The sequence below is a fragment of the Pseudomonas sp. DSP3-2-3 genome (assembly GCF_049898225.1).
Classification (GTDB): domain Bacteria; phylum Pseudomonadota; class Gammaproteobacteria; order Pseudomonadales; family Pseudomonadaceae; genus Aquipseudomonas.
The window spans coordinates 1-57671 of sequence record NZ_JAFCXH010000031.1 but is presented as its reverse complement, the minus strand read 5'-3'; the positions used below and the strand labels follow the sequence as shown (position 1 = coordinate 57671).

Annotated in this window: 43 protein-coding genes (1 of these 43 running past the window's edge); 29 read left to right on the top strand and 14 right to left on the bottom strand. The window is 59.2% G+C overall.

Going from position 1 to position 57671, the window contains the following annotated elements:
- Window positions 1–352, top strand: the final stretch of a protein-coding gene (locus ACP7E4_RS25830) for a hypothetical protein (RefSeq protein WP_426224902.1). It extends 719 nt beyond the left edge of the window; 352 of the gene's 1071 nt are visible here — the last part of the coding sequence; its start codon lies off the left edge, out of view; its stop codon occupies window positions 350–352.
- A gap of 29 nt (window positions 353–381) precedes the next feature.
- Here the strand turns inward: ACP7E4_RS25830 and ACP7E4_RS25825 are convergent, their stop codons facing one another.
- Both ACP7E4_RS25825 and ACP7E4_RS25820 read right to left on the bottom strand, forming a co-directional pair.
- A complete protein-coding gene (locus tag ACP7E4_RS25825) occupies window positions 382–1059 on the bottom strand; it encodes a response regulator (protein WP_426119769.1) in 678 nt (225 codons plus the stop codon).
- A complete protein-coding gene (locus ACP7E4_RS25820; RefSeq protein ID WP_426119771.1) occupies window positions 1034–4435 on the bottom strand; it encodes an ATP-binding protein in 3402 nt (1133 codons plus the stop codon). The genes ACP7E4_RS25825 and ACP7E4_RS25820 overlap by 26 nt, the downstream gene beginning before the upstream one ends.
- A gap of 356 nt (window positions 4436–4791) precedes the next feature.
- Between ACP7E4_RS25820 and urtA the strand changes: the two genes are divergently transcribed.
- The 7 genes from urtA to ACP7E4_RS25785 all read left to right on the top strand — a co-directional run bounded on the left by urtA (window position 4792) and on the right by ACP7E4_RS25785 (window position 11681).
- Complete coding sequence (urtA, locus tag ACP7E4_RS25815; protein WP_020294150.1) at window positions 4792–6036, top strand: urea ABC transporter substrate-binding protein; 1245 nt, start codon at window positions 4792–4794, stop codon at window positions 6034–6036.
- A gap of 156 nt (window positions 6037–6192) precedes the next feature.
- On the top strand, window positions 6193–7110 hold the full coding sequence (gene urtB, locus ACP7E4_RS25810) for an urea ABC transporter permease subunit UrtB (RefSeq protein ID WP_426119772.1): 918 nt from the start codon (window positions 6193–6195) through the stop codon (window positions 7108–7110).
- A 24-nt stretch (window positions 7111–7134) separates the two neighbouring features.
- Entirely contained in the window at window positions 7135–8322 is a 1188-nt protein-coding gene (gene urtC, locus ACP7E4_RS25805) for an urea ABC transporter permease subunit UrtC (RefSeq protein ID WP_426119773.1), read from the top strand.
- On the top strand, window positions 8319–9080 hold the full coding sequence (gene urtD / locus ACP7E4_RS25800; protein WP_426119776.1) for an urea ABC transporter ATP-binding protein UrtD: 762 nt from the start codon (window positions 8319–8321) through the stop codon (window positions 9078–9080). Before urtC ends, urtD begins: the two co-directional genes overlap by 4 nt.
- A 13-nt stretch (window positions 9081–9093) precedes the next feature.
- Window positions 9094–9783, top strand: a complete 690-nt coding sequence (urtE, locus tag ACP7E4_RS25795; protein ID WP_426119778.1) for an urea ABC transporter ATP-binding subunit UrtE — start codon at window positions 9094–9096, stop codon at window positions 9781–9783.
- Window positions 9784–9939: 156 nt separating this feature from the next.
- The gene (fmdA, locus tag ACP7E4_RS25790; protein WP_426119779.1) at window positions 9940–11169 is read left to right on the top strand and encodes a formamidase; all 1230 of its coding nucleotides are present in this window, start codon (window positions 9940–9942) and stop codon (window positions 11167–11169) included.
- Window positions 11170–11333: 164 nt separating this feature from the next.
- Entirely contained in the window at window positions 11334–11681 is a 348-nt protein-coding gene (locus tag ACP7E4_RS25785; protein ID WP_331150078.1) for a zinc ribbon domain-containing protein, read from the top strand.
- A 75-nt stretch (window positions 11682–11756) separates the two neighbouring features.
- Here ACP7E4_RS25785 and ACP7E4_RS25780 read toward each other — a convergent pair whose 3' ends face one another.
- Window positions 11757–13214 carry a mannose-1-phosphate guanylyltransferase/mannose-6-phosphate isomerase gene (locus ACP7E4_RS25780; protein WP_426119781.1) on the bottom strand — a complete coding sequence of 486 codons (1458 nt, stop codon included), beginning with the start codon at window positions 13212–13214 and terminating at the stop codon, window positions 11757–11759.
- A 373-nt stretch (window positions 13215–13587) separates the two neighbouring features.
- Between ACP7E4_RS25780 and yegS the strand changes: the two genes are divergently transcribed.
- Window positions 13588–14499, top strand: coding sequence for a lipid kinase YegS (gene yegS / locus ACP7E4_RS25775; protein ID WP_426119783.1), 912 nt, complete (start codon window positions 13588–13590; stop codon window positions 14497–14499).
- 128 nt (window positions 14500–14627) lie between these two features.
- Here yegS and ACP7E4_RS25770 read toward each other — a convergent pair whose 3' ends face one another.
- Entirely contained in the window at window positions 14628–15080 is a 453-nt protein-coding gene (locus ACP7E4_RS25770) for a hypothetical protein (RefSeq protein ID WP_426119784.1), read from the bottom strand.
- Window positions 15081–15373: 293 nt separating this feature from the next.
- Between ACP7E4_RS25770 and ACP7E4_RS25765 the strand changes: the two genes are divergently transcribed.
- Together ACP7E4_RS25765 and ACP7E4_RS25760 are read left to right on the top strand one after the other, a co-directional pair.
- Window positions 15374–16303 carry a chemotaxis protein CheV gene (locus ACP7E4_RS25765; protein WP_426119786.1) on the top strand — a complete coding sequence of 310 codons (930 nt, stop codon included), beginning with the start codon at window positions 15374–15376 and terminating at the stop codon, window positions 16301–16303.
- A 93-nt stretch (window positions 16304–16396) separates the two neighbouring features.
- Window positions 16397–17206 carry an MOSC domain-containing protein gene (locus ACP7E4_RS25760; protein WP_426119788.1) on the top strand — a complete coding sequence of 270 codons (810 nt, stop codon included), beginning with the start codon at window positions 16397–16399 and terminating at the stop codon, window positions 17204–17206.
- A gap of 268 nt (window positions 17207–17474) precedes the next feature.
- Here the strand turns inward: ACP7E4_RS25760 and ACP7E4_RS25755 are convergent, their stop codons facing one another.
- The gene (locus ACP7E4_RS25755) at window positions 17475–19403 is read right to left on the bottom strand and encodes a transglycosylase SLT domain-containing protein (protein ID WP_426119635.1); all 1929 of its coding nucleotides are present in this window, start codon (window positions 19401–19403) and stop codon (window positions 17475–17477) included.
- Window positions 19404–19618: 215 nt separating this feature from the next.
- Here ACP7E4_RS25755 and ACP7E4_RS25750 point away from each other — a divergent pair, with 215 nt between their 5' ends.
- Window positions 19619–21529 carry an ATP-binding cassette domain-containing protein gene (locus ACP7E4_RS25750; protein WP_065834467.1) on the top strand — a complete coding sequence of 637 codons (1911 nt, stop codon included), beginning with the start codon at window positions 19619–19621 and terminating at the stop codon, window positions 21527–21529.
- 82 nt (window positions 21530–21611) lie between these two features.
- Here the strand turns inward: ACP7E4_RS25750 and ACP7E4_RS25745 are convergent, their stop codons facing one another.
- Window positions 21612–22052, bottom strand: a complete 441-nt coding sequence (locus ACP7E4_RS25745; protein WP_426119634.1) for a universal stress protein — start codon at window positions 22050–22052, stop codon at window positions 21612–21614.
- Between the two features lie 110 nt (window positions 22053–22162).
- On the opposite strand from ACP7E4_RS25745, the gene ACP7E4_RS25740 reads away from it, so the two are divergent.
- The 7 genes from ACP7E4_RS25740 (at window position 22163) to ACP7E4_RS25710 (ending at window position 30559) form a co-directional block, all read left to right on the top strand.
- Window positions 22163–22600, top strand: coding sequence for a hypothetical protein (locus ACP7E4_RS25740; protein ID WP_426119633.1), 438 nt, complete (start codon window positions 22163–22165; stop codon window positions 22598–22600).
- A 585-nt stretch (window positions 22601–23185) separates the two neighbouring features.
- The gene (gene fadB, locus ACP7E4_RS25735; RefSeq protein ID WP_426119631.1) at window positions 23186–25333 is read left to right on the top strand and encodes a fatty acid oxidation complex subunit alpha FadB; all 2148 of its coding nucleotides are present in this window, start codon (window positions 23186–23188) and stop codon (window positions 25331–25333) included.
- Between the two features lie 21 nt (window positions 25334–25354).
- Window positions 25355–26530 carry an acetyl-CoA C-acyltransferase FadA gene (gene fadA, locus ACP7E4_RS25730; protein WP_065834471.1) on the top strand — a complete coding sequence of 392 codons (1176 nt, stop codon included), beginning with the start codon at window positions 25355–25357 and terminating at the stop codon, window positions 26528–26530.
- A gap of 104 nt (window positions 26531–26634) precedes the next feature.
- Window positions 26635–26871 carry a DUF1653 domain-containing protein gene (locus ACP7E4_RS25725; protein ID WP_020294131.1) on the top strand — a complete coding sequence of 79 codons (237 nt, stop codon included), beginning with the start codon at window positions 26635–26637 and terminating at the stop codon, window positions 26869–26871.
- A 115-nt stretch (window positions 26872–26986) separates the two neighbouring features.
- On the top strand, window positions 26987–29599 hold the full coding sequence (topA, locus tag ACP7E4_RS25720) for a type I DNA topoisomerase (RefSeq protein ID WP_426119629.1): 2613 nt from the start codon (window positions 26987–26989) through the stop codon (window positions 29597–29599).
- Between the two features lie 131 nt (window positions 29600–29730).
- Entirely contained in the window at window positions 29731–30252 is a 522-nt protein-coding gene (locus ACP7E4_RS25715) for a DUF6586 family protein (RefSeq protein ID WP_426119627.1), read from the top strand.
- A gap of 73 nt (window positions 30253–30325) precedes the next feature.
- Window positions 30326–30559 (top strand): hypothetical protein, encoded by a 234-nt coding sequence (locus tag ACP7E4_RS25710; RefSeq protein ID WP_020294128.1) that lies wholly within the window; start codon window positions 30326–30328, stop codon window positions 30557–30559.
- A gap of 7 nt (window positions 30560–30566) precedes the next feature.
- Here the strand turns inward: ACP7E4_RS25710 and sulA are convergent, their stop codons facing one another.
- On the bottom strand, window positions 30567–31037 hold the full coding sequence (sulA, locus tag ACP7E4_RS25705) for an SOS-induced cell division inhibitor SulA (protein WP_426119625.1): 471 nt from the start codon (window positions 31035–31037) through the stop codon (window positions 30567–30569).
- Window positions 31038–31046: 9 nt separating this feature from the next.
- Window positions 31047–31655 (bottom strand): transcriptional repressor LexA, encoded by a 609-nt coding sequence (gene lexA / locus ACP7E4_RS25700; RefSeq protein ID WP_020294126.1) that lies wholly within the window; start codon window positions 31653–31655, stop codon window positions 31047–31049.
- A 262-nt stretch (window positions 31656–31917) separates the two neighbouring features.
- Between lexA and psrA the strand changes: the two genes are divergently transcribed.
- From psrA to ACP7E4_RS25685, 3 genes are all read left to right on the top strand, one after another.
- Window positions 31918–32634, top strand: coding sequence for a transcriptional regulator PsrA (gene psrA, locus ACP7E4_RS25695; RefSeq protein WP_426119623.1), 717 nt, complete (start codon window positions 31918–31920; stop codon window positions 32632–32634).
- Window positions 32635–32720: 86 nt separating this feature from the next.
- The gene (gene nagZ, locus ACP7E4_RS25690; RefSeq protein WP_426119637.1) at window positions 32721–33719 is read left to right on the top strand and encodes a beta-N-acetylhexosaminidase; all 999 of its coding nucleotides are present in this window, start codon (window positions 32721–32723) and stop codon (window positions 33717–33719) included.
- Window positions 33720–33728: 9 nt separating this feature from the next.
- On the top strand, window positions 33729–34469 hold the full coding sequence (locus ACP7E4_RS25685; RefSeq protein ID WP_426119621.1) for an S-methyl-5'-thioinosine phosphorylase: 741 nt from the start codon (window positions 33729–33731) through the stop codon (window positions 34467–34469).
- A 280-nt stretch (window positions 34470–34749) separates the two neighbouring features.
- Here the strand turns inward: ACP7E4_RS25685 and ACP7E4_RS25680 are convergent, their stop codons facing one another.
- From ACP7E4_RS25680 to mfd, 3 genes are all read right to left on the bottom strand, one after another.
- Window positions 34750–37491 carry a DEAD/DEAH box helicase gene (locus tag ACP7E4_RS25680; protein ID WP_426119619.1) on the bottom strand — a complete coding sequence of 914 codons (2742 nt, stop codon included), beginning with the start codon at window positions 37489–37491 and terminating at the stop codon, window positions 34750–34752.
- Between the two features lie 68 nt (window positions 37492–37559).
- Window positions 37560–38084, bottom strand: coding sequence for a CsiV family protein (locus ACP7E4_RS25675; RefSeq protein ID WP_426119617.1), 525 nt, complete (start codon window positions 38082–38084; stop codon window positions 37560–37562).
- Between the two features lie 11 nt (window positions 38085–38095).
- Complete coding sequence (mfd, locus tag ACP7E4_RS25670; RefSeq protein WP_426119615.1) at window positions 38096–41548, bottom strand: transcription-repair coupling factor; 3453 nt, start codon at window positions 41546–41548, stop codon at window positions 38096–38098.
- Between the two features lie 169 nt (window positions 41549–41717).
- On the opposite strand from mfd, the gene ACP7E4_RS25665 reads away from it, so the two are divergent.
- The gene (locus ACP7E4_RS25665; protein WP_426119613.1) at window positions 41718–43181 is read left to right on the top strand and encodes a glyceraldehyde-3-phosphate dehydrogenase; all 1464 of its coding nucleotides are present in this window, start codon (window positions 41718–41720) and stop codon (window positions 43179–43181) included.
- 360 nt (window positions 43182–43541) lie between these two features.
- On the opposite strand, the gene ACP7E4_RS25660 is transcribed toward ACP7E4_RS25665, so the two are convergent.
- Complete coding sequence (locus ACP7E4_RS25660) at window positions 43542–44834, bottom strand: MFS transporter (protein ID WP_426119803.1); 1293 nt, start codon at window positions 44832–44834, stop codon at window positions 43542–43544.
- 289 nt (window positions 44835–45123) lie between these two features.
- Here ACP7E4_RS25660 and ACP7E4_RS25655 point away from each other — a divergent pair, with 289 nt between their 5' ends.
- From ACP7E4_RS25655 to sthA, 3 genes are all read left to right on the top strand, one after another.
- Complete coding sequence (locus ACP7E4_RS25655; RefSeq protein ID WP_426119802.1) at window positions 45124–49677, top strand: dermonecrotic toxin domain-containing protein; 4554 nt, start codon at window positions 45124–45126, stop codon at window positions 49675–49677.
- Between the two features lie 91 nt (window positions 49678–49768).
- Complete coding sequence (locus ACP7E4_RS25650; protein ID WP_426119801.1) at window positions 49769–50854, top strand: FAD:protein FMN transferase; 1086 nt, start codon at window positions 49769–49771, stop codon at window positions 50852–50854.
- A 122-nt stretch (window positions 50855–50976) separates the two neighbouring features.
- Window positions 50977–52371, top strand: coding sequence for a Si-specific NAD(P)(+) transhydrogenase (sthA, locus tag ACP7E4_RS25645; RefSeq protein ID WP_426119799.1), 1395 nt, complete (start codon window positions 50977–50979; stop codon window positions 52369–52371).
- Between the two features lie 42 nt (window positions 52372–52413).
- Here sthA and ACP7E4_RS25640 read toward each other — a convergent pair whose 3' ends face one another.
- Both ACP7E4_RS25640 and ACP7E4_RS25635 read right to left on the bottom strand, forming a co-directional pair.
- Window positions 52414–53136 (bottom strand): glycerophosphodiester phosphodiesterase, encoded by a 723-nt coding sequence (locus ACP7E4_RS25640; protein WP_426119797.1) that lies wholly within the window; start codon window positions 53134–53136, stop codon window positions 52414–52416.
- Window positions 53137–53220: 84 nt separating this feature from the next.
- A complete protein-coding gene (locus ACP7E4_RS25635) occupies window positions 53221–53808 on the bottom strand; it encodes a PilZ domain-containing protein (RefSeq protein ID WP_426119795.1) in 588 nt (195 codons plus the stop codon).
- Window positions 53809–53933: 125 nt separating this feature from the next.
- Here ACP7E4_RS25635 and ACP7E4_RS25630 point away from each other — a divergent pair, with 125 nt between their 5' ends.
- The 3 genes from ACP7E4_RS25630 (at window position 53934) to ACP7E4_RS25620 (ending at window position 57192) form a co-directional block, all read left to right on the top strand.
- On the top strand, window positions 53934–55184 hold the full coding sequence (locus tag ACP7E4_RS25630) for a lipoprotein-releasing ABC transporter permease subunit (RefSeq protein ID WP_426119793.1): 1251 nt from the start codon (window positions 53934–53936) through the stop codon (window positions 55182–55184).
- Window positions 55185–55191: 7 nt separating this feature from the next.
- Entirely contained in the window at window positions 55192–55875 is a 684-nt protein-coding gene (lolD, locus tag ACP7E4_RS25625) for a lipoprotein-releasing ABC transporter ATP-binding protein LolD (RefSeq protein WP_426119791.1), read from the top strand.
- Between the two features lie 72 nt (window positions 55876–55947).
- On the top strand, window positions 55948–57192 hold the full coding sequence (locus tag ACP7E4_RS25620) for a lipoprotein-releasing ABC transporter permease subunit (RefSeq protein WP_426119790.1): 1245 nt from the start codon (window positions 55948–55950) through the stop codon (window positions 57190–57192).
- The last annotated feature ends 479 nt before the right edge of the window (window positions 57193–57671 follow it).

Sequence of the window (57671 nt, the reverse complement as noted above, 5' to 3'; positions counted from 1 at the left end):
GAATCATGTGTTATGCATTGCGCATCGTTATCGGGACATCGTGATCAATTTTTCTTCGCTGGTGAACGTTGATAACCGTTGGCAAATGCCCTGTGCGTTGTGGGATTTCCTGCAGAACTATATGGACACCAGCCGCCCGCTGCCGGATTTGCCGCGTTATGAAGAGTTTCGCCACCTGGACCCGACCACCGCCGCCCACGACCTGAAAACCGGCCGCAACCCGCGCTTCTGGATAGACATGGATGACGAAACCTACAAGCAGCACCTAAGGCAGTTGCTGGAAAATATCGACAACATCGACACCTTCAAACGTCAGAACCTGATGGCGCGGCATGTGCGGTATGTAGACTAAGCGAAACTCAAAGCGGCGTTTTGGTCTGCTCAAACCCGATCCGTCATCGCCGCCAACGCCACCGACGTCGCCGCCGTTCTCGTCTCGACCCCAAGCTTTATATAAATATGTTCCAGGTGTTTGTTCACGGTGCGGGGGCTGAGTTGGAGGATGTCGCCGATGTCTTTGTTGGTTTTGCCGCAGGCGACCCAGCGCAGGACTTCGATTTCGCGTTCGGTGAGTTGGAAGCGGCTGGAGAGTTTGCCGTAGGCGGGCTTGTCGTTGAAGCCCAGGCTGGCGGATTGTGAGGCGTTGCGCGCTGTTTGCAGGATGCGGGCGGTGCGCAGGTGGGAGGCGACGCGGGCCAGGACTTCGTTGCAGATGATGGGTTTGGTCACGTAGTCGATGGCGCCGGCTTCGAAGCCTTTGACTACGTGTTCGCTGTCGGTCAGGGCGGTCATGAACAGCACCGGAATGTTGGCGGTATCGGGCTGGGCCTTGATCCGGCGGCAGGTTTCGAAGCCGTCGAGGCCGGGCATCATGGCGTCGAGCAGGATCAGGTCCGGGCGGCGGCGCTGGATGCGGTTCAGGGCGCTGGTGCCGTCCAGCGCCACGAGGACCATGTAGCCGGCTTCATCCAGTGCGTCAGAGAGCAAGGCCAGATTGTCCGGCGTGTCGTCGACAATCAGGATCACACCGTTTTCAGCGGGTTGAGTCAGGGCGTTCATTGAGGGCCTCCTTGAGTTGCAGGCTGAGTTCATCCAGGCGGAAGCCTTTGGCGAGCATCCGCAGGTCGGCAACAAAACTGGCGCTGTGCTGGCTGTCACGTTCGATGGCGTCGAGTTTGGCTTGAATGCCGCGCACATAACCCAGGCCACAAAGTTCGTACAGATCTTCCAGATCCTGACGCGGCGGCAACGTCCAGGGCAGCTTGATCTGTGGTGCGGGGCGCAGGCGGCGCAGCCAGTGCAATTGCAGGTGATGCTGCATGCGGTCGAGCAATTGCTGGATATGCACCGGTTTGGCCAGGTAGTCGTTGCAAACCTCGGGGAGACTGCGTTCCTTGTCGTCGGCGAAGGGGTTGGCGTTAGCGGAAATGATGATGATCGGCGCCAGCGACAACGCGTTGCGCCGGATCAGGCGGCTGGTTTCCCAGCCGTCCATGTCTGGCATCGACAGGTCCATGAGGATCAGGTCCGGATGCAACAGTGACACCTGGCGAATCGCTTCCTGACCGTTGGCCGCCTGGGCAACCTCGAAACCCAAGGGCGTGAGCATGCCGCTGATGACCTTGCGATGTTCGATGTGGTCGTCCACCACAAGCACCAGTCGGCGCGGACCTTCGTAGCCCATCACATCGTGATCGACATGGATTACCGCCTTGGGCACGCGCACTTCGGAGAGGAACAGCCGCACCTGGAAATGCGTGCCTTGGTCCGGCTCGCTGGTCACCGACAACGCGCCGCCCATCAATGAAGTGAGCATGCGGGTGATGGTCAAACCCAGGCCGACGCCGTTGTCCTGGCGAACCAGTCCACCGCGCTCGAACGGTTGGAAAATCCGTTCGATCTGTTCCGGGGCTATGCCGATGCCGGTGTCCATGATGTCGAAAATCGCCGTTTCCCGACGATAGCTGACCCGCAGGCAGACTTCGCCGCTGTCGGTGAAATTCACTGCATTGCCCAGCAGGTTGATAAGAATTTGCCGCACGCGCTTTTCATCGCCGCGCACTACGGCGGGCATACGGCCGACTACATCGAGGCGAAAGCTCAGGCCTTTTTCCCGTGCGGTGGGGGCGAACATGTGTTCGAGGTCGTGAAGGAATTCCTGAAAGAGAATTTCTGACGGCTCCAGACGCAGCTTGCCCGCTTCGATCTTGGCGACATCCAGCAGGCCGTCGATCAACGACAGCAGATGTGAGCTGCTGCGCAGAATGGTCGCCAACGGGTCTTGCTGGTGGGCGGGAGTCGTGGCGTCACGCTGCAAAATCTGGGTGAAACCGAGAATGCTGTTCAGCGGTGTGCGCAATTCGTGGGACAGCCCGGTGACGTAGCGGCTCTTCGCCGCGTTGGCAGCTTCGGAGGCTTCCTTGGCTTTTTGCAGCGCTTGATCGGTCTTGTCGTGGGCGTCGATTTCCTGCATCAGCAACGACGTTTGCCGGTCCGACTCTTCCAGGGCGACGCGGCGGCTTTCTCGCGTCAGCACCACCCACCAGGCGAGGATCCCGGCGAATACGCACAGAGTGAAAAACGCCTTGAGGAACGCCAGGAAAAGCGTGTGATGCACAGTCGGAGACTGGTCGATCAGGCTGTGGGAAACCTGACCATAGATCACCGCCAGGGCGCCGGAAATGGTCAGTAACAACACCGTCAGCAAGCCCAGATATTGCGCGAGCCGGGTGTGCAGGTAGTGCAGCGGTAATTTCGGCAACAGTCGGCTAATGGCGTCTTCAAACTGCATCGACAGGCGCGCGCGGCTTTTGCACTGGTCGGCGCAACGGGCGTCCAGCGAGCAACACAGCGAACAAATCGGCGAGCTGTAGGCCGGGCAATATGCCATGTCGGGAGTTTCGAATTCATTGCTGCACAGGCCGCAGCGCAGGCTGGTCTGCTGGCCAAGGGGGAACAGCTGCAACGGGTCGCTGGTGCGGGCGATGTAGTACTTGCCTTCGGTCCACCAGGCGATCAGTGGTGCAACGATCAGTGCGGTGGTCAGGGAAATCAGCGGCGGCGCGGTCTGAGCCAGGGCGCCGAATGCCCCGAAATGGGCACTGATCGACAGCAGCGAGGCAATCGACATCGCCCCGACGCCCACCGGGTTGATGTCGTACAGGTGCGCACGCTTGAATTCGATGTGGTTGGGCGACAGACCCAGCGGTTTGTTGATCACCAGATCGGCAACCAGCGTGCCGATCCAGGCGATGGCCACGTTGGCGTACAGGCCGAGCACTTGTTCAATGGCATCGAACACCCCCAACTCCATGAGGATCAGGGCAATCGCCACGTTGAACACCAGCCACACCACCCGGCCGGGATGGCTGTGCGTGACTCTGGCGAAGAAGTTCGACCAGGCCAGCGAACCGGCGTAGGCATTGGTCAGGTTGATCTTGATCTGGGAAATGATCACGAACAGCACCATGGCCGCCAGCGCCCATTCCGGCGAGCTGAACACGTAGCGAAAGGCGACCAGATACATCTGCGTCGGCTCGGCGGCGCGCTCGATGGGCACTTCGTGTTGCAGGGCGAGAAACGCCAGGAACGCGCCCGCCATGATCTTGATCGCGCCGGGGATGATCCAGCCCGGCCCGGCCATGAGCAGCGCGGCCCACCAGCGCTTGCGGTTCTTGCGGGTCTTCTCCGGCAGGAAGCGCAGATAGTCCACTTGCTCGCCGATCTGTGTCACCAACGACAGCGCCACGCTGAACGCTGCACCAAAGAACAGCAGGTTGAAGGTGCCGCCTTCGCCTTCACGTCCGGCAAAACTGGTCAGGTCGGAGAGCGCTTCGGGATTTTTCCAGATCACGAAGATGTACGGCACCAGCAACAAGGTCAGCCAAAGCGGTTGCGACCACATCTGCAAGCGGCTGATCAAGGTGATGCCGTAGGCCACCAAGGGGATGACGATGATCGAGCAGATCACATAGGCCACGGCCAGCGGAATATGGAAATACAACTCGATGGCCAGGGCCATGATTGCTGCTTCCAGGGCGAAAAACAGGAAGGTGAAACTGGCGTAGATCAGCGAGGTGATGGTCGAACCGATGTAGCCGAAGCCCGCGCCACGGGTCAGCAAATCCATGTCCACGCCGTAGCGGGCCGCGTAATAGCTGATTGGCAGGCCGGTCAGGAAAATTACCAGCGCCGTGGCCAGGATCGCCCACAAGGTGTTGGTGAAGCCGTAACTCATGACCAGAGCGCCGCCAATGGCTTCCAGCGCTAGAAACGAAACCGCGCCGACCGCGGTGTTGGCGATGCGAAATTCCGACCATTTGCGAAAGGATTTCGGCGTGAAGCGTAAGGCGTAGTCCTCCATGGTCTCGTCGGCGACCAGACTGTTGTAATCGCGGCGCACCTTGACGATGCGTTGGGAGCCGGACGGTCGCACGGGGGATTCCTGAGAAGGATGTTTAGGGTTGTGGAATTGGCGACAGCAACTTCCGTGCCTGGGTATGCAGAACACATTTGTGGGACCGGCTTTAGCCGGGAAGGGGCCAGTACATTCGATGCGTTTGTGTTGCCCGATGCGCCGCCTTCCCGGCTGAAGCCGGTCCCACAGGGCTGCGACCTTTCACACGGGCGCAATCATCCTCGATTTCCCTGATTTGAGCCCTACGTCAAATGACGTAGCCCGGTACGTCAAGCTGCGTATACCGGCTTCTGTCCCGCGACTTCATGCTTGCTCCAACCTCGCCACGACGCCTTAACCGGATCTCGGCGAACCACCAGCACAGGAGCGGGAACATGGATTCACGACTGACAGGCGCCAAACGTTTTTTGCCGCGTCGATTGGCGTTGGGCGCAGCTGCGCTCTCGCTCATTGCGGCAGGTGTATTTGGCCAGGTGGCCTTGGCCGATGACGCCAACACCACTGGACTTGCCGTTACCGCGACTGAAGTAACCGTGGGCCAGCTGCACTCGGCGACCGGCACCATGGCGATCTCCGAAACCGGTTCGATCCAGGCTGAGCGTCTGGCCATCGATCAGATCAACGCTTCGGGTGGCATCCTCGGTCGGCAGATCAAAGTTGTGCAGGAAGACGGCGCGTCGGACTGGCCAACCTTTGCCGAGAAAGCCAAGAAGCTGTTGGTCGGCGACAAGGTTGCGGCGGTCTTCGGTTGCTGGACGTCGGCATCGCGCAAAGCGGTATTGCCGGTGTTCGAGAAAGAAAACGGCCTGCTGTATTACCCAACCTTCTATGAAGGTCTGGAACAGTCGAAAAATGTGATCTACACCGGCCAGGAAGCCACCCAGCAAATCCTCGCCAGCCTGGACTGGATCGCCAAGACCAAAGGCGCCAAGACCTTTTACCTGATCGGCTCGGATTACATCTGGCCGCGCACCTCGATGAAAATCGCCCGCAAGCACATTGAAAACGTGCTGCACGGCACCGTGGTTGGCGAGGATTACTACCCGCTGGGCAACACCCAGTTCGGTTCGCTGATCAACAAGGTCAAGCTGAAAAAACCTGACGTGGTGTTCGCTGCGGTCGTCGGCGGCTCCAACGTTGCCTTCTACAAACAGCTCAAGGCGGCAGGCGTTGACTCCACCAAGCAGACCTTGCTGACGCTGTCGGTCACCGAAGACGAACTGCTGGGTATTGGCGGCGAAAACATGAAGGGCTTCTTCGCGTCGATGAAGTACTTCCAGAGCCTGGACAACCCCAACAACAAAGCCTTCGTCGACAGCTTCAAGGCCAAGTACGGCAAGGATTCGGTGATGGGCGACGTGACTCAAGCCGCTTACCTGGGCCCGTGGTTGTGGAAAGCCGCTGTCGAAAAAGCCGGCAGCTTCGACGTCGACAAAGTGGTCGCTGCATCCCCTGGCATCGAGCTGAAAACCGCACCTGAAGGCTACGTGAAAATCCACGAAAACCATCACTTGTGGAGCAAGACGCGCATTGGCGAAGTGCAGGCCGACGGCCAGTTCAAAGTCATCTACGAGTCGGAGTTGATCGAGCCGAATCCGTTTCCTAAAGGCTATCAGTAGGCCGCTGCGCGGTAGCGGTTAGTTACAAGCTGCAAGCTGCAAGTAAGAAGCGGGATTTCGTTGCTTTGCTTCCTCTTGCAGCTTGAGGCTTGTCGCTTGTAGCTGTGGTCCCCGCCCACACATCTCGAAACCATCACATCCCGAGGAGGGACCACCATGCAATGGCTATCGGAATTTGGTGCCATCGCGGCCATGCAGGGGTTCAACGGGCTTTCCGTGTTCTGCGTGCTGCTGCTGATGGCCCTGGGGCTGGCGATCATTTTTGGCCAGATGGGCGTTATCAACATGGCCCATGGCGAATTTCTGACCATCGGCGCTTACACCACCTACGTCATGTCCAGCCTCACGCTGCAGTACATGCCGTCCATGCAGCCTTATTACTTTTTCTTCGCCATCGCGTTGTCGTTCGTGGTGGCCGGTGCGGTGGGTTGGATCGTCGAGTCGGTGATGATCAGCCGCTTGTACCATCGTCCGCTGGACACCTTGCTCGCCACCTGGGGTTTGTCGCTGGTGATGCAGCAGGGTTTTCGTTCGATCTTCGGTGCTCGGGAAGTCAGCGCCACGCCGCCGGAATGGCTGATGGGTTCGGTGAGTCTGAGCGACGCCATCGAGATTCCGCGTAACGGCCTGTTCGTCATGGGCCTGACCATTCTGCTGACGGCGACGATCTTCCTGATGCTGTATCGCACCCGTTGGGGCCTGCATGTGCGCGCCACGGTACAGAACCGGATCATGAGTCGCGCCGTGGGGATCAACACCCGCAAGGTCGACCGCATGACCTTCGCCCTGGGTTGCGGCGTGGCCGGCGTCGCCGGTGCCGCGTTCACCACCATCGGCTCCACCGGGCCCACCGCCGGTTCGCTGTACATCGTCGACACCTTTCTGGTGGTGGTTTTCGGCGGTGCGCAAAGTCTGTTCGGCACCATCGCCTCGGCATTTGCCATCGCGCAGACGCAGTCGATTTCCGAGTTTTTCATGAGCGGTTCCATGGCCAAAGTGCTGACCCTGTCGGCGGTTATCCTGATCCTGCTGATGCGCCCGCAAGGGTTGTTTGCCAGCAAGCTTCGTAAATAAGTGTTCGTAAATAGAGGCAGCCCCATGAATGCTCTAAATAAAGTGCTCGGCGGCCGGCAGGGTGTGATTGGCCTGTTGATACTGGCCGTGCTGATTCTGGTCGTGTTCCCGCTGACCCTCGATGCGTTTCGCCTGAACATGGTCGGCAAATACCTGACCTACGCGTTTGTCGCGGTCGGCCTGGTGTTGTGCTGGGGCTACGGCGGGATTCTCAGCCTCGGGCAGGGCGTGTTTTTCGGCCTCGGCGGCTACTGCATGGCGATGTTTCTCAAGCTGGAAGCCTCGGACCCGGAAAGCACAAAAATCCAGTCCACGCCCGGCATCCCGGATTTCATGGACTGGAACCAGATCACCGAATTGCCCTGGTTATGGATGCCGTTTCATAGCTTCACCTTCACGGTCATTGCAGTCATCGCCGTGCCGGTGTTGCTGGCGCTGGTGATCGGCCTGGCGATGTTCAAACGCCGGGTCGGTGACGTGTATTTCTCCATCGTCACCCAGGCCATTGCGTTGATCCTGACGGTGCTGATCATCGGCCAGCAAGGCCTGACCGGTGGCGTCAACGGCATCACCGATCTGAAAACCCTGCTCGGCTGGGACATCCGCGACGACAGCGCCAAGCTGGCCTTGTACTTCATCAACGCCGCCTTGCTGTTCGGCTGCATCCTGATCGGCAGATTCATCCTCGCCTCCAAGCTTGGCCGCCTGCTGATGGCCATGCGCGACAAGGAAGAGCGCGTGCGTTTCTCCGGTTACGACGTGGCCAGTTTCAAGATCTTTGTCTATTGCGTGGCGGCGGCGTTCTCGGCGATTGGCGGGGCGATGTTTGCCTTGCAGGTGGGTTTCATGTCGCCGTCGTTCGTGGGCATCGTGCCCTCCATCGAGATGGTGATCTTCGCCGCAGTGGGCGGGCGCATGTCGCTGCTCGGCGCGGTGTACGGCTCGCTGCTGGTCAATTACGGCAAGACGTATTTCTCCGAATCCTTCCCTGAACTCTGGCTGTACCTGATGGGCGGCCTGTTCATTGCGGTGGTCATGTACTTCCCCAACGGCCTGGCGGGATTGTGGGAAAGCCACGGTCGCAAGTGGTTCGACCGGGTGCTGAACAAACCCGAGCCTGTGATCGCCAGAGCGGTGGTCATTACGCCGCCGCCGGGGTCTGTTCCGATGCCCGCCAAGAGCGCCGCGACTTCGATGGAGACTCAGCCATGACCAGCCCAACGGGTTTTCAGATGCACAAACCGGTGCTGGCCATCGAAGGGTTGACGGTTTCCTTCGACGGTTTCAAGGCGGTAGACGACCTGAATCTGTACATCGACCGCAATGAAGTACGCGTGGTGATCGGCCCCAACGGCGCGGGCAAGACCACGGTGCTCGACCTGATCTGCGGCAAGACGCGCGCCACCAGCGGCAGCATCCAGTTCGACGGGCGTGAGCTGACCAAGATGCATGAGTACGACATTGTCCGAGCTGGGGTCGGCCGCAAATTCCAGACCCCGTCGATCTACGACAATTTGAGCGTGTTCGAAAACCTGGAAATGTCCTTCCCGGCGGGCCGCTCGGTGTTCGGTGCGCTGTTCTTCAAGCGCACCGCAGAAGTGGTGGCGCGGGTCAACGAAGTGGCGGCGGATATCTTCCTCGGCGGGCTGCTCGATCAGCAGGCCGGTCTGCTGTCCCACGGCCAGAAGCAATGGCTGGAGATCGGCATGCTGCTGATGCAGGACCCGGAGCTGTTGATGCTCGACGAGCCGGTGGCGGGTATGAGCGTCAGTGAGCGTTCGCAGACCGCCGAACTGCTCAATCGCATCAGCCAGGGCCGCTCGGTGTTGGTCATCGAGCACGACATGGAATTCGTCAGAAGCATCGCGCACAAGGTCACGGTGCTGCATCAGGGCAAGGTCCTGGCCGAAGGCAGCATGGATTCGGTGCAGAACAATCCGAAAGTCATCGAAGTGTATCTGGGCCATTAATAAGGAGCGCGGCATGTTCAAGATCAATCAGCTGGCGTGCGGTTATGGCCAGAGCCAGATTCTTCATGACCTGGACCTTAACGTCGAGAAACAGGAAATCGTCGCGGTCATGGGCCGCAACGGCATGGGCAAGACCACGCTGTTCAAAAGCCTGATGGGCATCCTCCCACAATGGGGCGGGCAGATTCAGGTGGAAGGCGTGGAAGTTTCCGGCATGGAAACCCATTCGCGGGTCGAGCACGGCATGGCTTATGTCCCACAAGGGCGGATGATTTTTCCGGCCATGAGCGTGCTGGAAAACATTCAGACCGGCTTGCCAGCGTCGGCTCGCGGCATCGTCCCGGAAGATCTTTACGCGCTGTTCCCGGTGCTCTACGACATGCGTGGTCGGCGCGGCGGCAATCTGTCCGGCGGCCAACAGCAGCAACTGGCGATTGCCCGGGCACTGGCGACCAATCCCAAAGTGCTGTTGCTGGACGAACCTACCGAAGGCATCCAGCCGTCGATCATCAAGGACATCGCCCGCACCCTCAAAGAGATCCGCACCTTGCGCAACCTGACCATCGTGGTCTCCGAGCAAGTGCTGTCGTTCACCCTGGAAATCGCTGATCGCTTTCTGGTCATCGAGAAGGGCCGCTTCGTGATTGAAGAGACCCGGGCCAATGTCGATGAAGCGACGATCAGTCGGTATTTGTCGGTGTGATTTATCCAGGCAGCTTTGTTGTTTGAACCGACCTCTTCGCGAGCAAGCTCGCTCCCACTGGCCTCACTTCACATGTGGGAGCGAGCTTGCTCGCGAAAGCGTCGATCGGATCACTTTTGATTGACCGAATTTACTCTCTAACTCAGGAGATACGCCATGACCGAAACGCTGATCAAAGTCGACCTCAGCCAGCCTGTCACCGAAAACGAAAACATCCACAACCGCTGGCACCCGGACATTCCCATGGCCGCGTGGGTCAAGCCGGGCGATGACTTCATCCTCGAAACCTACGACTGGACCGCTGGCGCGATCAAGAACAACGATGACGCCAGCGACGTGCGCGACGTGGACCTGTCCACCGTGCATTACCTGTCCGGGCCGATTGGCGTGCATGGCGCCGAGCCGGGTGACTTGCTGGTAGTGGACTTGCTCGACATCGGCGCGCGTGCCGACTCCCAATGGGGTTTCAACGGGTTTTTCTCGCGCAATAACGGCGGCGGCTTTCTCACCGATCACTTCCCGTCTGCGCAGAAAGCCATCTGGGACTTCAAAGGCATGATGACCAGCTCGCGGCACATTCCGGGTGTCGAGTTCGCCGGTCTTATCCATCCCGGCCTGATCGGTTGCCTGCCGGATCACAAGATGCTCGCCGAATGGAACAAGCGCGAGCAGGAACTGATCGACACCAATCCGACTCGCGTGCCGCCGTTGGCCAATCCGCCTTCTGCTGCAACCGCGCACCTGGGCAAGCTCAAAGGCCCGGCCCGCGACCTGGCTGCCGCAACGGGCGCGCGTACCGTGCCGCCCCGTGAACATGGCGGCAACTGCGACATCAAGGATCTGTCGCGCGGCTCGAAGGTGTTCTTCCCGGTTTACGTGGATGGCGCGGGCCTGTCGGTGGGCGACTTGCACTTCAGTCAGGGCGACGGCGAAATCACCTTTTGCGGCGCCATTGAAATGGCCGGCTGGGTGCATATGCGCGTCGAGCTGATCAAGGGTGGCATGGAGAAATACGGCATCAAGAACCCGGTGTTCAAGCCAAGCCCCATTGTGCCCAACTACAACAAATACCTGATCTTCGAAGGCATCTCGGTGGACGAGGCCGGCAAGCAGCACTATCTGGACGTCAACATCGCCTACCGTCAGGCGTGCCTGAACGCGATCAACTACCTGACCAAGTTCGGTTACTCCCCGGCTCAGGGTTATGCGCTGCTCGGCTCGGCGCCGGTCCAAGGGCATATCAGCGGCATCGTCGATATTCCCAACGCCTGCGCGACGTTGTGGCTGCCGACGGAAATCTTCCAGTTCGATATCAATCCCAACGCCAACGGCCCGACTAAATTTATTGATGGGTTGGTGGATTTGCCGATTGCCTACGATTTGTAGTTGCCGGTGATCGATCTGTGGGTGCGGATTTGTGGGAGCAAGCTTGCTTGCGAAGCCGTTGGTAGAGGCGATGAGGATGTTTTTGATGTACAGGCCTCTTCGCGAGCAAGCTTGCTCCCACTTGATCCGCGCTCCCGACAAGACCATAGCCAGGAGTTCCAACCATGCCCATGTACGAATTCGATTGCCCCAGCTGTGGGGATTTCACGGCGCTCAAACCCATGGCCGAAAGCGGCATGCCTTGCGCCTGCCCGCAATGCGGCGAGTCGAGCATGCGAGTGATTTTGTCGGCGCCGGGTTTGAGCAGCGTGTCAGGCAATAAACGACGCGCCATTGAAACCAATGAACGCAGTGCCAACGCGCCCAAGACGGTGGCCGAATATCAGGAAAGCAAGCGTCACCCAAGCGGTTGCGGCTGCTGTGCGCCGAGCAAAACCGTGTTGCCGACCAAGGCCAATCCCCATGCGCTGAAAGGCAAGGCGGCAGGAAGGCCGTGGATGATCAGTCATTGACACGCAGAGCATGGAATCAGGCCTGCGACGAAGAGGCGCGACAGGCCTGCATTCCACCGGTTGCCGAGCGGTTCGCTAGACTTTGGCCGCCTCGGTCGGCACGCGGCCATAGATATCGGTGAAACGCACGATGTCGTCTTCGCCGAGGTATTCGCCGCTCTGCACCTCGATCATCACCAGGTCGATGACCCCCGGATTGACCAGGCGATGGGTATGGCCGGGTTTGATGAAGGTGGATTCATTGGTGTCGAGCATGAATTCGGCGTCGTTATTGGTGACCCTGGCCATGCCGCTGACGACAATCCAGTGCTCGCTGCGATGGTGATGCATTTGCAGGGACAGCGATGCCTGGGGCCGGACCACGATACGTTTGATCTTGAAGCGCTTGCCTTCCTCCAGCACGGTATACGTGCCCCATGGCCGGGTGACGGTGCGATGCAGGCGATAGGCATCATGGCCCTGGCGCTTGAGTTCCTGAGCGATGATTTTCACATCCTGGCTGCGCTTGCCATCGGCGATCAGCAAGGCATCCGGCGTGTCGATGATGATCAGGTCATCCAGCCCGATGCCACCCACCAGGCGATTCGGCGAGTCGATGTAACAGTTGGTCACGTCGTGCAGCACGGTCTGACCGTTGCACTGGTTGCCCAGCTCATCGACCGGGGTCAGTTCGCGCAAGGCCTGCCAGGAACCGATATCGCTCCAGCCCAGCTGGCAGGGGATCACCGCGACCTTTTGCGAGCGTTCCATCAACGCGTAGTCGATGGAAATGTCCGGCGCCAAGGCAAAGGAATGGCTCTCCAGCTCCAGTTGCAGTTCGTGATTGCCTTGCTTGCTGGTGCTTTGCTCAAGGCATTTCTGCACCGCCGCGAGGATCTGCGGCGCATGCTCCTGGAACTCGCTGAGCAGCGTATCGGCGCGCATGCAAAACATCCCGGCATTCCATAAATGCAGGCCGCCGTCCAGATAGCTTTGTGCGGTGGCTGCGTCCGGTTTTTCCACAAAACGTGCGACCTGATAGCCGTGTTCGTTCAGCGACTGACCTTTTTCGATGTAGCCGAAACCGGTTTCCGCTTTGTCCGGCAAGATCCCGAAAGTCACCAGCCAGCCTTGGTCAGCCAGAACGCGTGCCTGCTGCACCGCTGCCGAGAAGGCCGCGACATCGGCAATCAAATGGTCCGCCGGCAGAATCAGCAACTGGGCGTCTTCGCCATACAGGCGGGCCACGTGCAGGGCGGCGGCAGCGACTGCCGGTGCGGTATTGCGGCCAAATGGCTCAAGGACGAAATCCAGCGCGACCCGGGTTTTATTCAGTTGCCGATAGTCGTCAACCGTCCGGAAGTACACCTCGCGATTGGTTACGGTCAGCAATCGCTCAACGTCGGGCAGCCCTACGGCGCGTATGAAGGTTTTCTGCAGCAGGCTTTCGCCGTCGGGAAGGCGTATGAAGGGTTTGGGCATGGCTTCGCGGGAGACCGGCCACAACCGGGTGCCGGCGCCGCCGGCGATGATGCAAGGGATGAGGGTGCTCATCAAAATAAGCCTCACGAGTCAATAGCACGGCCGGAACAGTGCGTAAGGGTTGTCGATGTTGGGTGGTCAATAAAACGTCACATGCTGCGGAAGATGAAAATATAGTCAGTATTTTGGCTTGTGCGCGATTTTTACGACTCCACCTGTCGTTTTATTGATACTTCCAGCCCGTTATGCATTCGAAACGCCGTGCGCTTCTATGTGACTGAGTGAATCACCCTCGAACAGATATTTTGCGGGGAGTAAAGCTCATGAAACGGGAGGTGTGGGGACAAAACAGCGACGACGGAGAAATTATTCTGAGATGGAAGGGTTTTTCTTCCTCCGCTGAGGTCAACATCTTGCGCATTGAATCAGAGGGGAGGGCGCGTTGATGACAGGTCGGAAAGCAATGTTAATTCTGCACGGCAAGCAGGCACTCAATGAAGAAGTGCGTGCGGCCGTGGCGGACAAGCGCAACGAGGGTTGGGAGTTGGAGGTGCGGGTCACCTGGGAAGGCGGCGACGCGCAGCGCCTGGTCAAAGAAGCACTGGCAGCAGGACACACGCAGATCATTGCGGGTGGCGGCGACGGTACGTTGCGCGACATTGCCGAAGCCTTGGCAGATGCCGACGCCGAGCTGACTATCATGCCGCTGGGCACCGCTAATGATTTCGCGCGAGCGGCGGGCGTGCCGCTGGAACCCAAGGCGGCGCTGGACTTGCTGGATGTGCCTGCGCGGCCGGTGGATCTCGGCGAGGTCGACGGCAAGATATTTCTCAACATGGCAACCGGTGGTTTCGGCAGCCAGGTCACCGCCAACACTTCAGAAGACCTGAAAAAAGTCCTGGGCGGTGCTGCTTATCTGTTCACCGGGCTGACACGTTTCAGTGAGCTGAGTACGGCCTACGGCGAGTTGAATGGTCCGGATTTTCACTGGCGCGGCGACTTGCTGGCGCTGGGCATCGGCAATGGCCGACAAGCCGGTGGCGGACACGTGCTGTGCCCGACCGCGCTGGCCGATGACGGCTTGCTGGATATCAGCATTTTGCCCGCACCTCAGGAATTGGTCGGAACCCTGAGAGGACTGCTGGAAGGCGGGCTGGGCATCGATAACATGTTCATCCGCGCGCGCCTGCCGTGGGTGGAACTGAAGTCGGCGCAAGGGCTGGATATCAATCTGGATGGCGAGCCGTTGTCAGGCGAAAACCTGCGCTTTTCGGCGCGTCCGGGAGCGTTGCATGTGCATCTGCCCGCCGACTCTGCACTGTTTACAGCGCCCCGGCACATTGCTCACGCGGACTGATCTACCAGATCAACCGGTAGGCGTTTTCTGCCCCGCTTGTGGGAGTTACATATTCCACAAGTGGCAGAGGACTTGTCCTCGATGACAATGGCAGCAGCACTGCAGTTGGCTCGGGCAGACTGAGCTAGTCAATCGAGGACAAGTCCTCTCCCACAAAAACCTGCGTCCGTCACGCTTCCAGCAGGCCGGGCGGCGGACGTGAGATTCGCCAGCAGCTCGCGCTGTTCACTGTCGTCGAGCAACAACAGTCCGTCGCGCGGATCGATCAGTTCAAGTTGCCAGGCGAGCAGGCTGAAGCAGTCTTTCAGGACTAGCAGCACGTTGTCCTGGCAATGGCTGTCACGCATCGCGGCACTCAACACGCTCAGTAATTGCCGGGAGAAGTCAGCAACGTCGGCAATCGCAGCGTTTTCTGCCACTTCCCTGAGTTTGCGCAACGCGGTGATCAGGCCGTCAATGGCGTCTTGATCGTCGCTGATCAACTCCAGATGCAACAGGCATTCCTGCGAGCGGTTCAGAAGGGCCTGGGATTCGCTGAAAAATTCGGGATATCTGTCTTGCCATTGAAGGCCGTTCAGCATGCTTGATCTCCACATGTCATGTCATGGCTGGCGACTGGGCTCGCGTTCGGCGAGTGGCTGCCAGTTAATGTGGATTTTCAGCGCAAGTCTGTAGGCCGATTCTGAAGTTCGCCAAAACCTGGCCTGTGTCCCATTTGCCTTGTCTGACAGGCTGAAAGAAATTACCGACAAGCGATGGTGTTAATGTGACATCAAGCCTGGGACGTGGCATTTTATTGCGATTAAGGTCTCGCTCATTTCAGCCGATAACAGGTCTAGCGGACTCACTGTGACCCACGCTTCTGGAGCTATACATGGCTGGCATTCTCGACTCGGTAGATCAACGCACACAGCTGGTGGGCGAGAACCGCCTGGAAATTCTCATGTTTCGCCTGGCGGGTCGGCAGTTATTCGCCATCAACGTGTTCAAGGTCCAGGAAGTGCTACAGCTGCCGAAGCTGACCCTGATGCCCCAGCGACATGCGTTCGTCTGCGGCGTGGTCAACCTGCGCGGCCAGACATTGCCGGTGATCGACCTTTCCCAGGCCATCGGCATGCGCCCGCTGGTGCCGGGGCCAACCAGCACCATCATCGTGACTGAATACAACCGCTCGGTTCAGGCGTTTCTGGTCGGTGGCGTGGACCGCATCGTCAACATGAACTGGGAGTCGATCCTGCCGCCACCGGCCAGCGCCGGGCGTCAGCATTACCTGACTGCCATCAGCAAGGTCGATGACCAGCTTGTGGAAATCATCGACGTGGAAAAAGTCCTCGCCGAAATCGTGCCGTACAACGCCAAGGTCTCGCGCGAGAAGCTCGAAGACCCGATTCTTGAGCGTGCCCGTGGGCGGGAAATCCTGTTGGTCGATGACTCGAAGGTGGCGCTCAGTCAGCTGCGAGACACCTTGTCGCAGCTCGGCGTGAAGCTGCATGTGGCCAGCGACGGCCTCAAGGCGCTGAACATGCTCAAGGGTTGGGCTGACAGCGGCGAAGTCATGACCGACAAACTGCTGATGATCTTCACCGATGCCGAAATGCCGGAAATGGACGGCTACCGTCTGACCACCGAAATCCGTAACGATCCGCGCCTGCGCGAATTGTATGTCGTGCTGCACACCTCGCTTTCCGGCAGCTTCAACGAATCCATGGTGAAGAAGGTCGGCTGCGACAACTTCCTCTCCAAATTCCAGCCCGACAAGCTGGTGGATGTGGTGCGCGAGCGATTGAACATGATTCACGGCTGATACCCGCGTTTGTGTGACTGAATCCCGGCAGGTTCGTATAAGCTTGCAGCTCTTCGAGCCTCTGCTTATCACCTGCCAGACAAGGATCAGGCCATGTTGCATCTCAGCGCGCTTTACCAATTCCCCCTCAAATCCTGCAAGGCCAATGTGCTGCAACAGGTTTCGTTTGACGAGCTGGGGATGGTCGGCGATCGACGCTGGATGCTGGTGGAAGAAAGCAGCGGTCGCTTCCTGACCCAGCGCGCCTTGCCGCACATGTCGCAACTTTCCGTGCTGTGGAATGCCGATGGCGGCGTCACGCTGTCGGCGCCCGGTTATTCAGCGCTGGACGTGCCGCTTCCCGAGGACAGTGAGCCCACGTTGCGTGGCGTCACGCTGTGGCGCGATACCCTGCGCGTACCGGATGCCGGTGACGAAGCGGCGCGCTGGGTCAGCGACTTCATTGGCAAGCCGACGCGCATGGTTTACGTGCCGACGGATCGTGCGCGCTGGCTGCCCAGCGGTTACGGCACCGTCGATGACAAGGTCGGGTTCGCCGATGGCTTTCCCTTGCTGTTGATCGGTCAGTCATCCCTGGATGACTTGTCCGCCAGAATCGGGCGCCCGCAAGAGATGCTGCGTTTTCGTCCGAACCTGGTGGTTGAGGGCGCCGAAGCCTTTGCCGAGGATGGCTGGAAGCGCATCCGCATCGGCGACATCGAATTCCGCCTGCTCAAAGGTTGTTCGCGCTGCATCCTGACCACCATCGACCCGGCCACCGGCGAGCGCAACGCCGACCGCGAACCGTTGACCACCCTCAAGACCTATCGCGAGCGTGAAGGGGACGTGTGGTTTGGGCAGAATATGGTCAGTGATGGGCGCGGGGTAATCGAAGTGGGGATGCCGGTTGAGATTCTGGAGTGATTGAATAACGGTCCATTGGAGCGAGGCTTGCCCGCGAAGGGTTCTTCGCGGGCAAGCCTCGCCAACGGATCTACGCAACATTCACGATAGGACGTACAGCCGCTGTATTTGCGTCTACTGGAATGCCGTCTTCCCGGATAAATCCGGTCCCACACAATCAGCGCGATCCAGTGGGACCGGCTTTAGCCGGGAAGGCGTCGGTTCAGACAATACATCTGCGGCGCCTGGCGGTTGCCCCCAGACATAGAATCTCCAACAGATTCAACACTCACAAATCATCAAAAAACCGCTCATGCCAATCTACCAGCGGCTGCGGCGAATTGAGCTTTTGGCCGTAGATCACCGAATAAGACAGCACGTTCTGCACATACTGGCGGGTTTCGTCGAACGGAATGCTTTCAACCCAGACATCAAAAGCCAGATGATTGGCGCCCTTGAGCCACTGGCGAACGCGACCCGGTCCTGCGTTGTAAGCCGCCGAAGCCAGCACGCGGTTACCGTTGAACTGGCTGTGCACCTGGCTCAGGTACGCGGCGCCCAACTGGATGTTGGTGTCCGGATCCAGCACTTGCTGAGGCGAGGCCAGCGGAATGCTGAACTTGCGCGCAGTTTCCTTGGCCGTGGCCGGCATCAGTTGCATCAGGCCGCTGGCGCCGACGCCGGAGCGAGCGTCGTCCATGAAGGCGCTTTCCTGGCGGGTAATCGCGAATACCCAGCTTGAATGCAGGCCGCGCAGCTGCGCTTCACGGACCAGCGTTTCGCGGTGGGCCATCGGGAAGCGGATATCCAGATCGTCCCAATATTGCGCCTGGCTGATGGTGCGGATGGCCGGGAAATACCATTTCAGGTCGTAGGCCAGTTTTGCCTGGGCGACCATTTCATCGCGGCTGAACGAACGGCTGACGTGGTACCACTCGCGGCGACCGTCGACGATCTGCCCGCGCGCATGAAATTCAAGCGCCCGGCGTACGCCTGGTGTATTGCGCACCTTGGTGATCAACGCCTGGCTGAGCAGCAGCGGCTTGTTGTTGAGCTGATAAGAGCTCTGCGTACGGTCGGCGGCGAGGAATCCGTAGAAATCGCGTTCTTTCGCCACGTCTTTATAGAGGTTGGCAATCAGTGGACTGCCCGGTTGGGCAAGTTCCAGTGAGCGTGCTTCCCAATAACGCCAGCGATTGGTGTCGGCCAGATCCTTGGGCAGGCGGCGGGACAGCTCGTAGGCATCTTCCCAACGGCCAAGCCGCAACAGCAGGCGCAGACGCCATTCGGTCACGGTGTTGTCACGCAGCTCCGGGTCGTACTTGGTCATCACTTCCAGCGCGCGGCCATCGTAGCGGCGGGCCAGGGTCAAGCCGATTTCCTTGGCGATCTGCACCTGTTCTTCCCGGGAGAAGTGCATGGTGCGCGCGTAGTCGTCGAGCATTTCCAGGGCTTTCTGCGGGTCCTGTTTCGCCAAACGTCGCAGCCCAAGGCCGACGACATCGGACATGGCTTCATCGACCGGGGCGAATTGGCCCGGGTTGTTGAGCATTTCCGGCTTCTTCGCCACCGCCAGCAGTAATCTGCCTTGCGGGGCCAGGCTGTTGAGGCTGTTGACCAGCGTTGTCGCCAGGCTGTAGTTGCCAGCGGTGGCCGCCAGCTTGGCGCGCTGCCAGCGTTTCTGCTCGGGCAATTGGCCGTCGGCTGCCCATTGCGCGAAGAAGCCGTCGCACGCTTCCGGCAACGTCTTGCCGGTCATCCACAGTTTTTCAGCGTTCGCATAGCCCTCGGCTTTCTTGCCATGGCCCAGCAGATACTGGCCGTACAGGCAGTCGAGTTCGACGAAATTCATCTTCGGGTCGTAATACTTGACGAAGGGCTGCCAGTCGCCGCGTTCGGCCAGCGAGCGCAGCCAGCGCAATTTCATCCAGTTGGCCTGGGGCAGGTCGCCGTGCTCGGCCAGAAATTTCTCGATTTCCGGGTTGCTGGCGGTTTTGAGCCGGGCCGTCAGCTCGTCGTAGGCCAGATAGGGCTCCAGCGGATAGTCGGCCAGCTCAGCGGCATACATCCGATAAGGGCCGGTGTCGCCTTTGGCCAGCGCGCGCTTGGCCTCATCGTAATATTGGCGTTGCTGACCAAGATCCGCGGCGTAGGTACTCTGGGCCACGGTTGCCGAGAGGATGAGGCAGGAAAAAAGACCGAACAAGCGACTGCGCATGAGACTTCCGAGCAGATGAAACGTGAAAAGTGCCGCTAGCTTAGCCTTTTGCCAGCTCCGGGTGAAAGCATTGCCGACGGGGGTGTCGCACTTGGAAATAAATCACGGCTATATAAGGAGGCAACCGCTTCCCTGGTGGTCGGTCAATCATCACTGAAAGCCGACATAGGCCCGCTATCTCAGGTAGAATGCGCCCCCAGTTTTTGGAGAAGCTCATGACCCTGCTCAAATTCACCGATGTGTCCCTTGCTTTCGGCGCCATGCCGTTGTTGGACAAGGTGTCCTGGCAAATTGCCCGTGGTGAGCGGGTGTGCATCATCGGCCGAAACGGTACCGGCAAGTCCAGCATGTTGAAGCTGGTCAAAGGTGTGCAAAAGCCCGATGACGGGGCTGTCTGGCGTGCGCCGGGGCTCAAGATCGGCGAACTGCCCCAGGAATTGCCGGTGGCCGACGAGCGGACTGTATTCGACGTCGTGGCCGAGGGCCTGGATGGCGTTGGCGCCTTGCTCGCGCAATACCATCACCTGGCGCAGAACTGCGTCACCGAGGAAGACCTCGACAAGCTGATGCATGTGCAGCAGGACCTCGAAGCCCGTGACGGCTGGCGTTTGCAGCAACTGGTCGACAGCACCTTGAGTCGCTTGCAGCTGCCTGCCGACAAGACCCTGGCCGAGTTGTCCGGCGGCTGGCGTCGTCGCGTGCTGCTCGCTCAGGCGCTGGTGTCCGAGCCGGATCTGCTGCTGCTCGATGAGCCAACCAACCACCTGGACATCGGCGCCATCGCCTGGCTTGAAGAGGCCTTGATGGGTTTCCAGGGCGCTGTGTTGTTCATCACGCACGACCGTTCCTTCCTGCAAAACCTCGCGACGCGAATTCTGGAACTGGATCGCGGCGGCCTGATCGACTGGAATGGCGACTACGCCAGCTTCCTGGTCCACAAGGAAGCCATGCTTTCGGCGGAAGAGACCGCCAACGCACTGTTCGACAAGCGTCTGGCTCAGGAAGAAGTCTGGATTCGTCAGGGCATCAAGGCCCGTCGCACCCGTAACGAGGGTCGCGTGCGTGCCCTGAAAGAACTGCGCGTAGAGCGCAGCGAGCGTCGCGAGCGCACCGGCAAGGCCAATATCCAGCTCGATACCGCCGATAAATCCGGCAAGCAGGTCATGGTCCTGGACAACGTCAGCTTCGCTCACCCGGGCGGCCCGATGTTGATCAAGGACTTCTCCATGGTCCTGCAGCGCGAAGACCGCATCGGTCTGCTCGGCGCCAACGGTACTGGCAAGACCACCTTGCTCAAGCTGATGCTCGATAACCTGCAGCCGACCAACGGCTCGGTTGAAGTCGGCACACGTCTGGACGTGGCTTACTTCGACCAGTTGCGCCATCAGCTGGATCTGGAAAAAACCGTTATCGATAACGTTGCCGAAGGTCGCGACTTCATCGATATCGACGGCCAGAGCCGACACGTGTTGAGCTATCTGGGCGATTTCCTGTTCAGCCCGCAACGTGCGCGGACACCGGTCAAGGCGTTGTCCGGCGGTGAGCGAGCGCGCTTGTTGCTGGCCAAGCTGTTCAGCAAGCCGGCCAACCTGCTGGTGCTCGACGAACCGACCAACGACCTGGACGTTGAAACCCTGGAGCTGCTGGAAGAAGTGCTGCTGACCTTCAAGGGCACAGTGCTGATGGTCAGTCACGACCGGGCATTCCTCGACAACGTCGTCACCAGCACGCTGGTGTTCGAAGGTGAAGGCAAGGTGCGTGAATACGTCGGTGGTTATCAGGACTGGCTGCGTCAGGGTGGCTCGCCACGTCTGCTGGGCGTGACCGATACCAAGTCCGGCAAAGCCGAACTGGCCACCGCAGTCGTCGAAGCGACGCCTGTCGCTGCCAAGGACATGCCGGTTGCCAAGAAGAAGCTCAGCTACAAGCTGCAACGCGAGCTGGAAGCGCTGCCTGAGCAAATCGACGAAGTCGAAGCGCAGATGGCTGCCTTGAATGCTGAAATGGCCGAAGCGGGTTTCTACCAGCGTCCTGCCGAACAGACCGCTGCCGTGCTGGCCCAGCTGGAAAACCGGCAGGCTCAGCTTGACGGTTTGCTGGAGCGTTGGGCTGAACTGGACGCCTGAACACGTTTGGCGTAGCAATAAAAAAGCCCGGATCATTCAATGATTCGGGCTTTTTGCTGCCAAGCTGCGATGAAGTCGACAGTTATTCAGCTTTTTTCAGGCGTACGGCCAGCACGTCACATGGCGCGCCGTGCAGCACGTCATTTGCAGTCGAACCGAGTAGCAGGGCCAGGCCGTGACGGCCGTGGCTGCCGACCACGATCAGGTCGCAGTTTTCCTTGCGGGCCAGTTCGTGAATTTCCTGACGCGGTTGCCCGTAGACAAGATGGGCGTCGCCCACGTTGACTTCGGGGTAATTGACTTTCAATGCAGCCAGTTTGTCCTTGGCCTGATCGAACTGCTGTTGTTGCAACTGCGAAAGGTCCATGGGCACGTCGCCACCGAAGGCCATGGCCATGGGTTCGACGATGTGTACCAGCGAAAGCTTGGCTCCGTTGCGCACAGCGACCTCACGACCGCGGGCAAGCACAGGGCTGCACTCTTCAGTAAGGTCAACGGCGACCAGAATGTGTTCATACTTCATGAGGAAGTCCTCCGGAGGTTTGCGATGGTATCAGTATGGCTGGTTCATGCCTTTCTGGGCAGACCCTTGTTTTTAACTGCAGCAGTGCGAATCAAAAGGCAGGCAGCAATATGACGGTCTGGATAATCCTGTCAATCGTTGGTGTGATGCTCAGCCCGTTGGTGTGGCTGCGGCCGTCGCGGCAACAGAGCGGCAGAATGGCACTGCGCATGGAGGCACGGCGCATGGGGCTGGCCATGCAACTGGCGCCGCAGGAGTGGCCACACTGGTTGCCCAAGGAACCACCAAGCCCGTGTGCGCAATATCACCGACCGCGTCGTATGGAAAAAGCCGCATCCTGGGTGTACTGGCAAACTGAGGCTGGCGTCTGGCTCAATCGTTGGCGCGAGCCCTGCGAGGACGAAAGCTTGTTGACTCAATTCAACACGCTGCCCGCTGATGTGTTCAAGGTCGAGGCTGATGAGCAAATGATTGCCCTGTACTGGGCCGAGCGGGGCGAGCCAGAAGTATTGCAACGTATTGCTGCGGTGCTTAAGGCCCTGGCTTGATGTCCGTTAGGCAAATTTCAGGCATTAAAAAGCCCGACAACAACATCGGGCTGGGGTTGGCCAGGCAGGCCGATAATCTGTAGCGCATCTCGGTGCAATGCCGAAAAAGCGCGGGCTAGAGCGGCGGGTTCCAATGACCGGTTCCGCTGTCTAATGCAGTGCGCTGAATGTAGACCTTCTGCGCCGTTTTGTCGCGATTCCTGTATTTCTTTTCTTGCGTGACCCGCTTCGGTGCAAAACCCTACCCAGGTTTATTCCGGCTTAATTACGATAAACGCGCTGAATGACCGCCAATCATGATCTCTGACCGGGGCGTTAACTCGCGCAGATGACGATCATTTCCCGGTTTTATTGGCGATTAGCCGAATTGACAATTATCTGGATTTGGCAGAAGGTAGGCGGACCCAAATCAAACGGGCGTATGAATTGAGCGTTTGGTCCGTCAGACGGCTCTTACAGAATCCCGGCTACTACACCGGCGGGTGTGCCTGGTGATTTGGCGCTTCATCGACGGTGACGTCGTAGTCACGCCAGAACCAGCGTCCGGTGTGTATTGTTCAGCTTCCATATCGTGGAGATCAGTTGATGATTTACGAAGGTAAAGCCATCACGGTTAAGGCTCTTGAGAGTGGCATCGTCGAATTGAATTTCGATCTCAAGGGTGAGTCCGTCAACAAGTTCAACCGTCTCACCCTCAACGACCTGCGTCAGGCCGTTGACACCATCAAGGCTGATGGTTCGATCAAGGGTGTGATTGTCACCAGCGGCAAAGACGTGTTTATCGTCGGGGCTGACATCACCGAATTCGTCGAAAACTTCAAATTGCCGGATGCCGAGCTGTTGGCGGGCAATCTGGAAGCCAACCGGATTTTCAGCGACTTTGAAGACCTTGGCGTACCGACCGTAGCGGCCATCAATGGCATCGCGTTGGGCGGTGGCCTGGAAATGTGCCTGGCCGCTGACTATCGCGTCATGTCCAGCAGTGCCAGGATCGGCCTGCCGGAAGTCAAACTCGGCCTCTACCCTGGCTTCGGTGGTACGGTTCGCCTGCCGCGAATCATCGGTGCCGATAACGCCATCGAGTGGATTGCCTCCGGTAAAGAGAACCGTGCAGAAGACGCGCTGAAAGTGGGCGCAGTCGACGCTGTCGTCGCTCCGGAAAAACTGCAAGAGGCGGCCCTGGACCTGATCAAGCGCGCCATTTCCGGCGAGTTCGATCACAAGGTCAAGCGCCAGCCGAAGCTGGACAAGCTCAAGCTCAACGCCATCGAGCAGATGATGGCGTTCGAAACCGCCAAGGGTTTCGTTGCCGGTCAAGCCGGTCCGAACTATCCGGCGCCTGTGGAAGCGATCAAGACCATCCAGAAAGCCGCGAACTTCGGTCGTGACAAGGCGCTGGAAATCGAAGCCGCCGGTTTCGTGAAAATGGCCAAGACTTCTGCCGCGCAGAGTCTGATCGGTCTGTTCCTGAACGATCAGGAACTGAAAAAGAAAGCCAAGATCTACGACGAAGTCGCCAAGGACGTGAAGCAGGCGGCCGTATTGGGCGCTGGCATCATGGGCGGCGGGATTGCCTATCAGTCGGCGGTCAAAGGCACGCCGATTCTGATGAAGGACATCCGCGAAGACGCCATTCAACTAGGTCTTAACGAAGCGGCCAAATTGCTCGGCAGTCGCGTTGAGAAAGGCCGCCTGACCGTGCCGAAAATGGCTGAAGCGCTTAACGCGATTCGTCCGACGCTGTCCTACGGCGATTTCGGCAATGTCGATCTGGTGGTTGAAGCCGTCGTCGAAAACCCCAAAGTCAAGCAGGCAGTGTTGGCCGAAGTCGAGTCCCAGGTGGGCGAAGACACCATTCTGGCGTCCAATACCTCGACGATTTCCATCAGCCTGTTGGCCAAAGCCCTCAAGCGTCCGGAAAACTTCGTCGGCATGCACTTCTTCAACCCGGTGCACATGATGCCGCTGGTTGAAGTGATTCGTGGCGAGAAGTCCAGTGAAGTCGCCATCGCGACCACCGTGGCCTACGCCAAGAAAATGGGCAAGAACCCGATCGTGGTCAACGACTGCCCGGGCTTTTTGGTCAACCGCGTGCTGTTCCCGTACTTCGGCGGTTTCGCCAGGTTGGTCAGCGCAGGTGTGGACTTCGTGCGCATCGACAAGGTCATGGAAAAATTCGGCTGGCCAATGGGCCCGGCGTATTTGATGGACGTGGTCGGCATCGACACTGGCCACCATGGTCGTGACGTAATGGCCGAAGGCTTCCCGGATCGCATGAAGGACGATCGTCGCTCTGCCATCGATGCGCTCTACGAAGCCAAGCGCCTGGGCCAGAAGAACGGCAAAGGTTTCTACGCCTACGAGACGGACAAGAAGGGTAAGCCGAAGAAAGTCACTGATGCCGCTGTGCTTGAAGTGCTCAAGCCGGTCATCTACGAACAGCGCGAAGTGTCCGACGAAGACATCATCAACTGGATGATGATCCCGTTGTGCCTGGAAACCGTGCGTTGCCTGGAAGACGGCATCGTCGAAACTGCCGCAGAAGCTGATATGGGCTTGATCTACGGCATTGGTTTCCCTCCGTTCCGTGGCGGCGCCTTGCGTTACATCGACTCGATCGGCGTTGCTGAGTTCGTCGCCCTGGCTGACCAATATGCTGACTTGGGCGCCTTGTACCACCCGACTGCGAAGCTGCGTGAGATGGCCAAAAACGGCCAGAGCTTCTTCGGTTAAGCGCCTTTCAGGAGTGAATTTATGAGTTTGAATCCAAGAGACGTCGTGATTGTCGACTTCGGTCGCACCCCGATGGGCCGCTCCAAGGGTGGCATGCACCGCAATACCCGCGCTGAAGACATGTCGGCGCACCTGATCAGCAAATTGCTGGAACGCAACAGCAAAGTCGACCCGGCTGAAGTCGAGGACGTGATCTGGGGCTGCGTCAACCAGACCCTGGAGCAGGGCTGGAACATCGCCCGCATGGCGTCGTTGCTGACGCAGATCCCACACACCTCGGCGGCACAGACCGTGAGCCGCCTGTGCGGATCGTCCATGAGTGCACTGCACACAGCGGCGCAAGCGATCATGACCGGCAACGGCGATGTCTTCGTCATTGGCGGCGTTGAGCACATGGGCCACGTCAGCATGATGCACGGCGTCGATCCAAACCCGCACATGTCGCTGTACGCGGCGAAGGCGTCGGGCATGATGGGTCTGACGGCGGAAATGCTCGGCAAGATGCACGGCATCACCCGTGAGCAACAAGATGCTTTCGGCGTCCGCTCGCACCAGCTGGCTCACAAGGCAACGCTGGAAGGCAAGTTCAAGGACGAGATCATCCCGATGCAAGGGTATGACGAGAACGGCCTGCTCAAGGTTTTCGACTACGACGAGACCATTCGTCCGGAGACAACCCTGGAAAGCCTCGCCGCCTTGAAGCCGGCTTTCAACCCGAAAGGCGGAACTGTGACCGCGGGCACATCCTCGCAGATCACGGATGGCGCATCATGCATGATCGTCATGTCTGCCCAGCGCGCCCAGGATCTCGGGATCCAGCCGATGGCAGTCATTCGCTCCATGGCCGTGGCTGGTGTCGACCCGGCAATCATGGGTTACGGGCCAGTGCCTGCGACCCAGAAAGCCTTGAAGCGCGCGGGTCTTAGCATCTCCGATATCGACTTCTTCGAGCTCAACGAAGCTTTCGCCGCGCAGGCCTTGCCAGTGCTGAAAGATTTGAAAGTGCTCGACAAGATGAACGAGAAGGTTAACCTGCACGGCGGTGCTATCGCTCTGGGCCATCCATTTGGATGTTCCGGTGCGCGTATCTCCGGCACTTTGCTCAACGTCATGAAGCAGAATGGCGGCAACCTCGGCGTTGCTACCATGTGCATCGGATTGGGTCAGGGCATTGCCACTGTCTTCGAACGCGTCTGATTTGTCAGGGTGACGCAAGCCGGGGCCAAGTGCCCCGGCTTTTGTATTTTGGCAAAAGCTGTTTTATAGAATTGTTTTCCAATATGTCTTGCGAGGACAGCAACATGAAATTACAGCCAGGTCTCTACCGCCATTACAAAGGCCCCGAGTACCGCGTGTTCAGTGTTGCCAGGCACTCCGAGACCGAAGAGGAAGTGGTGTTTTACCAGGCCTTGTATGGCGATTACGGTCTGTGGGTTCGCCCATTGGAAATGTTTCTGGAGTCGGTCGAGGTTGACGGCGAGCAAGTGCCGCGCTTTGCTTTGGTCCAGGCCGAACCGAGTCTCTTTTCCAGACCGTGAATCGTGATCGAACACAACCCCGTGCTTGACCTCGGGTTGTAGCCACTATATATAGCGGGGCCTCGACAGGCTCCAACCGTCTTTCATTTTTCAGTATTCAGGAATTTTCTGATCCATGGGCAAATCGCTGGTCATCGTGGAATCCCCGGCTAAGGCCAAGACCATCAACAAGTATTTGGGCAACCAGTACGTGGTGAAGTCGAGTATCGGCCATATCCGAGACCTGCCCACCAGCGGTTCGGCTAGCGCCAGCAAAGACCCTGCCGCCAAGCGAGGCAAAGCTGCCGCGGGCGACGGGCCGGTGCTTACTCCCAAGGAGAAGGCCAAGCGTCAGCTGGTCTCGCGCATGGGTGTCGATCCGGACCATGGCTGGAAAGCCAAGTACGAAATCCTTCCTGGTAAAGAGAAGGTGATCGAAGAGCTGCGCCGGCTTGCCAAGGATGCTGACACCATCTATCTCGCAACCGACTTGGATCGCGAGGGGGAAGCCATTGCCTGGCACCTGCGCGAAGCCATCGGTGGCGATGACAGCCGCTACAAGCGCGTGGTGTTCAACGAAATCACCAAGAAAGCCATCCAGGAAGCCTTCTCCAAGCCAGGCGAGCTCGATATTGATCGAGTGAACGCTCAGCAGGCACGTCGCTTCCTCGACCGGGTTGTGGGTTACATGGTGTCGCCGCTGCTCTGGCAGAAAGTTGCCCGTGGCCTTTCTGCTGGCCGCGTGCAATCGGTTGCCGTGAAGCTGGTGGTGGAGCGTGAACGCGAGATCCGTGCGTTCAACCCCGAAGAGTATTGGGAAATCCACGCCGACCTGGGCACCGCCAAGGGCGCTAATGTGCGCTTTGAAGTGGCTCGGGAAAATGGCGAGGCCTTCAAGCCGCTGAACGAAGCTACGGCCATGGCCGCGTTGGAGAAGCTCAAGGCGTCCGCCTACAGCATCGCCAAGCGTGAAGACAAGCCGACCAGCAGCAAGCCTTCGGCACCGTTCATCACCTCGACTCTGCAACAGGCCGCCAGTAACCGCCTGGGCTTCGGCGTGAAGAAAACCATGATGATGGCGCAGCGCTTGTACGAAGCGGGCCATATCACTTACATGCGTACCGACTCCACCAACCTGTCGGCTGACGCGGTCAGCATGGTGCGTGATTACATCGAAACCGAGTTCGGCAAGAAATACCTGCCGGAGTCGCCGAACGTCTACAGCAGCAAAGAGGGTGCGCAAGAGGCTCACGAAGCGATTCGTCCTTCCGACGTCAATACCCACCCGAGCAAGCTGACGGGCATGGAACGCGACGCTGAGCGCCTGTACGAGCTTATCTGGCGCCAATTCGTGGCGTGCCAGATGCCGCCTGCGCAATATCTGTCGACCACGGTCAGCGTCGCTGCCGGTACCTTCGAGCTGCGCGCCAAGGGCCGCATCCTCAAGTTCGACGGTTACACCCGCGCCCTGCCGCAGATGACCAAGCCTGGCGACGATGACGTCCTGCCGGACATGGCTCAGGGCGACAACCTGAAACTGATCAAGCTCGACCCAAGCCAGCATTTCACCAAGCCGCCTGCGCGTTACTCGGAAGCGAGCCTGGTAAAAGAGATGGAAAAACGTGGCATCGGTCGTCCTTCGACTTACGCAGCGATCATCTCGACCATTCAGGACCGTGGCTACGTCGCGCTGCACAACCGGCGCTTCTACTCGGAAAAAATGGGCGACATCGTTACCGAGCGTCTGTCCGAGAGCTTTTCCAACCTGATGGACTACGGCTTCACCGCCGGCATGGAAGAAAACCTCGATGACGTCGCCCAGGGCCAGCGTGACTGGAAGAACGTCCTTGACGAGTTCTACGGCGACTTCAAGAAGAAGCTGGAAGTAGCCGAAGCGCCTGACAGCGGCATGCGTTCCAACGAACCGGTAATGACCGACATTCCTTGCAAGGTCTGTGGGCGTCCGATGCAGATTCGTACTGCATCCACCGGCGTATTCCTCGGGTGTTCGGGTTACAGCCTGCCACCGAAAGAGCGCTGCAAGGCCACGGTCAATCTGACGCCGGGCGATGAAATTGCTGAAGACGACGAGGGTGAATCCGAGTCCCGCGTGCTGCTCGGCAAGCATCGCTGCCATATCTGTAATACCGCGATGGACGCTTACCTGCTGGACGAGAAGCGCAAGTTGCACATCTGTGGTAATAACCCGGATTGCGCAGGCTTCGAAGTCGAGGAGGGCACTTACCGCATCAAGGGCTATGAAGGTCCGAGCCTGGAATGCGACAAGTGCGGTAGCGAAATGCAGCTCAAGACCGGTCGTTTCGGCAAGTTCTTCGGCTGCACCAACGCCGAATGCAAGAACACTCGCAAGCTGCTCAAGAGCGGTGACGCCGCACCGCCGAAGATGGATCCGGTGAAGATGCCGGAACTCAAGTGCGACAAGGTCGACGACACCTATATCTTGCGTGACGGCGCTTCGGGCTTGTTCCTGGCGGCCAGCCAGTTCCCGAAAAACCGCGAAACCCGTGCGCCTTTGGTCATGGAAATCGCGCCGCACAAGGACGAGATCGATCCGAAGTACCACTTCCTCTGTGAAGCGCCGAAGAAAGATCCGGACGGGCGTCCTGCGGTGATTCGTTACAGCCGCAAGACCAAAGAGCAATATGTACAGACCGAAGTGGAAGGCAAGCCGACCGGCTGGCGCGCGTTCTACGATGGCAAGGCCTGGAAAGTCGAAGACAAGCGTTGATGCACTAACATGAGCTGCTCTGCGGAGCGGCCGCGTTAATCAACGCAAACCCTCGCTGTGCTGGTCGCATCGAGGGTTTTTCGCCATTTGCGCACTGCTGTTTTCATTTCATCGTTATGGAGGATGCCGCCGTGGCCCACGAACTCTATACCCGCACCAATCAGAAAATTTATTTCGCAGGCCTGGCACTTGAGGCCTTGGGCAAGGCTCAGGAAGGCCGCGCGATGAATTCCCAGGCGCTGGTCCAGGCCGAGCGCGAATCCGCACTGTTCCATCTGTACGGCGCGCTGCTGGGTTTGTGTCATGAGATTGCAGGTTTCTACCGTTTGCCTCAGGCCAATGCGCCTCGCGCCGAGCTGCTGCTGACCCAGGAAGTGCTGGACGCGATAGCAATCCCGGAAATGGCCGAGCTGATCGAACTGGCCCAGCATCGCGAAACCTGGCTCGCCCAATTGCTGGTAGCCTACAACGCGCTGTTCCAGCCACCTCGCGCCCCGAAAAAGCCCAAGGGTGACGTTACCCAGCCACTGATCGTGGCGGTTAATCTCGATGAAGAGCCGGTGCCGGAACTGGGTCGTGAAGAGCTGGAAAGCTGGCGTCAGCAGCTCAAAGGTCTGGCCATTCGCTTTCGCGAAGGTCTGAGCGAGTGCTGAAACGCAATGATGGATGGGCTAGGGCCTGAGTCGACTGGCTGCTACAATGCCGGCCTTTCGTGGAGTATTGCTGATGCCTACATCTTTTTTGGAAATTGTCGAACTGCCTGATGGCCGTATCGAGCTTCGTCGTGCCGAAGACGAAGGCTCATTGGTGACCTTGAATTTTTCCGAGGACGCCAAGGCTTTCCTGCAAGGTCAACACGTCGAAGTCGCCAAGGCGATGCTGAGCGTTGGTGTGCAAATGGCCGGTCGCATGGCTGAAGGCGAGCTTGAAAAAGACGCCGGTCCACGCGTTCTCCATTGATCCCGCTTCAGCCAAGGCGGATGTTCAAGCTTTGCGCATCTCCAGTCCTTGCCGCGCCAATCAACTGTTGACGCGCTGCTGCATTGATCGGATTGATCCAGCTTACTACCGTGTGACTGCGCCCCAGGCGTAGAGCCTCACGCGTCAACTCCAGTGCACTCTGCGTGCCCCGCGGTTGCAGCAACAGAATGCGCTCGCGATTGAGCCCTGCATCTCGTAGCCAGGTTTGCGTCAGGCTTGAGGGCGGTGCGATCAACGTGAGCCAGCGGGCGTCCTTGTCCTCGCTGAGTTCCCGCAGAATCGGTGCCAGAAGACTCAGGCAGTTCCCGGCAGCGCCGCGCAATGACAATTCGCTGAAGACTTCTGGCTCATTGTTCCAGTTTGTTTCGACCGGAACCTGGAGCATCGGGGCGATAGGCTGCGCCATGAATGCCTCGAACAGCGGCAATTGCGCATGCGGTGTTTGGGTGAACTGCATAGTGTCTCCTTAACGGCGAATCACGCCGACGCTCAAGCCTTCGATAACCAGATCCTGATCTTTGAGGTTCACTTCGATCGGGGCGAAATCCGGGTTTTCAGCGATCAGCCAGACTTTGCTGCCCTCACGCTTGAAGCGTTTCACCGTTACTTCGTCACCAATGCGTGCCACGACGATCTGGCCATTGCGGGCCTCGCGCGTCGTGTGCACGGCGATCAGATCGCCATCGAGAATGCCGACGTCTTTCATGCTCATGCCATGCACCCTTAACAGGTAATCGGCACTGGGATGGAAAAACGCAGGGTTGATGTTGCAGGATTCTTCAATATGCTGCTGGGCCAGGATCGGCGCGCCGGCGGCAACCCGGCCGATGATTGGCAGGCTGCTCTCGTCGGCCTTGGCCTCGAAACCCGGAATACGGATGCCCCGGGAAGCGCCGGGAGTCATTTCGATGGCGCCTTTGCGAGCGAGGGCCTTGAGGTGTTCTTCTGCAGCGTTGGGTGATTTGAAACCCAGCTCCTGGGCGATTTCCGCACGGGTAGGCGGATAACCGTTGTCTTCAAGGCAACGTTTGATGAACCCCAGAATTTCTGCTTGGCGTGGCGTCAGTTTGATCATGATGAGCGCTCTGGCTTTTTATACAGTGACTGGGATTATATACAGTGATTGCGTCTTGGCAATCGTCCTTTTTGTATCGGCTGCCAGGCGGTACTCGGGAAGGGTGAATTTGGGCTTTGCAAGCGGTCGTCAGCTAATGGCTACAGGGGCCGGCCGATATGGTTAAATGCGTGACCGTACAGGCAGAAAGTGAACGGCCAGACTTGACAAATAGCCCGTGTAATACGTATGTTTCAAACAAGTGTTTGTCAGGCAGGAAACCATGGCCCAGTCGGAAACAGTTGAACGCATTCTCGATGCTGCCGAGCAGTTATTCGCGGAAAAAGGTTTTGCCGAAACATCGTTGCGGCTGATTACCAGCAAGGCATCGGTCAATCTGGCTGCGGTGAATTACCATTTTGGCTCCAAGAAGGCCCTGATCCAGGCGGTTTTCTCGCGCTTCCTCGGGCCGTTCTGCATCAGCCTCGATCGTGAGCTGGAGCGACGCCAGGCCAAGCCGGAAAACAAGCCGACGCTTGAAGAGCTGCTGGATATCCTCGTTGAGCAGGCGCTTGTGGTTCAGCCACGTAGCGGCAACGATCTGTCGATTTTCATGCGCTTGCTGGGTTTGGCTTTCAGTCAGAGCCAGGGTCACTTGCGGCGGTATCTGGAAGATATGTACGGCAAGGTGTTCCGCCGTTACATGACGCTGGTCAACGAAGCCGCGCCGCGTATACCTCCTATCGAACTGTTCTGGCGCGTGCATTTCATGCTCGGTGCTGCGGCGTTCAGCATGTCCGGGATCAAAGCGCTGCGTGCCATCGCCGAAACCGACTTCGGGGTTAACACTTCCATTGAACAGGTGATGCGTCTCATGGTGCCGTTTCTCGCGGCCGGCATGCGCGCTGAAACCGGTGTCAGCGACGCAGCGATGATCTCGGCGCAGCTCAAGCCGCGTACGAAAAGCAGCACCAGCGTTCCTGCGACCGCCAAAGCCTGACCCTTCGCGCATTGCGCCAGACCCGATGATCAAGCACCATTGCCCGGATTGGATCTAGGCAATGGTGTTTTCATATGAGTTACGGCCTGCAAGGCTCTTTGATGGTGGATGTCGCCGGCACGTGGTTGACCGCCGAAGATCGCCAGTTTCTGCGTCAGCCCGAAGTGGGTGGCCTGATCATTTTTGCTCGCAACATTGAACACCCGCGTCAGGTTCGGGAGCTGAGCGCCGCGATTCGCGCGGTTCGGCCGGACCTGTTGCTGGCCGTCGATCAAGAGGGCGGGCGCGTGCAGCGCTTGCGTCAGGGCTTTGTGCGTTTGCCGGCCATGCGCGCAATTGCCGACAACCCGAACGCGGAAACCCTTGCCGAGCACTGCGGCTGGTTGATGGCCACCGAAGTCCTCGCGGTGGGCCTGGACCTTAGTTTCGCCCCGGTGCTGGATCTGGATTATCAACGCAGTGCCGTGGTCGGCAGCCGTGCGTTCGAAGGTGATCCCGAGCGGGCCGCGCTGCTCGCCGGAGCTTTCATTCGTGGCATGAACGCCGCAGGAATGGCGGCCACCGGCAAGCATTTTCCCGGTCACGGCTGGGCCGAAGCCGATTCCCACGTGGCGATTCCCACCGACGAGCGCAGTCTTGAACAGATTCGCGCCAATGATCTAGTGCCCTTTGCGCGCTTGAGCAAGCAGCTGGCCGCAGTCATGCCGGCGCATGTGATCTATCCCAAGGTCGATGCGCAACCGGCTGGTTTTTCCCGGCGCTGGTTGCAGGACATTTTGCGCGGCGAGCTGCAGTTTGACGGGGTGATCTTCAGCGATGATCTGTCCATGGCGGGCGCGCGCGTGGTTGGCGACGCGGCCAGCCGTATCGAAGCGGCATTGACTGCCGGCTGCGACATGGGGCTGGTGTGCAACGACCGTGCGGCGGCTGAATTGGCGCTCACTGCGGCGCAACGCTTGAAGGTCAAACCTTCGCCGCGTATCGCCCGCATGCGTGGCCAGGCCTACGCCAGCACCGAATACCGTCAACATCCGCGCTGGCTGGCAGCGCTCGAAGCGCTGCGTGCTGCGCAACTGATCGATTAAGGATTACTCATGACTGTTTACGCGATTATCGGCGGCACCGGCCTGACCCAGCTGGAGGGCCTGAACATTCGTCAGTCCCTGCCCATGAACACACCTTACGGCGCGCCTTCTGGTGAAATCCAGATCGGCGACTATGCCGGTCGCGAAGTGATGTTTCTGGCGCGCCACGGGCATCCACACCGCTTTCCGCCGCATCAGGTGAATTACCGGGCCAATATCTGGGCGTTGAAGCAGGCTGGCGCCGAGGCGATTCTGGCGGTTAACGCCGTTGGCGGGATCCATCCGGCCATGGGCACCGGTCATTTCTGTGTGCCCCATGACCTGGTGGACTACACCAGCGGCCGCGAACACACCTATTTCGCGGATGATCTGGAGCAGGTGACGCACATCGACTTCAGCTATCCGTACAGCGAAGCCTTACGCGGGCGTCTGATCGCAGCACTGGCGGCGGAAGGATGCGAGTTCAGTGAGCGCGGGGTTTACGCCTGCACCCAGGGGCCGCGTCTGGAAACCGTGGCCGAGATTGTGCGTCTGGAGCGCGATGGCTGCGACATCGTCGGCATGACCGGCATGCCGGAAGCGGCGCTGGCCCGTGAACTGGAACTGGAATACGCCTGTCTGGCGCTGGTGGTCAATCCGGCCGCCGGCAAGTCTTCGGCGGTGATTACCATGGCCGAGATCGAGCAGGCATTGCATGACGGCATGGGTAAAGTGAAGGCAACTTTGGCGCGGGTTTTGGGGGCGGTTTGACACGATACCGTTGGAGATTCTATGTCTGAGGGCAACCGCCAGGCGCCGCAGATGTATTGTCTGAACCGACGCCTTCCCGGCTAAAGCCGGTCCCACTGGATCGCGCTGATTGTGTGGGACCGGATTTATCCGGGAAGACGGCATTCCAGTAGACGCAAATACAACGGCTGTACGTCCTATCGTGAATGTTGCGTAGATCCGTTGGAGATTCTATGTTCGCGGGCAAGCCTCGCTCCAACGGGGTTCAGGTTCTCGCGGGCAAGCCTCCAACGGGCTTTGCTTAGCGCTTCACCTTTTTCGCCGGCAGCGGCAGCGGTGCGAACAGTGCCGCGATGTCCTCGCTCTGCAGCTTCCAGTCGCCGGTCATCCGGCCATCCAGAACGCCTGCCGCCAATGCTGATTTTTCCTGCTGCAAGCGCTGGATTTTCTCTTCGACGGTGCCTCGGGCAATCATTTTGTAGACGAACACCGGCTTGTCCTGACCGATGCGATACGCGCGGTCGGTGGCCTGGTTTTCCGCCGCCGGATTCCACCACGGATCGTAATGAATCACGGTGTCGGCCGCCGTCAGGTTCAGACCGGTGCCGCCGGCTTTCAAGCTGATCAGGAAGATTGGCAGCTTGCCAGCCTGGAAGGCTTGCACAGGCGTGCGGCGATCCCGGGTGGCGCCGGTCAGCAACGCATACTCAATGCCGCGCTGTTTGAGCTCAGCCTCGATCAGCGTGAGCATCGAGGTGAACTGCGAGAACAGCAGGATCTTGCGACCTTCGGCCAGCAGCTCTTCGAACATTTCCATCAGGCTGTGCAGCTTGGCTGAACTGCCGTGGCGCAGATTCGCTTGCTCGCTGTTGACCAGCCGCAGATCGCAGCACACCTGACGCAGCTTGAGCAGCGCTTCGAGGATGATGATCTGACTGCGCGCCACGCCCTTGCGGGTGATTTCGTCGCGGACTTTCTTGTCCATGGCCAGACGCACGGTTTCGTACACATCGCGTTGGGCGTCGTTGAGCTCGACCCAATGGATGATTTCGGTTTTCGGCGGCAGTTCGGTGGCCACCTGTTCCTTGGTGCGGCGCAGCAGGAACGGCTTGATGCGCGCGTTCAGGTGCTGCAGGCGGTCCATGTTGCCGTGCTTCTCGATGGGGTTGCGGTAGTTGCTGTTGAATTCCTTGCTGCTGCCCAGCCAGCCCGGCATGAGGAAGTGGAACAGCGACCACAGCTCGCCCAGGTGGTTTTCCAGCGGCGTACCGCTCAGGCACAAGCGCTGGCGGGCGTTGAGTTCGCGGGCCGCCTGGGCAGCCTTGCTGTTGGGGTTCTTGATGTACTGCGCTTCATCGAGAATCAATGTGTGCAGCGGTTGTTTGGCCAATACCTCGACGTCCCGAGGCAGCAGGGCATAGGTGGTGAGGATCAGGTCGTATTCCTGCAGATTGGCAAAGTCCTGCGAGCGATTGGCGCCGTACAACGCCAGCACCTTGAGCTGCGGGGTGAAATTTTCGGCTTCGTCCATCCAGTTGGGGATCAGGCTGGTGGGCATGACCGCCAATGCCGGGCGATCCAGACGTCCGGCCTGTTTTTCCATCAGCAAGTGCGCCAGGGTCTGCAAGGTCTTGCCCAGGCCCATGTCATCGGCCAGCACGCCGCCGACTTCCAGCTCCCGCAGCGATTGCATCCAGCTCAGGCCTTCTAGCTGATACGGCCGCAAGGTGGCGTTCAGGTTTTCCGGCACCACTACGGGTGCGTCCTTGATATTTGCCAGCCGATCGGCGAAGCGGCGCAGGCGGTCGCCACCTTGCCAGCTCAGCGGCAAGTCTTCCAGTTCACCCAGGCGCGTGGCATCGGCGTTGTTCATGCGCAGCGCATTGTTGCCTTCGTCGCGCCAGTAGAAATCGCCAAGGGTTGCCAGTACCGGCTTGAGGCGGCCATAGGGCAGGGCGATCTGGATCGGGCCGCCGCCGCGCTGGGTGAAGTGGTTAATCTGCACCAGCAGTTGCTCGTCGTCAGCACGCTTGGCGATGCCAGCCGCGCTCATCAATTCCGGATGGGTGCGAATCAGGTTGATCAGGATCGGCAGCAGGCTCAGGCGCTCGCCATTGACGATGATGCCCAGTTCCAGATCAAACCAGTCACGCTCGGCTTCTTCGTCGATGACCGCGTACCAGTCGTCAACGGGGGTGACGTCGAAGGCGAATTCATCGGTGACCTCGATATCCCAGCCTTGTTCTTCAAGGCGCGGCAAATCCTTGAGCACGAAATTCAGCCAGGCCTTGTCGTTGGGCAGTTCGAACATGTCGCCAGCGGTTTCCGGCAGCGCCTTGCTCTGCCGGGTCGCGACCCTGAAACCCATGTCTTGCAGAACCTGGCGCTGTTGCCGCTCCAGTTCGCCCTGACGTCGAATGCGCAGGGTTTCGGTCGCATGATGTTCGATGATGTCGCTTTTCTGGTTAACCAGATCGCTGCCCAGAGAGCTGACCAGAATGCTGACGTTGGCCGTTCCGATAGCGAAGTGCTCGCCATAACCGAAAGCCAGGGCCGCGCGATGCTGGATATGCCGCTGCATGCGACCGTTGCGCGGTTCGTAGGCGCTGTATTCGATACTCGCAAGGATCAACCTGGGCTTGGGCTTGATGGTGTCGATCAAGCGTTCGGGCAGTGCGGGTTTTGGCTCGACCCGTGGTGGCGCCTCGCGTCGTGACTCATTCAACACTGCCAGAATCGACGGTTGATTCGTCGGGTCCTGGAGGTAGTACAAGGCCGCTGCGCAGTGTTTGCAGTTTTCCCGCACCGGGCAGGTGCATTTGCAGATCAGGGTGTTCTTGAATCGGCCTGGATCCTTGAACATCAACGTCTGGTGATAGATCTCCAGACCGGAACCCCGGCACGCGGTGCGGACCAGATCGGGATTGAGTTCTTCCAGGATGATGCGTTGTTGCAGGGCGTAGTCGTGCCCCCGCTCAAGAGTCTTGTCGGTAAAGTTGTCTGTCCACGCCAGGGCGAGGACTTTTTCGAGATTGGACGACACAGTTCTGGACAGCCTACGCCGTAGCGATGCTCAAAAGGGCAAGGAACGCGCTATGCGCTCCTTGATGATTACAGGGGTGCAATCTTGATCAGCATGGCCAGACTTCCGTAGTCCATGTAGATCAATTCCCCGTTTTTTACCCGGGTTGTCTGTTTCATGCGTTCACTGCTGAGCAGGACGCCATGGCTATCGAGCTGGTTGACCCAGAAGTCTGCCGCGATGTCGGTGAAGCGCGCAATGCCAATGCTGAGCGTGCCTTCGATCGGGAAGTGCCCCAACTGCTCCTGGCCGCTGCTGATCGCCATTTTGCCAGGCCCGGTGGTCAGATTCTGGCTCCATGCCCGGTGCAGCAGCACTTTATAGGTGCCACTGGCTTCAAGCTTGCTGGCCAGCTCGCTCAGGGCGACGCTGCGCTCGTTTTGCGCATCGATCCTTTGCGCGTCAGCTGCCCAACCCTCGGGCGCGAACTGACGCGTCGCGGCCGGTTCGCCCAACTGGCGGAACAGGATCATCTCGACCTGATAGCTGCCATCGGCAAAAGCTGTCGGCGCGACCAACGTCAGCAGCAACAGGAGTGAACGAAACACACGCATGGATGAATCCTTCAAACAGTTTTCGGGGTCAGGCGCTCGAACAGCGCTTCAATCGTGTTGAAACGCTCTTCCGGGCGTTCCATCGGCACCATGAATTTGAACATCGTGGCACCTTCGAATTTGTAACGGTTGGGTTGCCCCTGAATCAGCTTGATCAGCGTCAGCGGGTCCACGGGTGTGTCGGCCGCGAACTCGATGCGCCCACCTTGTGGTCCGCCATCGACCTTTTTGATGCCCAGCTGCTCGGCGTGCAATTTGAGCAACGTGATACGCACCAGATTTTTGGTCGGTTCCGGCAACAGCCCGAAACGGTCGATCATTTCTACCTGCAAATCCTTGAGGCTGTCCTCGTCGGCGGCATTGGCGATGCGCTTGTAAAGGATCAACCGCGTATGGACATCCGGCAGATAGGCTTCGGGAATCAACGCTGGCAGACGCAGGTTGATTTCCGGTCCGCCACCCAACGGCTGGTCCAGGTTCGGCTGCTCGCCCTTGCGGATCGATTTGACCGCCCGCTCAAGCATTTCCATATACAGCGTAAAACCTACCGCCTGAATCTGCCCGCTCTGGCCGTCGCCCAGTAGCTCGCCCGCACCGCGAATTTCAAGGTCGTTGGTGGCCAGCACGAAACCGGCCCCGAGGTCTTGAGTGTTGGCGATGGCTTCCAGACGCTTTTCGGCGTCCGGTGTGATCTGTTTGCGCGGCGGTGTCAGCAGGTAAGCATACGCCTGGTGGTGGCTGCGACCTACGCGCCCGCGCAACTGGTGCAGCTGCGCCAGGCCGAACTTGTCGGCGCGTTCGATGATGATGGTGTTGGCGCTGGGCACGTCGATACCGGTTTCGATGATGGTCGAGGCGATCAGCACGTTGAAACGCTTGTGATAGAAGTCGCTCATCACCTGTTCGAGATCACGTTCGCGCATCTGGCCGTGGCCGATGCCGATACGGGCTTCCGGCACCAGTTCCGCGAGGTCAGCGGCGCATTTCTCGATGGTTTTCACATCGTTGTGCAGGTAATAGACCTGGCCGCCGCGCAACAGCTCACGCAGCAAGGCTTCCTTGACCGTGGGCTTGTTGTGTTCCATGACAAAGGTGCGCACCGACAGGCGTCGCGCCGGTGGCGTGGCAATGATCGACAGGTCGCGCATGCCCGAGACCGCCATGTTCAGCGTGCGCGGGATCGGCGTCGCCGTGAGGGTCAGGATGTCGACCTCGCTGCGCAGGGCCTTGAGCTGTTCTTTCTGGCGGACGCCGAAGCGGTGTTCTTCGTCGATGATCACCAGGCCGAGATTCTTGATCTTGACGTCGTCCTGCAGCAGTTTGTGGGTGCCGATGACGATGTCGATCTTGCCTTCGGCGAGGTCAGCCACAGCGGCGTTGACCTCTTTGGTGGACTTGAAGCGGCTCATGACTTCCACGCTCACCGGCCAATCGGCGAAGCGGTCGCGGAAGCTGTTGTAATGCTGTTGGGCGAGCAGGGTGGTCGGCACCAGGATTGCGACCTGACGTCCGCCATGCACGGCAATGAATGCGGCGCGCATCGCCACTTCAGTCTTGCCGAAGCCCACGTCGCCACAGACCAGACGATCCATGGGCTTGGGCGCCAGCATGTCGGCGCGCACCGCGTCGATGGTGGTCTGCTGATCCGGCGTTTCTTCGAACGGGAAGCCTGCGCTAAAAGTCGCGTAGTCGGCTTTCGGATCTTCGAAGGCATAACCTTCGCGGGCTGCGCGGCGGGCATAGATGTCGAGCAGCTCGGCGGCCACGTCGCGCACCTGTTCGGCGGCCTTGCGCTTGGCTTTCTGCCAGGTTTCCGAACCCAGGCGGTGCAACGGCGCCAAGGCGTCATCGCTGCCGGTGTAGCGGGCGATCAGGTGCAGGTTGGCCACCGGAACGTAGAGTTTGGCGTCCTCGGCATAGGCCAGCATCAGGAATTCGGCGACCTGGTTCTCGACTTCCAGCGTCGCCAGCCCGAGGTAGCGACCGACGCCGTGATCGATATGTACCACCGGCGCGCCTTCGCGCAGCTCGGTGAGGTTTTTGATCACCGCATCGTTGTTGCCGCCGTCGGTACGTTTCTCCCGGCGGCGGCGCTGCATGACGCGCTGGCCGAACAACGGGCTCTCGGCGATCAGCGCCAGGGCCGGTTGTTCGAGGACCAGGCCTTCATCCAGCGGCGCGATGGTGATCGACAGGCGTTCCTTGCCCTCGACGAAGTCGTTCCAGCTGTCCACGGTTTTCGGGCGCAGCTTCAGACGTTCCAGCAGTTCCAGCAGGACTTCCCGGCGTCCGGCAGACTCGGCGGTGAACAGCACGCGGCCGGGGAATTCATCGAGAAATTTCGCCAGGGCCGCCAATGGCTGGTTGGCCTTGGCTTCGATGGCCAGATCCGGCAACAGCTGCGCCGGGAATCGCTCGCGACCTGCGCCAGCGTCCACGTCCTGCTGGCTGGCAACCACGCGCGGCCAGTTTTTCAGGCGCGCAAAACAGTCTTCAACCGGCAGGAATAATTCGGCCGGTGGTAATAAAGGACGCTCCGGGTCGACACGACGCTCTTCGTAGCGGCCGCGCACGTCATTCCAGAAGTTTTCTGCCGCCTGTTCGATGCCCGGCAGCGAGAACACCTGGGTGTCCTGGGGCAGGTAATCGAACAGGGTCGAGGTTTCTTCGAAAAACAGCGGCAGGTAATACTCGATACCGGCCGGGGTAATGCCGCTGCTCAGATCCTGAAAGATCGGGCAGCGTCGGAAGTCCACGTCGAAGCGTTCGCGAAAACGCGCCTTGAAGCGGGTGACTTCTTCCTTCTGCAGCGGGAATTCCCGCGCGGGCAGCAGGCGCACCGATTGAACCTTGTCGATGGAACGCTGGGTTTCCGGGTCGAAGGTGCGCAGGGTTTCGATTTCGTCGTCGAACAGATCGATCCGGTACGGCAGTTTACTGCCCATCGGGAACAGATCGATCAGGTTGCCGCGTACCGTGAATTCACCGTGCTCGTACACCGTGTCGACATAACGATAGCCGCTGGCCTCAAGCCGCGAACGCATCACTTCGATATCGAGTTTCTGGCCGATATCCAGCACCAGGCTGCTGCCGAGCAGGAATTTGGTCGGCGCCAGGCGGTGTAGGGCGGTGGTGATTGGCACTACCAAAACGCCATGTTCCAGCTCGGGCAAGCGATAAAGGCTGGCGATGCGCTGGGAAATGATGTCCTGGTGCGGCGAGAACAAATCGTAGGGCAGCGTTTCCCAATCCGGAAAGTGCAGGACCGGAAGGCTGGGCGCGAAGAACTTCAACTCCTGCTCCAGCCGCTCGGCGCTCTGGCTGTCGGCGGTCAAAAGCAGGGTAAAGCGCTTGGCGGCGCTGGCAGCCTCGGCAATGGCCAGGCTCAGGGCGGCACCGGGAAGATTGCCCCAGTGTTGTTTGCCTGCAGCAGCAGGAAGAAGCGGTAGGCGCAGAACGGGCACGGAAGATAGAGCTCCAAGCGTTGCGACGGGGCGGCGATTGTAACTAACGCGGGTATCGGTTGTCTGTTTTACGAGAGCCGGAAAAATGTAGTGCCGCGCAATCTGATAGCCGTGCATTGCTCATAAACAAAGGCGGCGGCATAATGTAGCCCCTTTTTTCAGCCCCTACATGTGGAAGGTTCCCGTGACTCAGAAGCCCGACCAGTGTCTTGGTGAATGGATTGATCGTGAAGCCCTAGCCGAAGCGATGATCCCGCTAATCGGTCAGCTCTACCGCAATAACAATGTGGTGAGCTCGATCTATGGCCGCAGTCTGATCAACCGTTCAGTGATCGCGATACTCAAAGCCCACCGCTTTGCCCGTCATCGCCAGTCCGATGCGAGTGAGTTGTCCGTACACGAGACTTTCCCGCTCATCAAGGCGATGAGCGAGCTTAAACTGGGTGCCGCTTCGGTGGACCTGGGCAAGCTGGCCGTAAAGTTCAAAACCGAAGGCAACGGCCGAACTGCCGAGCAGTTCGTGCGTGAAGAGTTGGCCGATGTGGTTGGTCAGCAAAACTCCAACAGCCGCAAAGGCACCGACGTCGTGCTCTACGGCTTTGGTCGGATCGGTCGCCTGCTGGCGCGGATCCTGATCGAGAAAACCGGTGGTGGCGACGGCTTGCGTCTGCGTGCAATTGTCGTCCGTAAAGGCGCCGACAACGATCTGGTCAAGCGTGCCAGCCTGTTGCGTCGTGACTCGGTGCATGGTCCGTTCGATGGCACGATTACCATCGACGAAGCCAGCAACACCATCACCGCCAACGGCAACCTGATCCAGGTTATCTACGCGAAGAACCCGACCGAGGTGGATTACACCCAGTACGGCATTCAAAACGCGTTGCTGGTGGACAACACCGGCGTATGGCGTGATGCCGAAGGTCTGGGCCAGCACCTTTCCTGCCCTGGCATCGACCGTGTGGTTCTGACTGCGCCGGGCAAAGGCAAGCTGAAGAACATCGTGCATGGCATCAACCATGGCGAAATCACTGCCGATGACAAGATTGTCTCTGCTGCTTCCTGCACCACCAACGCCATCGTGCCGGTGCTGAAAGCGGTCAACGACAAGTTCGGCATCATCAACGGTCACGTCGAAACGGTTCACTCGTACACCAACGACCAGAACCTGATCGACAACTTCCACAAAGGCGATCGCCGTGGTCGTAGCGCCGCGCTGAACATGGTCATCACCGAAACCGGTGCTGCCACCGCTGCCGCCAAGGCGCTGCCGGAACTGGCTGGCAAACTGACCGGCAACGCGATTCGTGTACCGACGCCGAACGTTTCCATGGCGATTCTCAACCTCAACCTTGAGAAGTCGACGACCCGCGAAGAAATCAACGAGTACCTGCGCTACATGGCGCTGCACTCGGACCTGCACAAGCAGATCGATTTCGTCAATTCGCAGGAAGTGGTGTCCACTGACTTCGTTGGCTCGCGCCACGCCGGTGTGGTCGACGCTGAAGCGACCATCGCCAACGATAACCGGGTTGTCCTGTACGTCTGGTACGACAACGAATTCGGTTACAGCTGCCAGGTGGTTCGTGTGATGGAAGACATGGCGGGCGTCAACCCACCAGCGTTTCCGAAGTAGAAGTAAGAGCAGCTTCGAGCGCTAAGCTTCAAGCGGCAAGTCGAATGAAAACGCCCCGACCGGGTTTCCGGTCGGGGCGTTTTTGTTGTCGTATTCGGTTTACGGGGTTTCCGTTGGAGCGAGGCTTGCCCGCGAATTGGTTGACGCGGTTCGGCAGACATACCGCGTTATCGTTCTTCGCGGGCAAGCCTCCAACAGATCTGGACGTACAGCCGATGCATTTGCGTCTACTGGAATGCCGTCTTCCCGGCTAAAGCCGGTCCCACTGTGGGACCGGCTTTAGCCGGGAAGGCGTCGGTTCAGACAATACGTCTGGCGCCTGGCGGTTGCCCCCGGACATAGAATCTCCAACAGAAATAATTACCCGGCAGCCACAGCCACCGGCGCTTCCAGCTTCTGCCCACCCTTGCGGAACAGCACAAGCGTCGCCACCAGACCCAGAATCGCCGCGCCGGTCAACCAGATGCCCGGTGCTGCCTTGTTGTCCAGCACATGGATCAGGTAGGTACAGGCCGCCGGGGTAAAGCCACCAAAGGTTGCCGTCGCCAGGCTATAGGCCAGCGAGAAGCCCGTGGTGCGTACGGCAACCGGCATGATTTCGGTCAGCGCCACGACCATGGCGCCGTTGTACGAACCGTAAAGGAACGACAACCACAACTCGACCATCAACAGATTGCCGAAGCTTGGATGGGCGACCAGCCATGACAGGGCAGGGTAGGCCGTGGCAATCGCGAGAACGGTTGCGCCCACCAACAACGGCTTGCGGCCGATACGATCAGAAAACGCGCCCATCACCGGCAGCCAGATGAAGTTCGAGATCCCGACACACACGGTCACGATCAAGCTGTCGAGGTCGGACAGGTGCAGTTCGTTTTTACCGAAGGTCGGCGTATAGGCGGTGATCAGGTAGAACGAAACCGTGGTCATGATCACCAGCGCCATGCCGCCTATCACCAGTCCGAAGTTCTGGCCGATGGAACGCACCACTTCGCTCAGGGTAGGTCGATGGGTGCGAGCCTGGAATTCCGGGGTTTCTTCCATTGAGCGGCGGATCACGAAAATCACCGGAACGATCAGGCAGCCAATCAGGAACGGCACGCGCCAGCCCCATTCACCCATTTGCTCAGGGCTGAGCCAGTGATTTAAACCCACGCCCAGCAGACCGGCGAACACCACCGCTGCCTGCTGGCTTGCGGACTGCCAGCTGACGAAAAAGCCCTTGCGACCCGGCGTGGAGATTTCCGCCAGGTACACCGAAACACCACCCAGTTCCACGCCAGCCGAGAAACCTTGCAGCAAACGACCCAGCAGGACTAACAGAGGTGCCGCGACGCCAAGCGTTGCGTAACCCGGAACGCAGGCAATCAGCACGGTGCCCATGGCCATCATTGCCAGGGTAACCACCAGACCTTTTTTGCGGCCGTGACGGTCGATGTAGGCACCGAGAAAGATTGCCCCCAGCGGGCGCATGAGGAAGCCGGCACCAAAGGTTGCCAGCGAAAGCATCAGGGAGGCGAATGCACTGTCGGTTGGGAAGAAGGTTTTGGCGATGGCCGTGGCGTAGAAGCCGTAGACCATGAAGTCGAACATTTCAAGGAAGTTGCCGCTGACAACGCGAAAAATCGCCTTGCCCTTGCCTGTATTGGAGGCCATTGGAATTACTCGCTTAGGCTTTATTTCTAGGGGATCCGTTGTATTTATGTCCTGTTTGCACCGGCCAAGGCTCCTGCCTGCACGCGAAGCATATTTGTAACAATATGTGTATTGGCCTGCAATGACAACCATCCGCCCTGCATCGCGCATTTTCAAACCACGGTTTTGGCGCCGCGCGATGCGGTATTTGTTTAGCGCGCACCGCGCCCGCCGATGGGTTTAGCTTCTGTGAAATTGCCCACGGCCTCAGGCCCTGGTGGGTGGTCATTCACAAGCAAGCTGGAATCTCATGACTATTGCCTTAGATGTTGCAGAACACTTTGCCAGCCGTCCCACGCTGCGCAGCGTCGTCACCGCCGCTTTGAGTGACGGGTTGCGCGAGCTGTATCCGACGCTGCTCATCGATCCGGAAGTTGCAGCCGTCGCGCATGCGGCAAAAAACCTTACCGATTGCCTGCTGGATCATTTCGCCGCGCAATCCACCGTGAACTGGCGTGCGGAGCAGACCACGCTGCTGTCCCGATCAGAAGCCGCCACGCCACTGCCGGTAGATATCGAGCAGGTCGGCGCCCTCATGGATCGGCTGGCCCTGGGCTTGTTCGAGTCTTACAAACAGGCCCTGGTGGATTACTGGCACAACTGCGCCAACGACAGTCCTGGCTGCCAGAATCGCTGGGGCTGGTTGGCGGAGCGAGTCAGGCAGCAAATCATCGACATGCTGGACACAACTCCCCCGCAACCTGCTGATGCCGAAAGTCGACAGGTGCTGCGGGACATCACCCTTTTTCCATTGAGACTCGACCGACAGCTGACGTTGGTACGCGCCTCTTCACCTAGGGTCTGCGTTGTTCAGCTACAGACAGGGGAGCAAGCGGCCGGCAGCGTGCTGCTGCCCGCCTTGGTGATTTTCAGTGGCGAGCGAGTCCTCGTGTATGGGTTGTCGGGACGCTGCGAAGCCTGGCCCTCGCTACCGGCATGGGAGCAGAGTCTCGCGCAACTGTCAGCGGTACAGCACGTGGTCCGCGAAGTGCAATGGACGGCCTACGAGCCAGAGGACGACATCTTCGACGTGCTGACCCAGGCGCTTCTCGAAAGCCAGCTTGCTGAGATACAGCGCCTCAAGAGCGACCATTCATATGACCTCGGCAGCCTGGAGCAGTCACTGGCAGCGCTAACCGACGTCAGCGGTTGGTTCAAGCCTGAACCAGAGCGGACGAATCCGCCGCTGGTGAGCATTGACCGTCTACCGTCTTGGCTGAAAACCGCATCGCAGGTTGATCGTACTGATTACAGCCGCCTGCTCACTGCTCTGGCGGTTACCCAGCAGCGGGCCAACGGCAAATCCTTTGATGACGATCTGCCGCCGATTCTTGAGTTTGCCAGCACCGCATTGACGCAGGAGATCCGCAAGGATCACCCAGATGCCGTGGATTTTTCCGTCGGGCAGGTTCAGGTACGGATTGATAAGGTCGTGGCCGAGACGGTTCCGGGTGGTGGTCAGCCGTTTGCAGTAGGCAGTATTGAACCGGTTTACATGACGCTCCCCGAATTCGCCCTGGAAAATCTAGCGGGCTTGCCCGCCGGGAACATCACGCTGGATCGCACCGATTCAGGGGAATTGCCGGCCTGGATGAACGCCGACTACCTGAAGCAGCTCGTCACACGTGCTGATATCGGTCAGGTTTATCCAGACTTGCTCAAGCACTATCTGGTCACCGATACAGCCGAAGCGCTGCGGCGGCAGCGCTTGTTTGCCGATCAGCTGCGACTGCAACTGCCACTGCTGGCGCTGGAGCAGAAGATCAAAGGGCAGTTGAGTCTGCCTGCCTGGCATATGGTTGACGCCATCATGAAACCGCTTGTGACCGAGCGCAGAATGGGCGCCCAGCCCATCGTTTTGCGTCCATTGGCATTCGTTCGCGCTCACGGGCAGAGCGCTGATGTCGTCGCTAATACATTTGTCATCGGACCCGCCGACACCACTGCCGGCCCGTACGTGCTCTATCAGCCTCTGGCCCGCGCCACCCTGACCGAGTTTCCGGGTTGGTCGGCGCTGCTTGCGGCCATAACGCAACCCGGCACATTGCAGAACACCGTCCTGGCCTGGCTGAGTGACGCTGCACGTCCGATTTATGCCAACGGCGGTTTCGTCGAACCACATATTCTCCGATTTGGCCTCGGTTCCGAGTTCGCGCCATTGGAACGTCCTCAGGCGGCGGTGCTGGATACCGATTGGGTCCGCGAAGATATTTTAAGCACGCTGTTCAGCGCCAACGCCCGAGCACTGATCGAGTTGGCGGATCGCAGCGCGATTTCCAATGCGCAAAGCCGCTGGATGACGCTGAAGGAAGGCGGCTGGCTGTTGCTCAGCACGTTGCTGCCGCTGGTTGGCGGTTCAGTCGCCAATGCATTGTGGCTCGGTCAATTGTTGTCCGGGGTCAATCAGATGCTCAACACACCCACTACAGCTGATGCCCGGGTACGCTCGGCAATGCTCGCCGATCTGCTGCTCAATATTTCGTTGTTGCTGCTGCATCACGGTCTTGCCCGGCGCGGCGCGGCGCGTTGGAGGTTGCCTGCGGCCACACATCTGTTGGCGGAGTCCAGGCCCTCTGACCCGGTCGTCGTTCATCAGGCTGCGCCGCATGGGAATGCATTGCTGGCCGATGCGCCAACCTATCTGGATTTCTCCTGGTCCCGTCCGGTCAATCGACTCACCGAGCGACAAAACAGGCAGCTGGCACGGTTCAAATACTGGCCTCACCCGGCTCTCGGGCAAAAAATGACCAGTGGGCGCTATTCCGGGCTCTATGCCTATAAAGATGAATGGCTGGTCTGGGTCGATACCGATCTGTTCCGCGTGATCGTTGATGAAGAGGGCGTACTCGTTGTGCGTCCCAACGACCCATCATCCAGTGGACCACGTCTGGTGCAGGACGCAGAACACTGGCGCTTCGATCTCGGCTTGCGTTTGCGTGGCGGCGGCCCGAAAAAGACCTTGCGTAAACTGGCCGAGGAAAATGCTGCCAATTCGTCCCGGATTGCCGAGGGTGCGGCGGCGCTGGTAACGCGGGAGCTTGCCCTGTTCGAGAGAATCGTCGGCTATCACCACCAGTTGAAGACAGCCAAGGGCGAGGTGCGAACGCTATTTCTCATCCGCTGTGACAGCGACTTGCGTGAGTTGGTGGATGTTGTGGAGCAGCGTCTGGAACTGTGGCAGCAACGCAGGCCGGGAAACCGCCCTTCGGAAAGGGAAGAGGCTGAAGAGTTGGAGCATCTGCTGGCTCAGTTGGCGTGCCTTGAATCCCGGCTATTGGAGGAAAATATCAATATAGCCCGAGGGTCCATGGAGAAGCTGCGACTGAGTACGGGCAAAGACGTTGTAGTCGCGGCCAACGTCGACGCCTATATGGACATGTTCAGACAACTGCTGGCCAATCAGGAGCGGGGCGTGCATTGGTCACAGATGCATGAATCGCTATTGTCCAGGTTGCGCAAGGTACCCAAGGTCGGCGAGGAATCGTGGCGTAGCGAGATTATGAACCCTGACCGGCTCAAGCTGCTTACCGCCATGCAATGGAAGACGCAGCGAATGATGGCGACGCTGGAACTGAGTTTCAGCAAGACCAGCATTCTGGACGTTGATGAGCTGAAGATGCTGAAGGGGCTGCGCGTGGACAAGGCTCTGCATGGCGCACTCATTTCCCAGGCCGAGCTGGATAAACCCAATGCATACTCGGTAGAGGAGCAGATTGCGGTTCTCGAAAATGCGTTGCGCGAGCAAGACAAAGCCCTGGATAAGGCAGGTTACGTCGAGTCAGCTGGACTGGCCGTAGATCAGGGCGTGTACTTCGAGCAGTTTCTCGATCAGATCAAGGCGCTGCGCGAATCGACCGAAAGCCGCCTGACCGGGTTGATCCAGGAGCATCTGGAGCCTGCTGCGGCAGTGGTTGAGCGAGTGCCTCGGGTGGCGCAGACCAACAAGAGGATTGTCAGGACCCGAGACCATCGCGCGTTCGTCGGGCGTCTGCGCGAAGGCGACAGCGATTCGCCCGAGCCGGTGGTTGACGTCACCAATCCGCTGACCGATGAAGTGATCACTTCCTGGCATCAGCATGCCGATGGTGATTGGGTGGAAATCGAGACGATACTGCCTGCCGAGTCGGCGCCAGCGCCCAAACCCGTGTTGCCGGCACCGGGCGAGCTGAAGAAGCAGGCTCAGGTCCTGCTGGACGGTGTCGAGCGTTCAATTGCCGTGGCTCGTCAGCAATCCACGCGTGCATACGAACCTGAAGACATCGAAGACATCCTGGTTTTCAAGGCGCAAAAACTCACCGCTCTTGCCGAGCAAATGGCGCAAAGCGCAAGCGATGCCCGAACACCGGTGCCAATCTCGTCGCAATTGACCCAGGCAGTGAGTGATTTGCGTACGGCAGCCGCCCGGTTGATCAGTGAAGGCAGGAATCTTCGCGTCACAATGATCAAGATGCAGCCGCCAACCGCTGCACGTGTCAGCTATTTGCATCGGCAAAATGAAGTCAATATTGCCCGCGTTGATGGCCGCAAGAACATGTCCGGAAGCAAGCGTGATGATTTTATTCAGGAGTACTCTCTGCGTGACAGGGACAATCAGCTGTTGTGGTGGGCGCATTTTCATTACGGCGCCGAAGATGCGGATGCCCAGTCCTACACTGCGGCCCACTTGAAACTGCCGGATCAGCGTCTGCTCGGCTACAAGACGCTGGTCCATGTCGCAAAAAACAACCGGGAAGTGGTCAACATTTATCGCAGCACAATCAGCGGGGAGGTGGCGCAACGGTTGTTTCTGGTGCTGACGCGCTGATCCGTGGGCAGGCCTTGTCCGCACATCTGTGGGCAAGGCTCGCTCCTGGCCTTTTTCGATCTCATATCGTTTCGTTGAACAGGGCGGTCTCTTGAACTTGCGGAAACTGGATTGGCTGCGCGGTTGTGCATTCGGATTGTTGTCAGCTGGCCTGGCGGGTTGTGATTCAGGAGCTGATCCAGGGACGGATGGCTCCCGGCTGGAAAGTTTTGGCGGGCCGACCATGGGCAGCACGTATTCGGTCAGCTATGTGCGTCGTGCCGATCAGCCCGGCGTTGGCGCGGTGCAGCCCGAAGTTCAGGCGATACTGGCCGAAGTCGACCGGCAAATGTCCACCTGGCGCAGTGATTCGGACATCGAGCTCTTCAACGCCTTGCCCGCCGATAGCTGCCAGGCAATGCCGGAACCGGTTCTGCAACTGGTTCGTCTCGGCGAGCAGTTGTCCCGGACCAGTGAAGGACGGTACGACCTGACCGTCGAGCCTTTGCTGAATCTATGGGGCTTCGGCCCGCAATCCCGAGGTGAAGAAGTGCCTGACGCTGGCCAATTGGCCCAGGCGCGGCTGCGCGTCGGTCATCAGCACTTGCGCATCGAGGGCCAGCGTTTGTGCAAGGACGCGGCGGTGGAGGTCGACTTCAACAGCATCGCGGCCGGATATGCAGTTGACCGGATCAGTGCTCGAATTCAAGCCCTGGGTATCAAGGATTACCTGGTCGAGGCCACAGGCGAGCTCAAGGCCGTGGGCAAAAAACCCGACGGCTCGCCTTGGCATATCGCGCTGGAAGAACCCCGGGATGATCAGCGGATTGCACAGCGCGTCATCGCCCTTGATGGTTATGGGGTTTCCACGTCCGGTGACTACCGCAAGTATTTCCTGCGCGATGGTCATCGCTACTCTCACACTCTGGATGCGCTGACCGGGGCGCCTGTGGAGCATGCGTTGGCGTCGGTCACCGTCATGCACCCTTCGGCGCTGATGGCTGATGGGCTGTCGACGTTGCTGCTGATTCTCGGCCCGGAACGCGGTTGGGATTACGCCGAACAACACCATATCGCTGCTTTTTTTGTGATTCGCGACGACAAGGGCTTTATCATTCGCAGCAATCGCGCCTTCGATCAGTTGACTGAAGGTGATGAAGTGCCGACAAAATTGGCTAACGACGCGACCAAGGGTTAATGTTCCCCGCCTCGGCGCAGGTTTAGACTGCGCCCCGAGTTTCGATCCTTCATGTCGCTGGCCGCGATGTGATTTAGCCAGAACTGCCAGAGTGGCAGCTCGGCCTGTTCTAAGGAGTACGCATGGCTGTCTACAACTACGACGTAGTGGTACTGGGTTCCGGCCCTGCTGGAGAAGGCGCGGCAATGAATGCCGCCAAGGCGGGGCGCAAGGTTGCGATGGTCGATAGCCGTCGGCAGGTCGGCGGCAATTGCACTCACCTGGGAACCATCCCGTCCAAGGCATTGCGTCATTCGGTCAAGCAGATCATCCACTTCAACACCAACCCGATGTTCCGGGCCATTGGCGAGCCGCGCTGGTTTTCGTTTCCGGATGTGTTGAAAAACGCTGAAATCGTCATCGCCAAGCAAGTTTCGTCACGCACTGGCTACTACGCGCGCAACCGCGTCGATGTGTTCTTCGGCACCGGCAGTTTCTCTGACGAACGCAGCATCGATGTGGTGTGCTCCAACGGCGTCGTGGAAAAACTCGTCGCCAACCAGATCATTATCGCTACCGGTTCGCGACCTTATCGTCCAGCCGACATCGACTTTTCCCACAAGCGTATCTACGACAGCGACACCATCCTCAGCCTCGGCCACACGCCGCGCAAGCTGATCATCTATGGCGCCGGTGTCATCGGCTGTGAATACGCCTCGATCTTCAGTGGGCTGGGCGTGATGGTCGAGCTGGTGGATAACCGCGACCAGTTGCTGAGCTTCCTGGATTCGGAAATTTCCCAGGCGTTGAGTTATCACTTCAGCAACAACAATGTGATGGTTCGCCACAACGAAGAGTATGAAAAGGTCGAAGGCCTGGATAACGGCGTGATCCTGCACCTCAAATCCGGCAAGAAGATCAAGGCCGATGCCTTGCTCTGGTGTAACGGCCGTACCGGCAACACCGACAAGCTGGGCCTGGAGAACGTTGGCATCAAGGCCAACGGCCGTGGTCAGATCGAAGTCGACGACAACTATCGCACCAGCGTGCAGAACATCTATGGCGCAGGCGATGTGATTGGCTGGCCGAGCCTGGCCAGTGCTGCGTACGACCAGGGTCGTTCAGCGGCCGGCAGCGTGGTGGATAACGGCAGTTGGCGTTACGTGAATGACGTGCCTACCGGGATCTACACGATTCCGGAGATCAGCTCCATCGGCAAGAACGAACACGAGCTGACCCAGGCCAAGGTGCCGTACGAAGTGGGCAAGGCATTCTTCAAAGGGATGGCACGGGCGCAGATTTCCGGCGAGCGGGTCGGCATGCTGAAAATCCTGTTTCACCGTGAAACCCTGGAAGTGCTCGGCGTGCATTGCTTCGGTGACCAGGCGTCCGAAATTGTTCACATCGGCCAGGCAATCATGAACCAGCCCGGCGAAGCCAACACCATGAAGTATTTCGTCAACACCACGTTCAACTACCCGACCATGGCCGAAGCCTATCGGGTCGCTGCTTACGATGGCCTCAACCGGCTTTTTTAAGCGACTCCGGCCGGTGGCCTGAGCCGGCCGGGGAGACCGATTTCAGTAATTCCCGAGCGTGGCGCTGGCCAAACCGGGAAAGTCTGTAATCAGGCTGTCTACGCCGAAGTCGGCGAGCCTGCGCATCAGCGCGGGTTCGTTGACTGTCCAGACCGACACATGCAAACCCTGATTCTGGGCTTTCTTCAGGCGCTCCGGGGTGCACAGCGTCCAGTTCAGCGCGAGAATCTCGCAGCCATAGCTTTGCGCGACCTTCAACGGGTCCAGCCAGGCATATTCGGCAACCAGCCCGCGCGCGATATCCGGCGTCAGATCCAGGGCCGCACGCAAGACTTCCCGTGAACTCGACGTGATGGTGATCTTGTCCAGCAGGCCATGGCGTTGCGCAAGTTCGCGGATCGCCAGCACCGTTGTGGCCGCACGGGTCCGCGAAGCGCTTTTGACTTCCAGCTGCCAATGCTCGAAATCGCATTTCTCGAACAGTGCTGCGAGGGTCGGAATCGGACAAGGATTGACCCAGCCCGGGCCGCCCTTGCGCGCATCATAAGTCACCAGATCCGCTGCCAAATGTTCGTTGACCTTGCCGCGTCGGTCAGTGGTGCGTTTGAGGGTTGGATCGTGAATGACCATCAACTCGCCGTCACGGGACAAGTGCAAATCCAGTTCGCAACGGCGCACGCCGTGCTTGAGGCATTCCTGGAAACTGGTCAGGGTGTTTTCCGGTGCTTCGCCTTTGGCGCCGCGGTGGCCGTAAATAAGGGTCACGTTTACTCCTGGTGGCCTCTAAGGCGTCGTTCTTGCTGCGAGTGCAGTCAGGTCTATCTGGAAAATGGGCAGAATGTTCCGCGATCAGGCGTCAGGCAATTCCTGTTGCTCAAGGGCCTGGCGTCGCTGCTGGGCTTGTCGTTGCAAAATGTATCGGGCGAGCAGCTGACGTTGCGAGTCAGGCAGCTCGATAAACTCGGTGCCAACGTCGAATTCACCGCCCGCCAAGGCATCGCAATGGGTGACCTTGGCGTGCAGCATCAGTGCCGAAGCCTGGGGCATGAGGACCATTTTGATCGACAGTTGCGCATCGACCGGGTACGCCTGCGGCGAGGAAAATTGCACGCCGCCTTCGGAAATGATCACGGGCTGCGGGGCGCCCAGCTTGGCGAGCGCCGTTTGCGCGACCACCTGACCGAGCAGGTCGATGCGCTTGCTCAGCGATTTGAGCAGGCTGCTCAACACCCGGTCACGCTCGTCCAGTTGGCGCAACAAATGCTGGGATTCAAACTCATTGACGTGCAGTTCGCTGAGCAGTTCGAAGAGGCCCGAGGTCTCGCGCATGGCCTTCAGGTCGGCGCTATCGGCACCGGTCAAGTGGTTAATTTCCAGTGCGACGCTGTCCTCGATACGGTAGTATTCGCGGCGTTCTTCTTCATCTAATGTCGACATGGCGAACCCATGGTAGCGGCGGTTGTCATAGTGGTTGCTCGCAGTGCTTGGAGTGTTTTCGAGTGTAGAGCTGCCCGCCAGGACCCGCCACAAGGACGTTCCCATTCCTCCGAACAAGTCCCTAAATGTTCAGACCTCTTTTTGTATTCATCGGCACGCGTTATACCCGTGCGAAACGCCGTAACCATTTCGTCTCCTTTATTTCGCTGACTTCCATGATCGGCCTCGCCCTTGGCGTAGTGGTGATGATAGTCGTGTTATCGGTCATGAACGGTTTCGATCACGAAATGCGTACCCGCGTCCTTGGCATGGTGCCCCACGCGACCATCGAGTCCGCCGAGCCCATCACTGACTGGAAAGCCCTGGCCGACAAGGTCAAGCGCAATCCTCAGGTGCTGGCCGTTGCGCCGTTCACCCAGATGCAGGGCCTGCTGACCAGTAATGGCAACGTGCAAAAAGTCTTGCTCAATGCCATCGACCCGGTTCAGGAACGTAAAGTTTCGATCATCGATAACTTCATGAAGGAGGGCAAACTCGATGATCTGGCCCCCGGCAGCTTCGGCATCGTCATCGGCGACAAGGCCGCGACCAAGCTGGGCGTGAAGATGGGCGACAAGCTGACCTTCGTTGCACCGGAAGTCACGGTGACACCGGCCGGTATGTTTCCGCGCATGAAGCGCTTCACGGTAGTCGGCATTTTTCATGTCGGCGCTGGCGAACTGGACGGCTATCTGGGCCTGACCAATCTGGATGACATTGCCAGGCTGCATCGCTGGAAGCCCGAGCAAGTGCAAGGTCTGCGCCTCAAGTTCGACGACCTGTTCAAGGCGCCGCGCACCGCTTACGAGATCGCGCAAACCCTCGGCGAACACCAGTATTACGCCCGTGACTGGACGCGCACCCACGGCAATCTGTATCAGGCGATCCGCATGGAAAAAGCCATGATCGGCCTGCTGCTGTTGCTGATCGTTGCCGTCGCTGCATTCAACATCATTTCCACGCTGGTCATGGTGGTGAATGACAAGAAGGGCGATATCGCCATCCTGCGTACTCTGGGCTCCACGCCGGGGCAGATCATGGCGATCTTCATGGTGCAGGGCACCGTGATCGGTGTGGTCGGGACGCTCATTGGCGCCGTGCTGGGGATTTTTGCCGCGCTGAACGTCAGTGCTGCGATTTCCGCTCTCGAAGGCCTGATCGGCCACAAGTTTCTCAATGCCGACGTGTACTTCATCGACTACCTGCCATCGCAGTTATTGGCCGAAGATGTGTTGCTGGTCTGCGGCGCCGCATTGATCCTGAGTTTTCTCGCCACCTTGTACCCGGCCTGGCGCGCAGCGCGCACGCAGCCGGCGGAGGCGTTACGTTATGAGTGAGTCGGGCATGAGTGATAAAGCAGTTTTGAGTTGCCGCAACCTGGGCAAATCCTACGAGGAAGGTCCGGAATCGGTGGTGGTGCTGGCCAACCTGCAGCTTGAGCTGTTTCCGGGTGAGCGCGTCGCCATTGTCGGCAGTTCCGGTTCCGGCAAGAGTACTTTGCTGAACATGCTCGGCGGGCTGGATACGCCGTCCACCGGCAGTGTCTGGCTGGCCGGGGAAGAACTTTCGGCGCTGGGTGAAAAAGCCCGTGGCCTGTTGCGTAACCGCTCGCTGGGTTTCGTCTACCAGTTTCACCACTTGCTGCCCGAGTTCACTGCGCTGGAAAACGTCTGCATGCCGTTGTTGATCGGCAAGACCGCCATTGCAGAGGCTCGCAAACGCGCCACGGCGCTGCTGGAACGGGTCGGCCTGGGGCATCGTTTGCAGCACAAGCCTTCGGAATTGTCCGGCGGTGAGCGGCAGCGCGTGGCGATTGCCCGTGCGCTGGTCAACCAGCCGGGGCTGGTGATGCTCGATGAGCCGACCGGTAACCTCGACCATCACACCGCCCAAGGTATTCAGGATTTGATGCTGGAGTTGAGCACCTCGTCGCGCACCGCGTTTCTGGTGGTGACCCACGACATGAGCCTGGCGCGGCAGATGGATCGCGTGTTGCGTCTGGAAGACGGCCACCTGGTCGCCGCCTGATCGCGCAACCCGGCGCAGCTCAGCGCGCCGGGTCACTTTTTCTGCGGCATTTTTTGCTACGGTGTTATTCGAATGTTCCGACCGTTATCGATTTTCATAGGCGCGCGCTACACCCGTGCCAAGCGCCGCAACCGATTTGTCTCGTTCATTTCCATGACCTCGATGATCGGCCTCGCGCTGGGCGTGCTGGCGATGATCGTCGTGCTGTCGGTGATGAATGGCTTCCAGCGTGAAATGAGCTCGCGGATTCTTGGCATGGTGCCCCACGCGGTCATCGCTGGCGTGACGCCGCTGGACGACTGGAAACCGGTCGCTGCCGCGGCCATGAAGAACCCGGAAGTGACCGCCGCCGTGCCGTTTACGGAAATGGAAGGCATGCTGTCCTATAAAGGCTCGATGCAGCCGATTCAAATCAGCGGCGTTGATCCGGCGCTGGAGCACGAAGTCTCCATCGTTGCGCAGCACATCGTGCAAGGCAAACTCGAAGACCTGAAGGCCGGTGAGTTCGGCGTGGTCCTCGGCGAGCTGACCGCGCGGCGCTTTCGCCTCAACGTCGGCGACAAGCTGACCCTGATCGTCCCTGAAATCAGCAACGCGCCGGGCGGCATCACCCCGCGTCTGCAACGCCTGATGGTGGTCGGCGTGTTCAAGGTCGGTGCCGAACTCGACGGCTCCATGGCGTTGATCAACGTGGCCGATGCGGCGCAGATGCAACGCTGGCAGCCCAATCAGGTGCAGGGCGTGCGTCTGGCCCTGAAAGATTTGTACACCGCGCCGCAAGTGTCCAGCCAGATCGCCACCGGGCTGGGCGCCGATTATCGTGCCGACGACTGGACTCACACCCAGGGCAGTCTGTTCAGTGCCATGAAAATGGAAAAGACCATGATCGGTCTGCTGTTGCTGATGATCGTCGCCGTGGCCGCGTTCAACATCATCGCGACGCTGATCATGGTGGTGAACGACAAGGGTGCGGACATCGCGATCCTGCGCACCCTTGGCGCCACCCCGGGGCAGATCATGGCGATCTTCGTCGTGCAAGGCACGGTGATCGGTATCGTCGGCACCTTGATCGGCGGCGTACTTGGCGTAATCGCTGCCATCAACGTCAGCAGCCTGGTGGGCTGGCTGGAGCGGGTCAGCGGCCAGCACATCTTCAGTTCCGATGTGTACTTCATCAACAACCTGCCTTCGGAACTGCAAGGCGGCGACGTGCTGCTGATCTGCAGCGCCGGGTTCATCCTGAGCTTCCTGGCCACGGTGTACCCAGCCTGGCGCGCGGCGCAGATCCAGCCGGCGCATGCGTTGCGGTATGAGTGATCTGTAGGACTGGACACACCAATAATGTGGGAGCTTCCGAGCAGCGCGAGGCTGCGATAGCGGTCTGTCTGACCCACCGCTTCGCGGCCGTCGTAACCTCCGAGCGCTCCCACGAGGTCTGTGTGCGATGCATGCTTTTGTGGGAGCTTCCGAGCAGCGCGAGGCTGCGCTAGCGGTCTGTCTGACCCACCTCTTCGCGGCCGTCGTAACCTCCGAGCGCTCCCACGAGGTCTGTGTCCGATGCATGCTTTTGTGGGAGCTTCCGAGCAGCGCGAGGCTGCGCTAGCGGTCTGTCTGACCCACCTCTTCGCGGCCGTCGTAACCTCCGAACGCTCCCACGAGGTCTGTGTGCGATGCATGCTGAAGTGCACCCCAAAAGTTGGACACCCATCCAACCTCTGGGGTGTTTTTCATGAGCAAGTACACAACACAATTCAAGCTGTCCGCCATCGAAGCCTTTCTTGAACGAGGCAGAGGCT

Bases quoted from the DNA above. Each gene is read 5' to 3' on its own strand.
- ACP7E4_RS25825 (WP_426119769.1), bottom strand. From the start codon at position 1,059: ATGAACGCCCTGACTCAACCCGCTGAAAACGGTGTGATCCTGATTGTC.
- urtA (WP_020294150.1), top strand. From the start codon at position 4,792: ATGGATTCACGACTGACAGGCGCCAAACGTTTTTTGCCGCGTCGATTG.
- urtB (WP_426119772.1), top strand. From the start codon at position 6,193: ATGCAATGGCTATCGGAATTTGGTGCCATCGCGGCCATGCAGGGGTTC.
- urtC (WP_426119773.1), top strand. From the start codon at position 7,135: ATGAATGCTCTAAATAAAGTGCTCGGCGGCCGGCAGGGTGTGATTGGC.
- urtD (WP_426119776.1), top strand. From the start codon at position 8,319: ATGACCAGCCCAACGGGTTTTCAGATGCACAAACCGGTGCTGGCCATC.
- urtE (WP_426119778.1), top strand. From the start codon at position 9,094: ATGTTCAAGATCAATCAGCTGGCGTGCGGTTATGGCCAGAGCCAGATT.
- fmdA (WP_426119779.1), top strand. From the start codon at position 9,940: ATGACCGAAACGCTGATCAAAGTCGACCTCAGCCAGCCTGTCACCGAA.
- ACP7E4_RS25785 (WP_331150078.1), top strand. From the start codon at position 11,334: ATGCCCATGTACGAATTCGATTGCCCCAGCTGTGGGGATTTCACGGCG.
- ACP7E4_RS25780 (WP_426119781.1), bottom strand. From the start codon at position 13,214: ATGAGCACCCTCATCCCTTGCATCATCGCCGGCGGCGCCGGCACCCGG.
- yegS (WP_426119783.1), top strand. From the start codon at position 13,588: ATGACAGGTCGGAAAGCAATGTTAATTCTGCACGGCAAGCAGGCACTC.
- ACP7E4_RS25770 (WP_426119784.1), bottom strand. From the start codon at position 15,080: ATGCTGAACGGCCTTCAATGGCAAGACAGATATCCCGAATTTTTCAGC.
- ACP7E4_RS25765 (WP_426119786.1), top strand. From the start codon at position 15,374: ATGGCTGGCATTCTCGACTCGGTAGATCAACGCACACAGCTGGTGGGC.
- ACP7E4_RS25760 (WP_426119788.1), top strand. From the start codon at position 16,397: ATGTTGCATCTCAGCGCGCTTTACCAATTCCCCCTCAAATCCTGCAAG.
- ACP7E4_RS25755 (WP_426119635.1), bottom strand. From the start codon at position 19,403: ATGCGCAGTCGCTTGTTCGGTCTTTTTTCCTGCCTCATCCTCTCGGCA.
- ACP7E4_RS25750 (WP_065834467.1), top strand. From the start codon at position 19,619: ATGACCCTGCTCAAATTCACCGATGTGTCCCTTGCTTTCGGCGCCATG.
- ACP7E4_RS25745 (WP_426119634.1), bottom strand. From the start codon at position 22,052: ATGAAGTATGAACACATTCTGGTCGCCGTTGACCTTACTGAAGAGTGC.
- ACP7E4_RS25740 (WP_426119633.1), top strand. From the start codon at position 22,163: ATGACGGTCTGGATAATCCTGTCAATCGTTGGTGTGATGCTCAGCCCG.
- fadB (WP_426119631.1), top strand. From the start codon at position 23,186: ATGATTTACGAAGGTAAAGCCATCACGGTTAAGGCTCTTGAGAGTGGC.
- fadA (WP_065834471.1), top strand. From the start codon at position 25,355: ATGAGTTTGAATCCAAGAGACGTCGTGATTGTCGACTTCGGTCGCACC.
- ACP7E4_RS25725 (WP_020294131.1), top strand. From the start codon at position 26,635: ATGAAATTACAGCCAGGTCTCTACCGCCATTACAAAGGCCCCGAGTAC.
- topA (WP_426119629.1), top strand. From the start codon at position 26,987: ATGGGCAAATCGCTGGTCATCGTGGAATCCCCGGCTAAGGCCAAGACC.
- ACP7E4_RS25710 (WP_020294128.1), top strand. From the start codon at position 30,326: ATGCCTACATCTTTTTTGGAAATTGTCGAACTGCCTGATGGCCGTATC.
- sulA (WP_426119625.1), bottom strand. From the start codon at position 31,037: ATGCAGTTCACCCAAACACCGCATGCGCAATTGCCGCTGTTCGAGGCA.
- lexA (WP_020294126.1), bottom strand. From the start codon at position 31,655: ATGATCAAACTGACGCCACGCCAAGCAGAAATTCTGGGGTTCATCAAA.
- psrA (WP_426119623.1), top strand. From the start codon at position 31,918: ATGGCCCAGTCGGAAACAGTTGAACGCATTCTCGATGCTGCCGAGCAG.
- ACP7E4_RS25685 (WP_426119621.1), top strand. From the start codon at position 33,729: ATGACTGTTTACGCGATTATCGGCGGCACCGGCCTGACCCAGCTGGAG.
- ACP7E4_RS25675 (WP_426119617.1), bottom strand. From the start codon at position 38,084: ATGCGTGTGTTTCGTTCACTCCTGTTGCTGCTGACGTTGGTCGCGCCG.
- ACP7E4_RS25665 (WP_426119613.1), top strand. From the start codon at position 41,718: ATGTGGAAGGTTCCCGTGACTCAGAAGCCCGACCAGTGTCTTGGTGAA.
- ACP7E4_RS25660 (WP_426119803.1), bottom strand. From the start codon at position 44,834: ATGGCCTCCAATACAGGCAAGGGCAAGGCGATTTTTCGCGTTGTCAGC.
- ACP7E4_RS25655 (WP_426119802.1), top strand. From the start codon at position 45,124: ATGACTATTGCCTTAGATGTTGCAGAACACTTTGCCAGCCGTCCCACG.
- sthA (WP_426119799.1), top strand. From the start codon at position 50,977: ATGGCTGTCTACAACTACGACGTAGTGGTACTGGGTTCCGGCCCTGCT.
- ACP7E4_RS25635 (WP_426119795.1), bottom strand. From the start codon at position 53,808: ATGTCGACATTAGATGAAGAAGAACGCCGCGAATACTACCGTATCGAG.
- ACP7E4_RS25630 (WP_426119793.1), top strand. From the start codon at position 53,934: ATGTTCAGACCTCTTTTTGTATTCATCGGCACGCGTTATACCCGTGCG.
- lolD (WP_426119791.1), top strand. From the start codon at position 55,192: ATGAGTGATAAAGCAGTTTTGAGTTGCCGCAACCTGGGCAAATCCTAC.
- ACP7E4_RS25620 (WP_426119790.1), top strand. From the start codon at position 55,948: ATGTTCCGACCGTTATCGATTTTCATAGGCGCGCGCTACACCCGTGCC.